Source organism: Agathobacter sp. LCP21S3_B2, from assembly GCF_052118705.1.
Taxonomy (GTDB): Bacteria; Bacillota; Clostridia; order Lachnospirales; family Lachnospiraceae; genus Roseburia.
In genome coordinates this window covers 1-57,671 of record NZ_JBQKGQ010000008.1, presented here as the reverse complement: position 1 = coordinate 57,671, position 57,671 = coordinate 1, and the positions used below count along the sequence as shown (strand labels likewise).

General features: G+C 40.3%; 56 protein-coding genes, 2 tRNA genes and 2 pseudogenes (1 of these 60 running past the window's edge). 12 read left to right on the top strand and 48 right to left on the bottom strand.

The window, feature by feature from the left end; translation table 11 throughout:
• The 4 genes from ACTQ1L_RS07400 to ACTQ1L_RS07385 form a co-directional block, all read right to left on the bottom strand.
• On the bottom strand, nt 1–94 hold the 5' portion of the coding sequence (locus ACTQ1L_RS07400; RefSeq protein ID WP_012741592.1) for a DUF6472 family protein. The gene continues 83 nt to the left of window position 1, outside the view; the window shows 94 of its 177 coding nt (coding positions 1–94); the start codon lies at nt 92–94; the stop codon falls past the left edge of the window.
• A 41-nt stretch (nt 95–135) separates the two neighbouring features.
• A complete protein-coding gene (locus ACTQ1L_RS07395) occupies nt 136–312 on the bottom strand; it encodes a DUF4250 domain-containing protein (protein ID WP_012741591.1) in 177 nt (58 codons plus the stop codon).
• 67 nt (nt 313–379) lie between these two features.
• Nucleotides 380–883, bottom strand: a complete 504-nt coding sequence (locus ACTQ1L_RS07390; RefSeq protein WP_015515696.1) for an NUDIX hydrolase — start codon at nt 881–883, stop codon at nt 380–382.
• Nucleotides 884–920: 37 nt separating this feature from the next.
• Complete coding sequence (locus ACTQ1L_RS07385; RefSeq protein WP_441366314.1) at nt 921–1,541, bottom strand: M48 family metallopeptidase; 621 nt, start codon at nt 1,539–1,541, stop codon at nt 921–923.
• Nucleotides 1,542–1,657: 116 nt separating this feature from the next.
• Between ACTQ1L_RS07385 and ACTQ1L_RS07380 the strand changes: the two genes are divergently transcribed.
• A complete protein-coding gene (locus ACTQ1L_RS07380) occupies nt 1,658–2,296 on the top strand; it encodes an endonuclease III domain-containing protein (protein ID WP_321110604.1) in 639 nt (212 codons plus the stop codon).
• A 271-nt stretch (nt 2,297–2,567) separates the two neighbouring features.
• Here the strand turns inward: ACTQ1L_RS07380 and murI are convergent, their stop codons facing one another.
• Entirely contained in the window at nt 2,568–3,344 is a 777-nt protein-coding gene (gene murI, locus ACTQ1L_RS07375; RefSeq protein WP_441366313.1) for a glutamate racemase, read from the bottom strand.
• A gap of 67 nt (nt 3,345–3,411) precedes the next feature.
• On the opposite strand from murI, the gene ACTQ1L_RS07370 reads away from it, so the two are divergent.
• Entirely contained in the window at nt 3,412–3,828 is a 417-nt protein-coding gene (locus ACTQ1L_RS07370; protein WP_441366311.1) for a FeoC-like transcriptional regulator, read from the top strand.
• Here ACTQ1L_RS07370 and ACTQ1L_RS07365 read toward each other — a convergent pair whose 3' ends face one another.
• On the bottom strand, nt 3,829–4,329 hold the full coding sequence (locus ACTQ1L_RS07365) for a DUF6106 family protein (RefSeq protein ID WP_321110601.1): 501 nt from the start codon (nt 4,327–4,329) through the stop codon (nt 3,829–3,831). It abuts the gene before it with no gap.
• A 131-nt stretch (nt 4,330–4,460) separates the two neighbouring features.
• Between ACTQ1L_RS07365 and ACTQ1L_RS07360 the strand changes: the two genes are divergently transcribed.
• Complete coding sequence (locus ACTQ1L_RS07360) at nt 4,461–6,500, top strand: amylo-alpha-1,6-glucosidase (protein ID WP_441366309.1); 2,040 nt, start codon at nt 4,461–4,463, stop codon at nt 6,498–6,500.
• Here the strand turns inward: ACTQ1L_RS07360 and ACTQ1L_RS07355 are convergent.
• A complete protein-coding gene (locus tag ACTQ1L_RS07355; protein ID WP_441366307.1) occupies nt 6,475–7,536 on the bottom strand; it encodes an NAD(P)H-dependent flavin oxidoreductase in 1,062 nt (353 codons plus the stop codon). The genes ACTQ1L_RS07360 and ACTQ1L_RS07355 overlap by 26 nt on opposite strands.
• 345 nt (nt 7,537–7,881) lie before the next feature.
• Between ACTQ1L_RS07355 and ACTQ1L_RS07350 the strand changes: the two genes are divergently transcribed.
• Together ACTQ1L_RS07350 and ACTQ1L_RS07345 are read left to right on the top strand one after the other, a co-directional pair.
• Nucleotides 7,882–7,954: transfer RNA gene (locus ACTQ1L_RS07350), tRNA-Phe, on the top strand.
• Nucleotides 7,955–7,980: 26 nt separating this feature from the next.
• Nucleotides 7,981–8,051: transfer RNA gene (locus ACTQ1L_RS07345), tRNA-Gly, on the top strand.
• A gap of 164 nt (nt 8,052–8,215) precedes the next feature.
• Here the strand turns inward: ACTQ1L_RS07345 and ACTQ1L_RS07340 are convergent.
• The 6 genes from ACTQ1L_RS07340 to ACTQ1L_RS07315 form a co-directional block, all read right to left on the bottom strand.
• On the bottom strand, nt 8,216–8,692 hold the full coding sequence (locus tag ACTQ1L_RS07340; protein ID WP_441366305.1) for a DUF6465 family protein: 477 nt from the start codon (nt 8,690–8,692) through the stop codon (nt 8,216–8,218).
• 23 nt (nt 8,693–8,715) lie between these two features.
• Nucleotides 8,716–8,970 carry an HPr family phosphocarrier protein gene (locus ACTQ1L_RS07335; protein WP_308657191.1) on the bottom strand — a complete coding sequence of 85 codons (255 nt, stop codon included), beginning with the start codon at nt 8,968–8,970 and terminating at the stop codon, nt 8,716–8,718.
• A gap of 159 nt (nt 8,971–9,129) precedes the next feature.
• Nucleotides 9,130–11,706: a hypothetical protein gene (locus ACTQ1L_RS07330; protein WP_441366303.1), complete on the bottom strand. Its 2,577-nt coding sequence runs from the start codon at nt 11,704–11,706 to the stop codon at nt 9,130–9,132.
• On the bottom strand, nt 11,673–12,014 hold the full coding sequence (locus ACTQ1L_RS07325) for a hypothetical protein (protein WP_441366301.1): 342 nt from the start codon (nt 12,012–12,014) through the stop codon (nt 11,673–11,675). The genes ACTQ1L_RS07330 and ACTQ1L_RS07325 overlap by 34 nt, the downstream gene beginning before the upstream one ends.
• 20 nt (nt 12,015–12,034) lie before the next feature.
• On the bottom strand, nt 12,035–12,883 hold the full coding sequence (locus tag ACTQ1L_RS07320; RefSeq protein ID WP_441366299.1) for an EamA family transporter: 849 nt from the start codon (nt 12,881–12,883) through the stop codon (nt 12,035–12,037).
• Nucleotides 12,884–12,906: 23 nt separating this feature from the next.
• Nucleotides 12,907–13,449: an SH3 domain-containing protein gene (locus tag ACTQ1L_RS07315; protein ID WP_441366298.1), complete on the bottom strand. Its 543-nt coding sequence runs from the start codon at nt 13,447–13,449 to the stop codon at nt 12,907–12,909.
• A gap of 156 nt (nt 13,450–13,605) precedes the next feature.
• On the opposite strand from ACTQ1L_RS07315, the gene ACTQ1L_RS07310 reads away from it, so the two are divergent.
• Nucleotides 13,606–14,250, top strand: coding sequence for a hypothetical protein (locus ACTQ1L_RS07310; protein WP_441366296.1), 645 nt, complete (start codon nt 13,606–13,608; stop codon nt 14,248–14,250).
• 28 nt (nt 14,251–14,278) lie between these two features.
• On the opposite strand, the gene ACTQ1L_RS07305 is transcribed toward ACTQ1L_RS07310, so the two are convergent.
• The 3 genes from ACTQ1L_RS07305 to ACTQ1L_RS07295 all read right to left on the bottom strand — a co-directional run bounded on the left by ACTQ1L_RS07305 (nt 14,279) and on the right by ACTQ1L_RS07295 (nt 18,794).
• Complete coding sequence (locus ACTQ1L_RS07305; RefSeq protein WP_441366294.1) at nt 14,279–16,084, bottom strand: serine hydrolase domain-containing protein; 1,806 nt, start codon at nt 16,082–16,084, stop codon at nt 14,279–14,281.
• Between the two features lie 292 nt (nt 16,085–16,376).
• Nucleotides 16,377–17,072: an L-ribulose-5-phosphate 4-epimerase gene (locus ACTQ1L_RS07300; RefSeq protein WP_012741574.1), complete on the bottom strand. Its 696-nt coding sequence runs from the start codon at nt 17,070–17,072 to the stop codon at nt 16,377–16,379.
• A 123-nt stretch (nt 17,073–17,195) separates the two neighbouring features.
• Entirely contained in the window at nt 17,196–18,794 is a 1,599-nt protein-coding gene (locus ACTQ1L_RS07295; RefSeq protein ID WP_015515684.1) for a xylulokinase, read from the bottom strand.
• A gap of 278 nt (nt 18,795–19,072) precedes the next feature.
• Between ACTQ1L_RS07295 and ACTQ1L_RS07290 the strand changes: the two genes are divergently transcribed.
• Nucleotides 19,073–20,857 carry a Na/Pi cotransporter family protein gene (locus ACTQ1L_RS07290; RefSeq protein ID WP_441366292.1) on the top strand — a complete coding sequence of 595 codons (1,785 nt, stop codon included), beginning with the start codon at nt 19,073–19,075 and terminating at the stop codon, nt 20,855–20,857.
• A 55-nt stretch (nt 20,858–20,912) separates the two neighbouring features.
• On the opposite strand, the gene ACTQ1L_RS07285 is transcribed toward ACTQ1L_RS07290, so the two are convergent.
• The 3 genes from ACTQ1L_RS07285 to ACTQ1L_RS07275 all read right to left on the bottom strand — a co-directional run bounded on the left by ACTQ1L_RS07285 (nt 20,913) and on the right by ACTQ1L_RS07275 (nt 23,389).
• Nucleotides 20,913–22,472 carry an ABC1 kinase family protein gene (locus ACTQ1L_RS07285; RefSeq protein WP_441366290.1) on the bottom strand — a complete coding sequence of 520 codons (1,560 nt, stop codon included), beginning with the start codon at nt 22,470–22,472 and terminating at the stop codon, nt 20,913–20,915.
• Between the two features lies 1 nt (nt 22,473).
• A complete protein-coding gene (locus ACTQ1L_RS07280; RefSeq protein ID WP_015569060.1) occupies nt 22,474–22,926 on the bottom strand; it encodes a phasin family protein in 453 nt (150 codons plus the stop codon).
• A gap of 91 nt (nt 22,927–23,017) precedes the next feature.
• Entirely contained in the window at nt 23,018–23,389 is a 372-nt protein-coding gene (locus ACTQ1L_RS07275) for a diacylglycerol kinase family protein (RefSeq protein WP_441366287.1), read from the bottom strand.
• Nucleotides 23,390–23,636: 247 nt separating this feature from the next.
• Between ACTQ1L_RS07275 and ACTQ1L_RS07270 the strand changes: the two genes are divergently transcribed.
• Nucleotides 23,637–25,025 (top strand): MATE family efflux transporter, encoded by a 1,389-nt coding sequence (locus ACTQ1L_RS07270; RefSeq protein WP_441366286.1) that lies wholly within the window; start codon nt 23,637–23,639, stop codon nt 25,023–25,025.
• Between the two features lie 3 nt (nt 25,026–25,028).
• Here the strand turns inward: ACTQ1L_RS07270 and ACTQ1L_RS07265 are convergent, their stop codons facing one another.
• The 4 genes from ACTQ1L_RS07265 to ACTQ1L_RS07250 form a co-directional block, all read right to left on the bottom strand.
• Nucleotides 25,029–26,360, bottom strand: a complete 1,332-nt coding sequence (locus ACTQ1L_RS07265; RefSeq protein ID WP_441366284.1) for a TIGR02679 domain-containing protein — start codon at nt 26,358–26,360, stop codon at nt 25,029–25,031.
• Nucleotides 26,353–30,450: a TIGR02680 family protein gene (locus tag ACTQ1L_RS07260; RefSeq protein WP_441366282.1), complete on the bottom strand. Its 4,098-nt coding sequence runs from the start codon at nt 30,448–30,450 to the stop codon at nt 26,353–26,355. The genes ACTQ1L_RS07265 and ACTQ1L_RS07260 overlap by 8 nt, the downstream gene beginning before the upstream one ends.
• Entirely contained in the window at nt 30,440–31,585 is a 1,146-nt protein-coding gene (locus ACTQ1L_RS07255) for a TIGR02678 family protein (protein ID WP_441366280.1), read from the bottom strand. The genes ACTQ1L_RS07260 and ACTQ1L_RS07255 overlap by 11 nt, the downstream gene beginning before the upstream one ends.
• A gap of 161 nt (nt 31,586–31,746) precedes the next feature.
• Nucleotides 31,747–33,228, bottom strand: a complete 1,482-nt coding sequence (locus tag ACTQ1L_RS07250) for a TIGR02677 family protein (protein ID WP_441366279.1) — start codon at nt 33,226–33,228, stop codon at nt 31,747–31,749.
• Nucleotides 33,229–33,428: 200 nt separating this feature from the next.
• Between ACTQ1L_RS07250 and fliB the strand changes: the two genes are divergently transcribed.
• Both fliB and ACTQ1L_RS07240 read left to right on the top strand, forming a co-directional pair.
• Entirely contained in the window at nt 33,429–34,640 is a 1,212-nt protein-coding gene (fliB, locus tag ACTQ1L_RS07245) for a flagellin lysine-N-methylase (protein WP_441366277.1), read from the top strand.
• A 20-nt stretch (nt 34,641–34,660) separates the two neighbouring features.
• Nucleotides 34,661–35,581 carry an aldo/keto reductase gene (locus ACTQ1L_RS07240; protein ID WP_441366275.1) on the top strand — a complete coding sequence of 307 codons (921 nt, stop codon included), beginning with the start codon at nt 34,661–34,663 and terminating at the stop codon, nt 35,579–35,581.
• Between the two features lie 12 nt (nt 35,582–35,593).
• Here ACTQ1L_RS07240 and ACTQ1L_RS07235 read toward each other — a convergent pair whose 3' ends face one another.
• Both ACTQ1L_RS07235 and ACTQ1L_RS07230 read right to left on the bottom strand, forming a co-directional pair.
• Nucleotides 35,594–36,415 (bottom strand): M15 family metallopeptidase, encoded by an 822-nt coding sequence (locus ACTQ1L_RS07235; protein ID WP_441366274.1) that lies wholly within the window; start codon nt 36,413–36,415, stop codon nt 35,594–35,596.
• 108 nt (nt 36,416–36,523) lie between these two features.
• Nucleotides 36,524–36,676: a hypothetical protein gene (locus tag ACTQ1L_RS07230; protein ID WP_441366273.1), complete on the bottom strand. Its 153-nt coding sequence runs from the start codon at nt 36,674–36,676 to the stop codon at nt 36,524–36,526.
• 171 nt (nt 36,677–36,847) lie between these two features.
• Here ACTQ1L_RS07230 and ACTQ1L_RS07225 point away from each other — a divergent pair, with 171 nt between their 5' ends.
• Nucleotides 36,848–37,183, top strand: a complete 336-nt coding sequence (locus tag ACTQ1L_RS07225; protein ID WP_441366271.1) for a helix-turn-helix domain-containing protein — start codon at nt 36,848–36,850, stop codon at nt 37,181–37,183.
• Nucleotides 37,184–37,392: 209 nt separating this feature from the next.
• On the opposite strand, the gene ACTQ1L_RS07220 is transcribed toward ACTQ1L_RS07225, so the two are convergent.
• From ACTQ1L_RS07220 to ACTQ1L_RS07110, 23 genes and pseudogenes are all read right to left on the bottom strand, one after another.
• Nucleotides 37,393–37,821: an ABC transporter ATP-binding protein gene (locus ACTQ1L_RS07220; RefSeq protein WP_441366270.1), complete on the bottom strand. Its 429-nt coding sequence runs from the start codon at nt 37,819–37,821 to the stop codon at nt 37,393–37,395.
• Nucleotides 37,811–38,254 (bottom strand): DUF4869 domain-containing protein, encoded by a 444-nt coding sequence (locus ACTQ1L_RS07215; RefSeq protein ID WP_279207558.1) that lies wholly within the window; start codon nt 38,252–38,254, stop codon nt 37,811–37,813. Before ACTQ1L_RS07215 ends, ACTQ1L_RS07220 begins: the two co-directional genes overlap by 11 nt.
• Before the next feature lie 76 nt (nt 38,255–38,330).
• On the bottom strand, nt 38,331–39,800 hold the full coding sequence (locus tag ACTQ1L_RS07210) for a TOTE conflict system archaeo-eukaryotic primase domain-containing protein (RefSeq protein WP_441366269.1): 1,470 nt from the start codon (nt 39,798–39,800) through the stop codon (nt 38,331–38,333).
• Between the two features lie 266 nt (nt 39,801–40,066).
• Nucleotides 40,067–40,384, bottom strand: coding sequence for a type II toxin-antitoxin system RelE/ParE family toxin (locus ACTQ1L_RS07205; protein WP_279207555.1), 318 nt, complete (start codon nt 40,382–40,384; stop codon nt 40,067–40,069).
• Complete coding sequence (locus tag ACTQ1L_RS07200; RefSeq protein ID WP_279207554.1) at nt 40,381–40,665, bottom strand: type II toxin-antitoxin system Phd/YefM family antitoxin; 285 nt, start codon at nt 40,663–40,665, stop codon at nt 40,381–40,383. The genes ACTQ1L_RS07205 and ACTQ1L_RS07200 overlap by 4 nt, the downstream gene beginning before the upstream one ends.
• 301 nt (nt 40,666–40,966) lie before the next feature.
• Nucleotides 40,967–41,248 (bottom strand): type II toxin-antitoxin system YafQ family toxin, encoded by a 282-nt coding sequence (locus ACTQ1L_RS07195; protein WP_154496864.1) that lies wholly within the window; start codon nt 41,246–41,248, stop codon nt 40,967–40,969.
• Complete coding sequence (locus tag ACTQ1L_RS07190; protein ID WP_178071012.1) at nt 41,248–41,517, bottom strand: type II toxin-antitoxin system RelB/DinJ family antitoxin; 270 nt, start codon at nt 41,515–41,517, stop codon at nt 41,248–41,250. The genes ACTQ1L_RS07195 and ACTQ1L_RS07190 overlap by 1 nt, the downstream gene beginning before the upstream one ends.
• Nucleotides 41,518–41,822: 305 nt before the next feature.
• Complete coding sequence (locus tag ACTQ1L_RS07185) at nt 41,823–42,743, bottom strand: GNAT family N-acetyltransferase (RefSeq protein ID WP_441366266.1); 921 nt, start codon at nt 42,741–42,743, stop codon at nt 41,823–41,825.
• A gap of 226 nt (nt 42,744–42,969) precedes the next feature.
• Nucleotides 42,970–43,257, bottom strand: coding sequence for a GNAT family N-acetyltransferase (locus ACTQ1L_RS07180; protein ID WP_441366265.1), 288 nt, complete (start codon nt 43,255–43,257; stop codon nt 42,970–42,972).
• 30 nt (nt 43,258–43,287) lie between these two features.
• Entirely contained in the window at nt 43,288–44,184 is an 897-nt protein-coding gene (locus ACTQ1L_RS07175; RefSeq protein ID WP_441366263.1) for an alpha/beta fold hydrolase, read from the bottom strand.
• Nucleotides 44,185–44,400: 216 nt separating this feature from the next.
• Entirely contained in the window at nt 44,401–45,216 is an 816-nt protein-coding gene (locus ACTQ1L_RS07170) for an alpha/beta fold hydrolase (RefSeq protein WP_441366262.1), read from the bottom strand.
• 312 nt (nt 45,217–45,528) lie between these two features.
• A complete protein-coding gene (locus ACTQ1L_RS07165) occupies nt 45,529–46,269 on the bottom strand; it encodes a CPBP family intramembrane glutamic endopeptidase (RefSeq protein ID WP_441366260.1) in 741 nt (246 codons plus the stop codon).
• 390 nt (nt 46,270–46,659) lie between these two features.
• Nucleotides 46,660–47,256: a TetR/AcrR family transcriptional regulator gene (locus ACTQ1L_RS07160; RefSeq protein WP_279206810.1), complete on the bottom strand. Its 597-nt coding sequence runs from the start codon at nt 47,254–47,256 to the stop codon at nt 46,660–46,662.
• Between the two features lie 92 nt (nt 47,257–47,348).
• Nucleotides 47,349–47,552, bottom strand: coding sequence for a hypothetical protein (locus tag ACTQ1L_RS07155; RefSeq protein WP_441366259.1), 204 nt, complete (start codon nt 47,550–47,552; stop codon nt 47,349–47,351).
• Between the two features lie 346 nt (nt 47,553–47,898).
• Nucleotides 47,899–49,605, bottom strand: a complete 1,707-nt coding sequence (locus ACTQ1L_RS07150) for a methyl-accepting chemotaxis protein (protein ID WP_441366257.1) — start codon at nt 49,603–49,605, stop codon at nt 47,899–47,901.
• Between the two features lie 17 nt (nt 49,606–49,622).
• Complete coding sequence (locus ACTQ1L_RS07145) at nt 49,623–50,810, bottom strand: BMP family ABC transporter substrate-binding protein (protein WP_441366255.1); 1,188 nt, start codon at nt 50,808–50,810, stop codon at nt 49,623–49,625.
• A 204-nt stretch (nt 50,811–51,014) separates the two neighbouring features.
• Nucleotides 51,015–52,343 (bottom strand): methyl-accepting chemotaxis protein, encoded by a 1,329-nt coding sequence (locus ACTQ1L_RS07140; protein ID WP_441366253.1) that lies wholly within the window; start codon nt 52,341–52,343, stop codon nt 51,015–51,017.
• A gap of 45 nt (nt 52,344–52,388) precedes the next feature.
• On the bottom strand, nt 52,389–52,781 hold the full coding sequence (locus ACTQ1L_RS07135; protein WP_441366251.1) for a hypothetical protein: 393 nt from the start codon (nt 52,779–52,781) through the stop codon (nt 52,389–52,391).
• A 583-nt stretch (nt 52,782–53,364) separates the two neighbouring features.
• Nucleotides 53,365–53,736: an ATPase gene (locus ACTQ1L_RS07130; RefSeq protein WP_441366249.1), complete on the bottom strand. Its 372-nt coding sequence runs from the start codon at nt 53,734–53,736 to the stop codon at nt 53,365–53,367.
• 607 nt (nt 53,737–54,343) lie between these two features.
• Nucleotides 54,344–55,147 (bottom strand): SDR family NAD(P)-dependent oxidoreductase, encoded by an 804-nt coding sequence (locus tag ACTQ1L_RS07125; protein ID WP_441366247.1) that lies wholly within the window; start codon nt 55,145–55,147, stop codon nt 54,344–54,346.
• A gap of 63 nt (nt 55,148–55,210) precedes the next feature.
• A complete protein-coding gene (gene rbr / locus ACTQ1L_RS07120; RefSeq protein WP_441366407.1) occupies nt 55,211–55,750 on the bottom strand; it encodes a rubrerythrin in 540 nt (179 codons plus the stop codon).
• A gap of 18 nt (nt 55,751–55,768) precedes the next feature.
• Nucleotides 55,769–56,389 (bottom strand): annotated as a pseudogene (locus tag ACTQ1L_RS07115) (flavin reductase); the annotation flags it as partial.
• A gap of 332 nt (nt 56,390–56,721) precedes the next feature.
• Complete coding sequence (locus tag ACTQ1L_RS07110) at nt 56,722–56,904, bottom strand: hypothetical protein (RefSeq protein ID WP_441366246.1); 183 nt, start codon at nt 56,902–56,904, stop codon at nt 56,722–56,724.
• 250 nt (nt 56,905–57,154) lie between these two features.
• Between ACTQ1L_RS07110 and ACTQ1L_RS07105 the strand changes: the two are divergent.
• Nucleotides 57,155–57,671 (top strand): annotated as a pseudogene (locus ACTQ1L_RS07105) (IS1380 family transposase); the annotation flags it as partial.

Sequence of the window (57,671 nt, the reverse complement as noted above, 5' to 3'; positions counted from 1 at the left end):
CCATATCATCCTCGTCCATATTTACCGAGCAATAATACTCCTCATCATCCTCATCATATTCATTGTATGCACAAAAATCGCAGCATGTCTCCATTATCTTATCCTTCCATCACTTTTAATATGTATGCTGAAAATCTACTTAAACTGATTGACAGTCTCGTCATATTTGTAATCAATCTGTGCAAGCTTGTCGCAAAGCTCTTTCTCATCAATATCATATGCTGCCGCAAGCTCCTTCAATCCTGAATAATTGTCCCGAAGCTGTGTGTTTACAAAGCTAAGCAGCATAACCGGATCCTTTGGTAATGCCATAATCTGCTCCTTATAATTCTATGTAATCTTATAATTCTATGTTATCTTATTATCATAATCATAGCAATTAATTTTCAAATACCTGCTTTATGCTGTCATAGTGTAGGAACACACCCTGCGCAGCAAGCTCTTTTATTTCATCGAGTGTGGCGATTTTAAATCCAAGTGCCTCCTCTGTCTGAATCTGTACGTCAGATTCCTTGAAATCAAGCTCAAAGCGATAAACATCCACGAAATAGTTGTCACCCTCGCCCGGATTCTCTCTGTGATAGGTATAGGCAAGCCCTCCCGGACACTGTGATACATCAAGGCCTACCTCCTCCTTCACCTCTCTGCAGACTGCGGTAAATGAGCTCTCACCTGCCTGTGCAGCTCCTCCTGAAACCTCCCACCAGCCCGGTGCCCATGCCTTTGTCATGACACGCTGTGTGATAAGAAATCTGCCATCTGGTCTGTGAATCACGCCAAGCACTGAAAGATGATACTCTCCATCCTTAAGTATCCAGTCGTTTTTTTTCATTGTACGGCCTGTCGGCTTTTTATCCTTATCGTATATATCCCAAAATTCCATTTGAAGCATCCTTTCTCTAAGTGAGTCTTTAATAATATCATATCATATCCTGCGCAGAAAAGCCAGCTAGTTGTTTACGCAGCTTTTTGCTTTCCGGCAGATAATATTCCATCAGCGACCAGAACCTGGCATTGTGACTTGGCTCGAGCAGATGTGTAAGCTCGTGGACCACCACATACTCTGCGCACTCCGGTGGCACCTTAGTCAGCAGGAGGTTGAAATTCAAATGATGTGACTTCACATTGCATGATCCCCACCTTGTCTTCATCTTCTTTATTGTAAAGCCTGCTGACTTCACACCCATAACCGGCTCCCATTTGTCGATAAGCCTCTGTAGCTGCCTTTTAAGCTCCAGACGCAGCTCCCTCTCCATGAAGGGTGCCAAAACCGGTTCCTGTTCCTTAAGCTGTCTTGCGACAAGCATTTCCTGCATGGTCCGCTCAATCCAGTCTGATTTACTTTCCACGAATTTCCTGATTTCCGTATCACTCATGCCATACGGAGCACTCACTGAGAGGGTGCCATCCGTGTCCTTCACGCGAAGATACATATTTTTTATTCTTTTCCTAGTTACTTCTATTGTATATCTGTTATTTATATATATGATATTTGTATATCTTTTATTTGCATATGCGTTATTCATATTTTCCAGTTTCACACCGTTCCTCTCACGTAATCCGCTCCACGTAAATCCATTTTACAATCTCCGCGCATTTTTGTATACTATAAAATAAAGTTACTGAATAGTTACAAAACAAATATAAGGAGGCTCATATGACAAAAGAAAAATTAGCCCTTGAAGTAATAAAAAGACTAAAGACCGCATATCCTCGCACCGACTGTACTCTCGAGTACGACGAGGCCTGGAAGCTGCTCGTATCAGTCAGACTCGCTGCCCAGTGCACTGATGCCCGCGTAAATGTAGTCGTGGTGGATTTGTTCAAAAAATATCCTTCCATCGAGGCTCTCGCCGATGCTGATGTTTCCGACATAGAGGAAATTGTGCGTCCATGCGGCCTGGGAAAGAGTAAGGCCCGTGATATAAGTGCCTGCATGAGGATGCTTCGCGACGATTTTGGAGGTCTTGTACCTGACAATATGACTGATCTGCTGAAGCTGCCGGGAGTCGGCAGAAAGAGTGCCAACCTGATAATGGGTGATGTGTACGGCAAGCCTGCCATCGTCACCGACACGCACTGCATACGCCTTTGCAACCGTATAGGACTTGTAGATGGAATAAAGGATCCGAAAAAGGTAGAGATGGAGCTTTGGAAAATCATACCGCCCGAGGAGAGCAACGACTTCTGCCACAGGCTTGTGGACCATGGACGCGCCGTATGTACTGCACGAACCACACCGCACTGTGACATGTGTGTGCTGAACGATATATGTGGAAGCACCGTGCATATTTGAAACAGTAAGGCTGTGGCTTGCAGCCTTACTGCAAAACGTGAGAAAGGACCGCGATGTTACACTCGGTAACAACGCGATCCTTTCTCGAGGAGTTTAGTTATGAAAATGTTTATTAATAAAAAGGGAATAATGTAAAAGGTTTTGTTCCTCTTACAAGAACAAGTATATGTGGTAATTATGTCCTAAGAATGTACGTTTTAAAAACATTCTATAAATTATAATAATATTATTTTATACTTTTTTTAGAATTGTAACATTCATGACATAATATCTAAATTTCCTTGTTAAAAAGCTGTTTACATAACTGAATTTTAGCTTCATGCTGTTCACCTGTCAGACTATTCTGAAAGTCCACGGTTCCTGCCTCCATACTTTCAGTCAATAATTTTTTTTCTTTCAGACGGCGCTTCATTTCACGTGCTGTGCCATTTCCGCCATCAAACACGCGCACCTTATCTCCCAGCACATCCTGTATCATTCTTCGAACAAACGGATAATGTGTACAGCCCAATACAACTGCATCTATCTCATCATGCGAATATGAATACAAAAGCTCCTCAAGATACTGTCTCACGTCATCGCCGTACAAGTCGCCTCTCTCAACGAAATTCATAAGCCCCGGACACGGCAACGGAATAATCTTGCCTAAGCTTTTGTATCTGTCCATGAGCTTTTTGAGCTTTTCCTCACGGATAGTCATAGGTGTCGCCATCACAAGCACTGTCGGATTTTTCATAAAAAGCATAGCAGGCTTGACCGCCGGCTCTATTCCCACAATCGGAATATCGGGATATTTTTCCCTGAGTATACGGACAGCCGCACTGGTTGCTGTATTGCAGGCCACCACAAGTCCCTTTGCGTGCTGCTCCTCAAGCAGCTGCCTTGCATGCTCAAGTGTCAGCGCGCGAACCTGTTCTAAGGTTTTCGTGCCATATGGCGCATTAGCCGAGTCTCCATAATATATAAAATCTTCATGTGGCATTACTTCCACCAGGTTTTTCAAGACACTGATTCCTCCGACTCCTGAATCAAAAACTGCGATTGGCATTAGCCCACACTTCCTTTCTAATAGTAAATATGTTATACTGATATTATATTTTTGGGAGGTAATATTTATGGAACATTCTCAAAGTCTTTTTGACAACGTAAAGGTATGTGAGAACTGCAAGAGACCACTGCCTTATAACTATACAGAAGCTCTTTGTCCGCGCTGTCTGGATATGATGCTCTTCCGAGAAGTAAAGGAATATATCCGTACCCACGATGTCAATGAGTATGACGTGGCACAACATTTTAATATTCCTCTTCGGCAGGTAAAAAACTGGATAAAAGAAGGGCGTATCGAATATAAAACCACAGAACACCGTTCCACCATCGAAGGGCTTCACTGTCAGCGCTGCGGTGCTCCTGTCAGCTTTGGTACCCTTTGTCCAAAATGCCTTCGCCTGTTAAACGGCACCAAAGGCTATGCCAAGGGTGTTGAAGCCGGTAAACAAAATTCAAAAATGTACCATTTAGAAGGAGAGGAGTAATTACTCCTCTCTTCTTTTAACCTTTGATCTGTATTTTTTCTCCACCTCTGTGAGGAACTTGTCATCAAGCTCCGCCTTTATAAGCACATTCTCTTCAGGTGATTTGATGACAATATCATAATAAGGTACATCCTTCTGACCTGAGGTATAGTCTATTTTCTTGAGCTCATTTCCATTCTCGTAATTGTATACGCTTCTGTCTCCTGCCGGTGCGATTACTGCTACAGACTCCATGCTGTATATTCCAAGACGCTTTCTGCGGCTCTTGTTTTTAATTTTGGCAAAACGCAGCTCTCCGTCAAAATATGAATACTCAAACTCAGTATTCTGTGCCATAATCATAAGATATGCAACAAGCCCAAATACTACTGCAAATAAAATACCCGGTACAAAGCCGATGCAGATAGTCAGAAGGCTTATCGCCGCAAGAGCTACAAGCAGGTACGAAACAAATACCAGCGCCACATTTTTTTTACGCGCAATCAATGTAAATACTTCCATTATAATTCTCCTTTGCATATTGAAAATATATATCTTTATAATGATAACAGATTTTTGCCGTTTCGTATAGATTTTTTCATGGTTATAGGTTAAAATATTATAAAAATTTAGTGAAATTTTGGAGAGTTAAGATGCAATTTAACATAAAACTGCAAAATGATTTCAAAAACAACATAAGAAGGGAGTGGGCTTTGACCAACGGCCTTGGCGGATACGCCGGTGGCTCAATCACAGGCGCAATAAACCGCACGCACCAGGGCTATCTGATTGCAAGTCTCCGCTCTCCTGTGCAAAGATATGTCTGCTTCTCAAAGACAAACGAAAAAATAGTCGTAGGAAATCATACCTTAGACCTCTCAAGTGACCAGTTCAAGGGCGGACGCTACACCGACGGTATCCAATATATAAGCGATTTCACATACGACGGAACCATATGCTTTACATATGAAGCCGGTGACATCACCATTAAAAAACACATCGCACTGGCTCAGGGGAGAAACCTTGCTGCCGTGGCATACGATATTTGCAACAGGGGAGAGGCCTCTAAGCTTTTGATTACGCCTCTTATGAACTTCCGTGAGCACTCTGAAAGCTCCACCGTCGATTCATTAAAATTTGAGGTTCAAAAGCAGGAGCACGGCTTTAGTCTCATCCCAAAAGCACAGGATGACCACTGTATCCGCATTGCTTTTTCAGGCGGAAAGCTTATTGAAAGAAACGACAAATATATCTGCGACCTTGAGGCTCAGACCGAGGTGGACAATGAAGTGCCTGGTCTTGACTGTGCATTTTGCCCATATGACGTGAGTGTGGATATTCCTGCCTCTGCTTCAATGCATTTTTCTGTAATGTGCGATATCGTACCGCTTGAAGCCTGTAATGACAACTCAGGCACAGCCTTCGCCAAACACCTTGTTTCTGATAACGAAAGTGCTTTTGAAATACTACGTGCGCAGCTTGACTATACTGATGAGCTGATTAAAAGAAGCGGCTTCACTGATGACTTTGCCATAAAGCTCGCTGTGGCTGCCAACCAGTTCATCGCATACAGACAGTCAACAGGCTATGACACTGTACTCGCCGGGCTTCCTTGGTTCACTGACTGGGGTCGCGACACTATGATTTCATACACCGGTCTGACTCTTTGCACCAGCCGTTTTGAAAAGGCTCATGATATACTCCTGACCTTTGCCAAGTACTGTAAAGACGGGCTCATCCCAAATATGTTCCCGGACAGTGGACTTAAGCCTCTTTACAACACTGTAGATGCATCACTGTGGTATTTTTATGCTGTCTACAAATATCTTGAATATGTAAATACCCCGGATGCCTATGAATTTATAAAGAAGGATATTTATCCTTGCTTAAAGGATATCATCTCTACCTACAAAAAAGGCACTGATTTTTCCATATATATGGATACCGACGGGCTTATTCACGCCGGAAGTGGACTCGACCAGGTCACATGGATGGATGTGCGTGTCGGCGACTGGGTTGCTACACCTCGTCATGGCAAGCCTGTCGAAATAAATGCACTTTGGTACAACGCACTTTGCACCATGGATATGCTACAGGCTAAGTTTGGCGATAATGATGACAGCTACAGACAGCTTGCTTCACTCGTAAAGGATTCATTCAACAAGCGCTTCTGGAATGAAAACACAGGCTGCCTGTATGATGTGGTTGACGAGGATGACGATACTATCCGCCCAAACCAGATTTATGCCGTAAGCCTGCCATTTACCATGCTTGACAGGGAGCGTGAAAAAGCAATTGTGGATACGGTAATGGACAAGCTGTATGTGGGCTGTGGACTGCGTTCACTCTATCCTGACCACAAGGATTACCATCCGATTTACATTGGCTCTCTCTCAAAGCGTGACCATGCCTATCATCAGGGAACAGCCTGGGGCTTTCTGCTCGGTGCTTTTATCAGTGCCTATGTAAAGGTAAACGGCCGCACGAAGGCGACCGCTTTATGCGCCGACAAGCTGCTTGACCCTGTAAGGGAGCATCTGCTTAACAACTGTATCGGCTCAATATGTGAAATATTTGACGGCGATGCCCCTCACAACGGCCGTGGCTGCTATGCACAGGCATGGAGCGTAGGTGAAATACTCCGCTGCTACTGCGAGGATGTACTTCCTATGCTCCCACAAGCTCACTCATAAGCTCGTGTACCGTGGTAATCCGGTTTATGTGGCCCACATTGGCACCGCAGAATACCAGACCATTTTGCATATCTCCTTTAACCGCTGCAATCAGTGCCTTCGTAATACAGTAAGGCACTTTTGCAGGGTTACATTTCTCAAGACAATTGTAGCACTTTGTGATAGGCTGCTTTTTCTTTTCCAAATCCCTGATAAACTCATTTCTGACAGCACGCCCCGGCATTCCTACAGGGCTTTGTATAATCTGTGCATCAGACTCCTTCGCAGCCAGATACGCCTGCTTGTAGGCATCCGATGCGTCACACTCCTCTGTCGCCACAAAACGGCTTGCCACCTGCACTCCGTCGGCTCCAAGCTCCATGCAGTGCATGACATCCTCGTGTGTAAACACTCCGCCCGCTACAATTACCGGAATGTGCTTTTTAAACTTCTCCTCATATGTCTTTGTGCATTTAATAATTTCCTTAATCTCGCTGTCATAATCCATATGCTTGATATCTGCAAGCTGCTCTTTGGAAAAGCCCAGATGTCCACCGGCCTTTGGTCCCTCGATAACAATAAAGTCTGCTGTGCGGTTGTATCTGTGTGCCCACATTTTAAGAATCAGGTTTGCAGCTCTCTTTGAGGAAACAATAGGTGCAATCTTTGTATGCGATTTCTCATCAACAAGCTCAGGCAGCTCCATCGGAAGTCCTGCTCCGCTTATAATAACATCAGCCCCTGCTTCAACCGCAGCCAGAACATGCTCCTTGTAATGCTTAAGAGCCACCATGATATTGACACCTACCATTCCATATCCACAGGCAAGCTCCTTCGCCCTCTTAATATGCTTCTTGATAGCAATCAGGTTAGCCTTCGCCTGGTCCTTTTCAAACTCCGGCTCCTCAAAGCCAATCTGGGCAGTGGAAATCACACCGACACCACCTTCCTTGGCAACAGCTCCGGCCAGTCTGCTAAGGCTCACTCCAACTCCCATACCGCCCTGTATAATAGGAAGCTTTGCAACCATATCTCCGATTCTCAGTTCTCTCAACATAATATGTACCTCCGAATTCCTGTATAAACTCATACATTCTATATTTATGCTCCATCTGCCTTTTTGCATCTCAGGCTGTGGAAACACTAAAGCGCTTATACATATTCATTTTTGTTTTATATTTGATATTCAAATTATTTGATAATCAAACATATATACATGATATTCCTTTACGGTATTCATGTCAAGATAAAATTATATTATTTTCTATTTTATATGGTTTTCAATACTACTTTTCTTGTTTTTTGTAACTATCCAGAATTGTTTATTAAATATAATAATTCTCGAAATTTTATATTGACATCCACATACAAATCGTGTAAAATATTTTTTGTTGTGAGACAAGCCCAGTTAGCTCAGTTGGTAGAGCAACGGACTGAAAATCCGTGTGTCTCTGGTTCGATTCCGGAACTGGGCATTATACAACAAATTAAATATTCCTATGCGGGTGTAGTTCAATGGTAGAACACCAGCCTTCCAAGCTGGATACGTGGGTTCGATTCCCATCACCCGCTTTTTTGCTGCCCTTTTTACGTACTGTTCAGACGAAAGCTCTGACAGTATTTTTTATATGCGCCACTGCACCATAAAAAAGCCGATACATCGTATTTAAACGAATGCATCGGCTTTTTATTTACGCTTGATAAATATGTATTTCTGATTATTTGATTATATCTGATTAGAATAAATCTACACGACCAGAAAACTTATCATTGATAACATAGTATGCAGAATATTCCTCAGGCTTGATGTAGATGCTGAGCTTTCTGATGAAACCTGCCTTATGTCCCTCTGCAACGAACTGAGCCTTAACACGCTCCTCGATAGCTGCTGTGTCAACCTCGCTGTTCTGGTACTGAACGATAATTTCAGGCTTTACAGGCTCTTTCTTTGCAGCCTTTGTAGCTTTTACTGTTGTCTTCTTAACAGTTTCCTTGATATCTGCCTTAACCTCAGCCGCTTTCTCAGCAACCTTCTCTGTTGTCTTCTCTACTGCCTTCTCAACCTTCTCTGTTGTCTTCTCTACGGCTTTTTCTACTTCATTCTTTACATCAGTCTTTGGCTCTGACGCTACAGATGTCTTTACTTCTTCTTTTTTTGTCTCAACCGGTGCTACTACCTGCTTCATTGTCTTTGAATTATTCTTTTTACGCATACTATTTTCCTCCTCACGCGCACTTATTCACATACTAAAAAGTTTTCAATTGCTACTAATGCTTCCTGCTCATCGTCACCCTTTGTAACGATATCAACATTCATTCCATCTGAAGGATTAAATGCCATAATTCCCATAATACTCTTGGCATTAATCTTGCGGTTCTCACTTTCCAATGTAATCTCGCTGTCGAACTTGCACGCCACCTGAACAAGCTCTGCAATTGGATTGTCATGACCCTCAGATACTTTTGTTACGACAATACTTTTCTTACTCATACGTTCTCCTTAAAACTCACGTTTAAACTAGTTTCACACTTATTTAATATAGCCCAATTGTATCAGCTTTTCAATGCCTTACCAGATTTCTGTTAAACATTACCTAAATGTATTACTTTTAATACAATAAAATAGGCATTTTCACAATAGTTTATTGATTTATTTGGCCATGTATGTGATAAAATGCAGCCCTCCGTTATAGAACATCTTATCTGCATCCTCAAAGCTCTTTGCCTCTGTAGCTCCGTTATCCGGATTATAATAATACAATGTACCTGTAGCTGAGTATCCTGTCACAAGTACAGCAGATGAATTTCCTGTCATCGCAAACACCGGATTGCCCCGGCTGACATAAAACAAAATATCCTCTGAGGTTACTCCCTGCAAATCCAATATCTCTTTGTCGGACAGATTATTTTTGAGCACATCAACCACACTGTTTCCGGAGTTTATAAGCTCTGACACACTCACTGTCACATCATTATATCCAAGCATGGCGCTGACCGCCTTGACCACTGAACCGGCATCCCTGTCTGTTTCATTGGCTGAAATATTTGTAAAGGCATTTACCGCATTCTTTCTGGCTCTCATCCACACATACTGCTGATTATTATCAACAACAACTCCCATATTGTCGTTAGCCTGCTTTATCGCATCGGATACATTATCAGTTGCTGCCGTCACCTCACCCTTTGCATACACATAGAAACGCTCCACATTTTCATCCTGCTCAAGCGTCACGGTTGTATCCTTTGAGCTTATGGTCGGCTGCGCTGTCAGCTGCTTTACCTTTTCCGGCTTTTGTGCATCGGTCAGTGCGATTACGCGTGTTGTAAGCTTTGTATCAGACTGGCTTTGCTCCAACGATACCTTCTGTTTTGAATCAGCCTCCCTGTTCATAATTGTATCCTGGCCGATCTCTGAATATACTCCATTATTCGGTGCAATAAGATCAATTGTTATTGTATAACCGTCAACCGATATTTTTTCAACATATCCGCTTGCCGGTGTATATGTCTTTAATTCAGACCTGTCTGACGAGCTCATAATTGTCACACTGTTCATCGGAAAAGTCGTATTACCTGCTGCATCAGCTATGACATCAGCCGCATTTGCCGTGCCATATATGAGGTCCTCGCCTATAAAGCCAAGCGGACGCAGATAACAGTCCCCATCCTTTTTCACTTCATAGGTCTTGCCACTCTTTAAATCCATAAGATTTATCGTGTTGCTCGCATACTGATTTTTTTCCTCAACCCATGCAAAATACTGATTACTGTCAGATGCCGCATAGCATCCGGTTGCCAGATTTTCAACTATCTTTTTGATGGACATATTTCCCAGATCAACCTTATAAAGACTGTCATTCATCATGAGATAAAGCTCACTGTTTTCGTTCAGATAAAGCATTTTTCCCATTTCTGCCTTAAGTACTTCATATGAAGAAGCTGATGGGATAAACGCCTCCTCCTCAACCGTATGGGCAAGTCCGTCATAATGGTATACCGCGGTCCCCACTTCACCCTCATGGTCACCTCTGTTCATATAACCATAAATTACAAAATCAATGCTGCCGGCCTCGTCAACCCTGATAATCTTTATATCATGATGATTCCAGTTCTCACGCGCATCAACACCCTCAGCGTCTCTGAAGCTGAACACTTTTATAATTTCATCGTTGGCTGTATCATATGAATACAAATCGCCCTCCTGGACAAAGCAGACTACATTGCCGGCCTCATTTGTCCTGTACTCAAGATTTTTATTTCCGATGCCAAGCATTATATTGCCCTTGTCTGACAGGAAGCTGTTCTCACTGTTAAAAATCTGATTTGCCGTTCTCTCATAATTGAGCACATACATACGGCTCTCTGTAGAGCGCAGCCTGAAATACTCTCTCACATTATAGTATTCCGTCTGGCCTTCATCATCCACATTACTCATCACATAATCTATGGTTACAACATCATAATAATCATTTATCTCTTCGAATGCTATCTCTGGCTCCGAATACTGTGTTGCATTGAGATTTCCCCATGTAATCTGGCTGACTGTTGATGTAAGATCCACATAATTCAAGATATTTCTGTCACCTGTTGTGGCATCCATGTAAGTCGAAAAATATGATTTATCATCCTTCAAAAATGTTTCATCATGAAATTTTCTGACAAACTCCAGCATTTTCGTAATCTGTGCTCCGTCTGTCTGCATGATTCTGCTGTAATAGTATATGTTTTCCTTGCCGCTTGTAATGGTAAATACTATAAGATACTCTTCATTTTCGCTAAGCACATTGGGAATTGTCACGTTTGCCTGTATGGTGTTATTTTTGTTTGAAAACTTCGCCACCTCGTCATCTGCCACAAGCCTTTTTCCGTCTATGCTTCTGATTTTATAAGATATCCCGTCAATTGCCATACCATAGGTTGAAACTGACAGGGACAGCGTTCTGCTGTCATCTACCGGCACAATAGAATCTCTCATCTGTGCCGGATTCATCTCCTTTGTATAGCCATGCAGCTCATTTATCTTGTTTTCGCCATTGTTAAACCACATGACAGGCAGAGTAGCATCTGCCAGCTTTGTTGTCATGTCCTTATTTCCCTTGTTTGTTGTTATACAAAAAATAAATAACGCAGCGATAAATACTAATACAAGCACTATCGGTTTTATCACTTTTTTACTCATATAATTATGTCCTTTTACCAGAATCTTCGGTACCTTCTGTATCTGCATCTGCGCCTGCATAGCTCACAGTTAAAAATCATTCCCACCACAGCTTTTATGAAACAGCCGCCACTCTGGTCACTTATAAAATGTCCTGCAATCGCATCAGCCTCAGCTTTTAGCCTTTGTCTGTCGGGATACTCATCATATATCCAGCTTCCCTCATACTCAAGCTCATCCAGTCTGTTTTCCACAGCCGACTGGTACTGCAATGTATCTGCCGGATACATTTCCTTCGTCATCGCAAGGTCTTTTGCATTTTCATCTTCATTTTTATAATAATCAAGAAACGGTAATGTCTTATAAAACGGCACCATAAAAACCTCATTTTTGATTATTATATGCCAAAGAACGTGGTTTGTTGCATAACAAACAGCGCCAAAATGAAAAGAGCTGCTCCGATAAGCTTCTTTCCTGATATCTTTTCTTTTAGAATGACCGCCGAGCAAATCATCATCACAAGAAGCACCATATTAAAAATATATGTGGCAATACCTCCTGCCATGCCCAGTGCCCTGTTATAAAAATCATGTGACACCGGAAACGCTATTCCTGCCAGAATAAGACAGATTCCATCGACAAATGACATCGATTTGATTTTTCTGGTGCCTCCCCGTGCAATTGTGTAAATCACCAGCACAACCGCTCCTATTAACACACACCAAAAGGCTATGACGCTTCGGTCTGTCTGAACACCGCTATACTTTATAAGTATTACTGCACCGGCCGCGCATACTGATGCAAGAAGTGAAAATGCTGCCTTTTTTTCATCCAGATTCAGAACAACCGCTCCGGCAATCATAAGCGCAATAACTATATAATCCTTTACAGACATGCTGCTATGAAAAATGAACACTCCTGCTGCAAGTGTTATCACATAGCTACACCTGACTATCGTCACAACGCCTGATGTAACACCTTCATGTAAGGCTTTAAAAAAACATATTCCAAAAAGTCCTGTTACAAGTCCCGCCAAAAGCACAAATATTATGCTTTTCTGCCCCAGTAAGCCTGAGCTTTCTGCAAATATCTGTGGTTTTGCATAAAAAAATATCACCACACAGAGCACAATTCCGGCTATACTGCCTGACAATGTCTGGTCAGTCTTTTTGGTCCCCGCTTTGGCCAAAATAGGCGCACACGCTGCAAGAAGTGTTGCAACGCATGCCCATATAATTCCTGTCATATATGTATTACCTCATAATATTTCTACTGCTGTGAAGCGCCGTCTGCCGCTCCTGCTGCACTGCCATCTGCTGCGCCCTGGTCAGCCGTTCCACCATCTGTTGTGTTTGTGTCTGTTGTATTTGTGTCTGCTGCAGCGTCAGTCATATCTGACTTGACGTAGTCGGAGCATACATAACCTGTCTGTCCCTGGAACACAACCTGTGTCCATCCGTTATCCTCTGACACAAATTCAAGCTTTACATCCGGACCGATGACAGTTATGATTTTGGCATTTTTGTCCGCCTGCTCTCTCATATTTATGCTGCTTGTAGTGGTGACATAGTTCTTTTCGGTATTTTCGGTTGTCTGCTGTGGCAGATATGCCGATTCAAACTCCGTGTCATTTTCACTTTCATTTCCACTTTCACTAACTACATTCTGCTTTACATTGCCCGGCTCATTCTTTTTGCCGTTTTTGGACGTAACATTGATTACTATGACAGCAATTATAGCAATTAGAAAAAGGCACATTGCTGCAAAAATCAGTCTGGCAATTATAACATCTTTTCTGTGGCTTGCTTTCATATTATTCTCCTTTTGTATTATCTGTGTTTTGGCTCATTATAGCATAATAATCTAAAAAGAAAAAGGCAGTTAATAGAATGTTTATTGGTAAATTTCTATAAATTACATTATAATATTCTTAAATTGCAGCACATCATATCAGAGGGAGATAAAATCATGGAACAAAAGACACCTTTTAAGGAGCTGACATTCAGTCAGAAAATACAATATATATGGGACTATTACAAAATACCGATATTTCTTGTCATTATCGGAATCATAGCAGTCACATCCTTTATTCACGGTCGGCTTGCGCAGAAAAATACTGTTTTGAGCGTATTATGCGTAAATGTAGAAAACAGTACCACAGAGGACAGCGGCGCCGATATTTTCAATGACTTTCTCACAGATAACGGCTATGATTTGTCAAAGGATGAAATTGCCTTAAACAAAAATATCTGTGTCAATGTAGACAAAAACGGCTTAGACTATCAGAACATGGCAGTCCTCACAGCATACTTTGCTTCTAACGAATACGATATATGCTTTATGGATGATAAGACCTTTGATTATTACGCCAAAAATGTCTGCTTTGAAGATATAAGCAAATATCTGGATAAAGCCGTCCTTGAAAAATATAAGGACAAGCTTACATATGCGACAATAGATGGTAAGGAATATCCTTGTGGTATCAGGCTTTCAGCGGATGACAATGAATTTGTCAAAGCCTCCGGCCTATACTCTTCATGTACTGTCGGAGTGTGCTGTGACTCCTCCCACGATGCTATTGTCAAAAAATTATGCGGCTACATATTACAGTAGCCGCATTTCTATTTCTTCTGCTTTTATCTTATGAATTTCTCCTGTTTTTAAGCTTCAAGATTCCACCTATTGCAAGAAGTACTACACTCAGGCATGAAACAATAAACAAATCAGGAACATAATCCTTTATTACCCAGTATGGTATACCTCCGACAATAGGCGCAATAACTATGCCCACCGGCAAAAACAGATGCAGGAAAATATTTGCTATCAGGTTTCCGCTACTGTCTGTTCTCCATTTGTGCGACTTGATAATCTCCATCAGCGCAACCAATATAAATGCTGCAAAAACAAGGTCATAGAACAGGTGCGCATCGACATAATCCTTTGGGTCAAGCTCGTCTGTTGCATATCCCATAAGCGTCATCACAACCTTTGAGGTTACCTTGTTCATCAGATTGTTTGTTACCATATAGTCATTGGTATTTGCGAGGAATACAACGCCCACACCGCTCTCCGGAAGCAGATACATGTCTGCGATATAGTTTTCCGTGAGACCTGTATGATTGTACACTGTCTCGACATATTTATCCGAACGTACCCAGCCCATACCATAGCCTGTCTCACCGGACTCATCCATAGGAACCGTTACCCGAAACATTGTGCCAAGGCTCTTGTCAGAGAGTATTCCATAGCCGCCACGCAGATACATCTGCAGATATTTTCCCATATCATTTGCGCTGGATGCAATATATCCCGCCGGTACAGTGGACCACGAATCGCTGAGCGGATACTTCACATCGCTTTCCACCGAAAAACCGAAATAATTGTTGTGGCCTGTAATCAGACCATCCTCCTTCGCTTTTGCATAGGATGCGCTGCTGTGAGTCATGCCAAGTGGTGAAAAAAATGTCGCTGTCAGATAATCGCTGTAGCTAACACCTGATACTTTTTCCACTATAAGCCCAAGTATGTCATAATTGACATTCGCATAGGTATATTCTCCATTTTTGCCAACAATCTTTGCATTTCCCACATGCTGGTACACGCCAAGTCCGCTGGTGTGATTTAGCAGCTGTCTTATTGTAATCCTTGTCGCATCCTTTGGATTTTTGAATACCTCAGCTGCATCCAGATAAGGATTTACCGGGCTGTCAATATTCAGATGTCCTCCCTCATACAGCTTCATGATGCATGCCGCAGTAAACGACTTGCTGAGTGAACCGGTGATAAACGGTGTGTCAAGGCTCTTGCAATCCCCATATGTACCGGAGAAAAGCACGCCCTCTGCATCTACCACCTCAACAGCCATGCCCGGAATCCTGTAATTGTCACAGGCTGCCTGTAAGGTATCCTCTATCTCTGTATATTTCGGCGAATAATTGTTGTTATCAAGCCTTGGAATCATATCTATCACAAGACCCACTATAATAGCAACCACTATTCCCATCAGAGCTCTCTGTGGTATCAGCCCGATATAATGTGCATAATTGGTATATGTCTTTTTCGCCATATCCTCGGTGCCCTTTATCCACACCTTCGGTGTATGTGCATACCAGCCACAGTATACTACCAGTTCAAGAAACAATAGGACTGCCATCCATATCAAAAGCGCAAACACAAAGCCCGTTGAAAAGCTTGTTGCCCCTGCTATTGATGTCAGTATGACAAGCGCTATCATCCAGAATATAAGTGCCGGGATCTTCTTTACAAACTTCTCCCAGTCTGTCATGATACGGATATTCCGATTCCTGTAGCCACGCATATGCATGACCTTTTTCTGCAGTTTCTCGGGCATATTACTTATCTTATATGCCGGATCCCGCTTTATCCGTATTACTCTGTATATGCCAAATATTAAGCAGCAGACTATTATTTCAACTGCCAGTACCATTCTATCAACCACCTTATGTCTTATTTACAGTCATTTGAGTCTGTACTTTACATAAAAATTTAGCACATTTTTTGTGCTATGTAAACACAAAATACATTAAAAATATGGCTAATACTACGGGCCGTAAGCCCCGCAAAGCGGTGGCGCACACGGACTTCCATAAGAGCTACGCTTTGCTGTTAAGTGGCTGTAGAATTATGCTTCACACGCAAAAATGCCCCGCCATGAACGGCGGGGCAAGGCGTTATGCGCCACGTAAACCGGCACTTAGGCCACGTATAACAGCTACAAATCAGTTCTGGCCATAGTATGCGTTAGCACCATGCTTACGGTAGAAATGCTTCTCCTTTATGTTGTCCGGGGCTGGCTTCACGTCAGGATTTACTGACTCTGTGAGTCTGGCCATCTTTGCCACTTCCTCAAGGACAACGGCGTTGTGCACAGCCTCAGCCGCATCCTTTCCCCAGGCAAACGGTCCGTGATTCTGACAGAGCACAGCCGGTGTGTATACAGGATTGATTTTTCTGTTCTCAAAGGTCTCTATGATGACAAGACCTGTATTTTTCTCATAGGCTTCGTTGATTTCCTCTGTGGTGAGATTTCTCGCACATGGAATTGAGCCCAGGAAATAGTCTGCGTGAGTGGTGCCGTAGAGCGGGATATCCCTGCCGGCCTGTGCCCATGCAACTGCCTCAGGTGAATGCGTATGTACAATTCCTCCGATATCCGGATACTTTTTGTAGAGTTCTAAGTGTGTTGCAGTGTCTGACGAAGGCTTGTATTTTCCCTCTATCTTATTTCCTTCAAGATCCATGACTACCATATCATCAGGGGTGAGCACATCATAATCCACTCCACTTGGCTTGATGACAAAATAGCCTGTTTCCCTGTCAATTCCACTGACATTGCCCCATGTATATGTGATAAGCCCTCTTCTTGGGAGCTCCATGTTTGCTTCGTAAACCTGTTTCTTTAATTCTTCAAGCATATTCTGTTCCTCTCTTATTATTTTTACTGCATTTCTATTCATTATATTGAAGTTTCGTAACTATTCAGAACCATCCCACGCACATTCGCAAGAGCGCACGATACTCGTGCTTTGTCACTACTATTACAGTGGAAGAGCCTTTACCATGGCACGCTCTGCCTCAATTGCCGCCTTATATGTATTTATGTACTCATCAAAGCCCTTTACATCGTCAGGGTCCGGCTGCATTACTATGCCCTTTTCGCCATTAAATACCCTGTCTGAAAGATATTTTTCCAAAGGCTCTCCATCTGCTTTATTCACCATATATGCTGCGAGCACTGCCATTCCCCACGGACCGCCCTCTCCGGCTGTCTCCATGACCGCAACCGGTGCATCCATGGCTGCTGCAAGTATGCTCTGGCCCACACCCTTTGTCTTGAACAGACCACCATGACCGTAAAGTGTGTCTACCTTTACTTTTTCCTCTTTAAAGAGAATATCACAGCCGATTTTTAGTGTTGCAAGACTCGCATAGAGGTGTGTGCGCATAAAGTTTGCAAGATTCATCCTTGCATCCGGCTTTCTGGCAAACATAGGTCTGCCCTCGTTGAGTCCGATAACAGGCTCTCCCGAGAAAAGGTTAAAGGCTACAAGGCCGCCACAGTCCTTATCGGCTGTAAGTGCATTGTTGTAGAGCTTTCCATATATGTCATTCATATCTATATCCATGCCAAACAGCTCTGAAAATTCCTTGAATAATCCCACCCATGCATTTAAATCTGACGTACAGTTGTTGCAGTGCACCATAGCTACCGCATCTCCCGATGGTGTGGTGACCATATCAAGCTCCTCATGAACTGCCTTAAGCGCCTTTTCAAGCACCACCATAGCAAATACAGATGTGCCCGCTGATACATTTCCGGTACGCACTGCAACAGAATTGGTTGCGACCATTCCCGTACCTGCGTCTCCCTCAGGCGGTGCAAGCAATATACCGCTCTCCAGATTGCCGCTTACATCAAGCCTTTTAGCTCCTTCCTCTGTCAGCGTACCTGCCTTTTCTCCAGCCGTAAGCACCTTTGGCAGAATGTCTCTTATATCCCATGGATATTCTTTTACCTTATCTAATGCTGCAAATTTATCAAGCATTGCCGCATCATAATCCCTGGTCTTCGAATCGATAGGAAACATGCCTGATGCCTCACCGACACCCATGACCTTTTCACCTGTGAGCTGCCAGTGAATATAGCCTGCCAATGTTGTGAAATATGATATCTTTGATACATGCTCTTCTTTATTTAATATAGCCTGATACAGATGCGCTATGCTCCACCTCTGCGGAATATTAAAGCCAAGCACCTCAGTAAGCTCTGCTGCAGCCTCACCTGTGATGGTATTTCTCCATGTCCGAAATGGCACAAGCAGATTATCCTCCTTGTCAAAAGGCAGATAGCCGTGCATCATGCCGGAAATACCGATTGCCGCAAGCTTTTTGATGGTAACTCCATACTTTTCCTTTGCATCCTGCGCCATTTTACTGTAGCAGTCTGAAATGCCCTCCCAAATCATATCCAGGCTGTATGTCCAGATGCCGTCCACAAGCATGTTTTCCCAATCATGGGCACCTGTGGCTATAGGAGCATGGTCCTCCCCGATAAGCACCGCCTTTATTCTGGTAGAACCGAACTCTATTCCGAGCACAGCCCTGCCGCTTTCAATAACACTTTTTACGTCTGACATAATATACCTCCACCTTGTAATGTAAATTTCTGAATAATTACCTGAAATTATTATACTGTAATTGTACAACGTTTTTCTTCAAAAGTAAACAAAAGAAAACATAAATATACATAAATTTTAAAATGTTTTCAAAAGTGAATATCACTTTTTTTATTAAAATTTCAGATTATATTGATAGAATGTAAAAATTATGTTATGTTATATGTGTTTTGTGTAAACTAAATATGTATAACTGGAGCAAATAGTAAAACAAATTATTTTTACAAACGGAGGTAAACATGAACATTTACTCTATATTGCAGTTATGCGGCGGACTTGCCTTTTTCCTTTTCGGAATGCATGTTATGTCAGGCAGTCTTGAGAAGCTCGCAGGAGGCAATCTCCAAAAGATACTTAAGGAGGTAACCTCAAACCCTGTCAAGAGCTTATTTTTTGGAGCAATAGTCACTATTGCAATCCAATCCTCATCCGCACTTACTGTTATGCTTGTCGGACTCGTAAACTCCGGCATCATGGAGCTTGCCCAGACTGTTGGTGTCATCATGGGTTCCAACATCGGAACCACTCTCACCGCATGGATTCTTAGTCTTTCAGGTATCGAAAGTGACAATCTGTTCATCTCGATGTTAAAGCCTGAGAACTTCTCCCCTGTCATCGCGCTTATCGGTGTGATTATGATTATGGGAAGCAAGAAGGAAAAGCGCAAGGACGTTGGAATCATCATGGCAGGTTTTGCCGTACTCATGTATGGTATGCAGCTCATGAGCGGCGCTGTATCACCACTCGCAGATATGCCTGAATTTACCGGACTGCTCACCACCTTTAACAATCCATTCCTCGGAGTGCTTGTAGGTGCTGTATTTACCGGAGTCATCCAGTCATCTGCCGCATCAGTTGGTGTGCTGCAGGCTTTAGCCATGACTGGCGCTATCTCATATAGCATGGCTATCCCGATCATCATGGGTCAGAACATCGGTACATGCGTGACTGCACTGCTTTCGTCAATCGGCGTAAACAAAAACGCCAAGAGAGTATCCATCATCCACATCAGCTTCAATCTGTTCGGTACAGCAATAGGACTTGTAGTATACTGTATCGCACGTTATGCTGTTGATCTGGCATTATTTAATGACAGCATCACTCCTGTAATGATTGCGGTGTTCCACTCAATCTTCAACGTCGCTACCACTATTATCCTTCTTCCGTTTAGCAATTTCCTTGTAAAGATTGCTAAGAAGCTTGTCACAACTGACAACGCAGACGGACAGGTTGTACTCGACGAGAGACTTTTACTCTCACCTGGACTTGCTGTCAAAGAATGTCTTGAGAAGACAAACGAGATGGCTGAGCTTGCAAGAGACAGCTTCAAGAATGCTTTAGACCTCTTTGACAATTACTCAGATTCAAAGTTTGATGATATTGAAGTCATGGAAGAGCAACTTGATTACTTAGAGGATCAGCTTGACACGTTCCTCATTCACTTATCCGGAAAGGATGTTTCTGAGGACGGCAACAACGAGATTTCAAAGATGCTTCATGCAATCAATGACTTCGAGAGAATCGGAGATCATGCGATAAATATGGCAAAGCTTGCCAAGCAGATTGATGACAACAAGCTTGATTTTTCAAAGAACGCAAGAAAAGAGCTCACGGTGCTCAATAATGCTCTGCGCGAGATTCTCACTCTCACTGTAGAGGCATTTAGCAAAAACGATTTGGCAGAGGCAGTCAAGGTTGAGCCTCTTGAGCAGGTTATTGACGATCTCACCAAGGAGATTAGAAATCATCATATCGATCGTCTTCAGAAGGGCAAATGTGACAGCAGACTCGGCGTTTTCCTCACAGATTACATCACAAACTGTGAGAGAGCTTCGGATCACTGCTCAAACATTGCTGTATGCCTGATTCAGACACACAACTCATCATTCGAGACACATGATTATCTCAATGAGCTTAAGGCCGGACAGGAGCCTGCATTTGTAGGTCAGTTCACCATGTATCAGGACAAGTATCATCTTGATGAGGATTATAAAAAAGCAAAGAGTAAAAAATCATCGAAATAATATAACGTAATTAAAAAGCAGGATTTCTGATTAATTTCAGAATCCTGCTTTTTTATCATCGTCTGGATATGAAATGCTTCACAATCGTATAAAGCACTATGATGCATGCAAACACATATCCCATCACACCAAGCGCCGGTATGCCAAGTATCTTAGGTGTCATATCTGTGGTACACACTATGCTTGAGCTGATTAGAAGTGCCATAACCCATAAGCCCATGACGATATTTCTCACCAGCCTGTGTAAAAGCCTCGCAAGCTCATCAGAAGCATGCATGTCAAGATTTATGCGTGTCTGCCCTCTTTGATATTCCTCGAGTATCTGCGCCATTCTCTCCGGCAGTTCTGCCAAACGGTGAGCTGATTTGTATGCTGTCTTCCCGGCTTTTTTAAGCTCGCCCTTCAAATCAAAATTCTTAAACATCTCCTGCTTTATCCTCGCAGAAGCAATCCCAACCATGTTGACGCCCGGTGCAATATCTGCAAGCACTCCCTCTATCTGAGTGATGCCCCTCGCAAGCATTGTAAGACCATGCGGCATAACAATGCGGTTGTTCTTCATTACCTCCAAAAGCTCCTGAATAAACTCTGCGACATCGACCTGTCCCATATCCAGACTGCCGTATTTATTTATGATTATTTTGATATCCTTGTACAGCTTTGCCCTGTCAGGCTCACCCTTAAAGTCACCAATTGCAAGCACCGCATCCTCTATCATGCCGATATCGTTCATGGCGATGCCGTAAACAGCATTGCTCAGTTCCTTTTTGTCATGCTCAGAAAGCCTTCCCATCATGCCCATATCAATCCAGACAATTTTGCCATCCCTTATCTTTACATTGCCCGGATGCGGGTCCGCATGGAAGAAGCCATCCTCTGTCACCTGCCTGATATAGTTGTCAATCAGCTTGCTGCCTATCTCCTCAAGATCATATCCATCCTTTAAAAGCCCCTCCTTGTCATCGATATTAAAGCCCTTTATATACTCCATGACAAGTACATGTGATGTGGTATACTTGCGGTAAAGCTTTGGTGTGGCTACAAATGCAACATCCCTGTTATTGCTGGCAAACTCCTCAATATTGGATGCCTCAAGCAGGAAATTCATCTCCTCCTGTGCCACAGCCCACATCTCATCAAGCACCATGTCAAAATCCACAATGCCCTTTATAGAAATGGGCGGCACAAGCTTAACCGCCTTGTGAAGCAGCGCCATATCCTTTGACATCACTTCGTGAATGCCCTTCCTTTGCACCTTCACAACCACCTGCTCACCGGTTTTAAGTGTGGCCCTGTGCACCTGCGCTATAGAAGCTGCCCCAAGAGGCTTTTTATCTATTGAAGCAAAAACATCCTTCCATGAATAGCCAAATGAAGCATCTATGACAGCCTCCACCTGCTCAAACGGCATCGGCTCCACATCTGAGCATAGCTTCATAAGCTCCTCACAATATTCCTTTGGCAGAATATCCGAGTGAAGCGACATTATCTGTCCAAGCTTAATATAGGTAGGTCCCAGCTCCTGCAATATAAGTCTGAATTTTTCGGGTGTAAGTCCATGCGTGAGCTTGTACTTCTTAAGTACCGCTGTCATCTCCTTCAGGCGGCTATCCATACTAGTTCACGCTTTCCTCTTTATCGTCCTCAGCTTCTATTTTTATATCCGCTGTCTGTGATTCTCCACCGGAAGCACTTTTTCCATCGGCTGAAGTATCTGTTACAATGTCCTCATCCTCAAAAACGCTTTCATCAGCTTCTTGATCCACGTCAGCCTCATCCATCTGTGCAAGCTTGCTCTTTAAAGCCTGTATCTGTTCAGGTGTCATCTTGTCCAAAAGCTCCTCGAGCTCCTCTGGTGACTGTGGCTTAACAGATACATTTACATTTTTCTTTACTGTGTCCTTGATATTGTGCTTAAGCTCCTGATTGAGCACCTTGCCCTGCTCGACAGTCAGCTCACCTCTCTTGACCATCTCATCAAGCACTTCCTTTGATTTCTCAGCAGTCACTGCCACTGTTCCTATTCCTGCAAGTAAAATCTTCTTTAATCCGTCTGTAAGTCTTTCCATGGTAAAATCCTCCCTGTTATTTAAAATTGATTGTTCTGAATAAGCTCCTTATAAAGAACATCAAAAATATTCGCTGCTCATACATGATTAATCATAATAAAGAAACAATCCTTGGCACAAAAATGATAAGTCCAACTATCGCAGCCATTATTGCTGCCACAAGCACAGCTCCTGCTGCCGTGTCCTTAGCTGCCTTGGCAAGCGGCTTTCGCTCTGTCGTTACCAAATCTACAACTGACTCAATCGCAGTGTTGACCAGCTCCAGGGCTATCACCAGTCCAAACAGCGTCAGACAGATGCACCACTCAGTCGGTGTTATCCCAAGTACCGTTCCTGCTATCACTACAAGTATCGCGACAGTGCAGTGTATCTTGATATTGCGCTCATTTCTGATGCATGTAAATATGCCCTCGAAGGCATAGCCGAAGCTTTTGTACAGAGGTGGTTTCTTTGCTTTTTTCATGTTGATACCTCTCGTGATTTAATTTTGGAATTAGTTTTGATGCCTTTTACTATGGTACTATTGTATAACTTTTTGGTTCAAAATAAAAGAGGATTGTGCAATATTGTTCAAAAAATAGAAGTTACTGACATTTTAAATAATTTTATTACTAACACTTTGCCAGCACTTTAAATATTCCTTATTGACATTACGAATTTATCGTACTAACCTAAACACGTAAAATATACAGTTATAAAGGTAATCAGATATGACAAATTTACATTCAGATAAAATAAAAACAGCAAACCTGCATACTACAACCAATCATATTTATACAAATACTCAGCTTCGAAAGCTTTTGGTTCCGATTATAATAGAGCAGCTATTGGCCTCTCTTATGGGAACTGTAGATACAATGATGGTCAGCAACGTAGGTTCTGCAGCTATCTCAGCGGTCTCGCTTGTAGACTCAATCAATATCCTTGTCATACAGGCACTTTCAGCGCTTGCCGCCGGTGGTGCGATTCTCTGTTCACAGTATCTGGGAAGTCACAATACAAAATGTGCCCGCCATGCTGCACGACAGGTATTTTTTGTCATGGCATTTCTATCTGTACTTTTATCTGCTTTTTGTCTGATAACAGGAAAGTTGCTGCTTCGTGCCATATTTGGCGCTGTTGAAGCTGATGTAATGAGGAACTCACAGGTTTATTTCTTTTTTACATTGCTGTCATTTCCTTTTATAGGTCTCTATGATGCCGGCGCGTCCATTATGCGCGCACAGAATAACAGTCGCAATCCTATGGTCATATCTGTTATTTCAAACTTTATGAATATCGGAGGCAACGCTATTCTGATTTTCGGCTTCGGCATGGGTGTTGAGGGAGCTGCTATTTCCACTCTCATATCCCGAATATTCTGCGCGATTGTCGTTATCATACAGCTTCGAAGGGAAAATGAACCGATTTTCATAAAGAACTATATGTCTATACGCCCTGAATGGGGCCTGATTAAAAAAATCCTGCTCATCGGTATCCCATCAGGAATCGAAAACAGCATGTTCCAGTTTGGAAAGCTGGCTATCCAGTCTACTGTATCCACTCTTGGAACCGTGGCCATCGCAGCCCAGGCCATGACCAATATCCTCGAAAACTTAAATGGTATTGCCGCTATCGGAATAGGAATAGGTCTTATGACTGTTGTAGGACAGTGTCTGGGTGCCGGCAGAAAGGATGAAGCTGTCTACTATATCAAAAAACTGTCACTGGTGTCTGAGGTTGTAATCATTGCCAGCTGTCTGATTATTTTCATACTCACAAAGCCCATTACAATGCTTGCCGGAATGGAACCTGCCAGTGCACAGCTCTGCTTTGAGATGATTACCTTTATCACAATTGTCAAGCCAATCTGCTGGGTACCATCCTTCATCCCGCCATATGGACTGCGTGCCGCAGGCGATGTGAAATTCTCCATGATTGTATCCTGCTGCACAATGTGGCTTTGCCGTGTAAGCCTGTGCATATACCTCTGCCGTGTATGGGGCTTTGGTCCGATTGCAGTGTGGATTGGCATGGCTTGCGACTGGATGCTTCGTTCTATTATATTTACTGCCAGATTCCACTCAAGAAAATGGCTGAATCATCATGTGATTGATTGATAATTACGTAGGAGAAAGCGCATTATGAAAATCCTCATATGTTATATTTTCCTGATATCCGGCCCTCATACATCGTCTCATTTCACAGGCAACTTCCAAAAGTCTTTCATCAGAGATATTATCAAGCATCTTAACTCTCCTGTCTGATAACATCTCTTTTGAAATACACTCATCGTAATCCAATTTTTCCATATGCCAGTAATTAAATTCTCCGGTATAAAAACCTGATAATTTTTGTGCAATCAAAAGACCTTCCGGATCCAGGTCTCCCGAATAATATACTCTTGTACCGGATTTTGCTAAAAGCTCAAGCATCATGAGACAAGCCAGACGCGGCTGTCCATTCATACACATACAGGATTTTTTTCCACAAAGCATTGCGAACACGGAAGGATTTTCCACAATATAAATCTCGTTATCAATACATTCAACAGTGTCTAGCTCTGAAATAACATTTAATGTAAGCTGAACTATATCTTTTTCCTCAAAAAATCCTTCTATTCCTTTATGTATACTGCCGTCCGGCTTATATGCATGTATATTGTAAAGCATAGCGTAATTTGATATGTCATCTATCATAATGCCTGCCAAAAAATAACTCTTTTGTCTTTTGTATGCATGGAAAAGCTCTGAAGTCTCTACCTGCATACCGCGGTTAATCAAATCAATAAGAATTACCTGATACAGCATACCTCCCTCTTTTGTGCCAGAATCAAATGCATGAGGATTGCCTGTAAGCTTTGCCGCAAATACCGCCAGATACATTTTGTCATTACTCCTGTAAGGCAGGCTATTATATACATCAGCGCAAAACCATATATCTTTTTTCCATTCTTCCACTGCCTCAAGCATACTGTCTACAGCTTCATTTTGTGAAAAACGGCTGTCTCTTTTAACAATTACTTCAAGCTGCTCCAACATATTATGTGCAGCTGTCTGCCTATAGTGGTTAAAGAACTCCTGCCTGATTTCCGACAGCCTTTGCTGTCGTATCGCTTTTACTTCAGATTTCCCAAGTAATCTTTCTCCGAAATATGCATTCAGTATTTCTTCGGGAGATACCTCCTTAAACCTGCTGTTTTTCAGTGCTTTTTCAAATTTTTCTGCAGATATGGTAATACTCCTTTTCCCATGAAAATTCTGACCGAAAAACCCCTCAAGCTCTTCAATATCATTATCTTCCGGATTTCTGACAATTACCTTTCCTGAAAATCGTCCATATGAAGAATATTTCTCCTTAAATCCTTTAAATATGCGCTTCCATATACTGCTATTCCTAAAATATTCTATACATTCATTAATCTGTTTTTTCTCATTCATTAAATGATTATCCATTCAATTCAGCCGCTCTCTGTGAAACCTGTTCTTCATCCTCCAGGAGCTCCTTTCTCCTTCCATTCCAAAGATAAGGCATAACCGTCACAAACTTTGCATTTTCAGGTCTGATAAGCTGATATATTGCAAGTGCATCAAGTGTATCACAATCTCCCCATAGCACCTGTGAATTTATAATAAAGTCAAACTCAAACTGAGTCATAAGCCTGAACATGTCTCTGATATTTTTATTATCAACACCTGCAAAGGCCTCATCAAGCGATATCAGTCTCGGTGCATCCTCTCTGCCACCCTGATACTTTGCTACAACAGCGGAAAACAAAGGCACATACATAGACATAGCCTTTTCGCCACCACTAAATGTGCCGAATACGCTGTTTGTGAGTTCCTTCTGACGCTCTCCACTTTTCTGCGAAAACAATTGGAACTCAAACCATTTTCTGTAATCAAGAGTCTCCTTCATAATCTGGTAAAACGATATCATTCCTGCACTGTCTCTCGCATTTCTTCTGGCTTCCTCAACCTTTGACCTGAAATGTGCCGAAAGCTTTGCCGCTTCCTCCTCACTCATAAGGCGGTAATCCTTCTTTAAAAGCTCAACAAGCTCTCTTGTATCAAGCTGGTCTTCCTTTTCTGCGGTCTTACTTCTCCATCTGAGACTGAGCTTAAGTCCGCTCGATGTATCCATACCGTTCATCAGGCTGTTCATCTTCTGAACCCACGTATTTGAAGCATTGATTTTGCCCCTGATCTTTCTGCTTACGGTATTTGCCAGAATATCCTCAAACAGCTCCCTGTCTCCGTCTTTTATCAGATTTTCAAGCTCTGCAATATCATCACCCAGGTGTATCAGAAGACTGGAAAACGAAACCTTAACACCCTGATATCTGGCAGATATATCAAGACGCTTAGCGGAAAAACCGGCCACACCGGCATTTGCATCATCATCCTCAAACAAATGATTCTGTGTAAGCTGATAGTCTGTCAAAAAGCTTCTGTTTTCATAAAAAACCTGATTCAGACTGCTGACCACACTCTCCTTATCCATTCCCTTAACATCTGTTTTCAGATAATCCCGAATGCCCTTAACCGTATTCGTTATCTCCTGTGGCAGAGTAACATAACGCAGATTGTATTCATCCGTATAACATTTTTGAAGGAATACCATCTTTTTTTCTAAATCACTTATCGTTTCATTAATAGCCCGGCTATCATTTTTTATGGCCTCTGCTTCATCCTTCGCCTGCATATTTTGACCAACAGTTTTTTCTAATAAAGCCGGATATGCCGCAAGCCAGTTAACACATGCATCCAGTCTTTCCTTTATCTCCTCATAATCCGTAAGCGCAAGCTGTTCAAGTATAGATTTTCTCTCAGCCTTCTTTTGATCCAGCAGCTTTTCATTCTCCCTGATATCGTATCTGACCTGATCCATATCATAATCAAGGTCTTCAAGATGCCTCCTTCTCTCCTTCATATATGAAATGCTCCTGATAAGCAGCTCATGGACTGCTGCCAGACGTACTAACGCCTTATCATACTCTTCTGCAGCTTCCTTTGCATCAGCAAAATTATCATAAGAGCACGTTAAATAAAGCTTCTCTGATATCTCAAGTGCAGCTTTTCTTTTATCCTTTATTTCTTCCATCAGAATAGTCAACTGCTCATCGAGTTTTTCATTTTCAGCTCTAATCTGTGAGTGCTGCCTCTCCTGTTCCAGAAGAAGGTTGAGTGCTTCTCTCATATCCTTGTCATCCGGCAGATTTTCATATTCTTCTTTCATACTTCTCTTTCTCTGTGACAAGACATTGCATTCTTCATCCAGCGCATCTATCTGTGCTTCAATAGCTGCAATTTTATTTTTACATTCTGCAATTTTAAGCTGTCTGTTTCTCTCTCTGGCCTTAGTTCCCAAAAATCCTGCCGTATATTCCCCTGTGATGGTTCCGTTGAGCACACCCATATGATATGTTCCATCTGCCATCACTGAAATATCATTTGCTTCATCATATGAAATATTGCTTAGAATGCTTGTAAGCCTCTGATTGGAAAATATATCATTGACCTCATCATTCAATTCAAGAACATCTAAAAGACTCTTTCCTTCTACAGTTTTTGATGCAAAAAGATAGTGATCCTCACACCCGGCAGCGTGCTTTAAAACCTGCTCCTTATACTGCTCATCGACAACAATTGCATCGAGTATTCCCATCTTAAGAAGCGCTTCCTCAAGATGATTGCACGCTTCGTCCGAAAGGCCTGTGTCAAACTCTATGACCTTGTAAAATTCCTGATAAGGAATACCTGCTTCTTTTAGTCTGTCTCTGTTTTTTATGACAGCTTCGGTTCTTTCAGGCTGTGGTTCCTTCTGATTCTCCCACTCCTTTAGCTGTGTTTTTATCTCGTCAAGCTCAGAATCAGCTTCATCCATAGCAGCCCTTTTTGAGTTAAGTGCAAGCTGAAGCTGTGAATCTTTATCCGTCCATTTTTCACTGATTTTCCGTCGTATTATTGCAAAATCCGACTTTTCATTATAATCATCTGCAAATATACTAAGCTCTCCGAGAAACCCTCTTTCTAACTTAAGCTCTGTATTCTCCTCATTCCATTTATACAGGGCTTCTTTCCACTCATTCTCTACCTGGACAAGCACACTCTCAAGCTCTGATATCTTTCTTTGTACCATATCAAGCTCTCGAATCTGTTTTTCCCTCTTTTGGACGAGCTCTTCCTTATGTATATCAAGCTGTCTGATATCTTCCAGAAGCTTCATTCCTTCAATTATATTCTTTTTTGTGATACCAAACTGTTGTCTGTGAAGCTCAAACTTATACTCGTTTTCAATATTCTCACAGAGCTCCTCCTGCATGAAAGAAAACTCCTGAAATGACATTCTTTCCGCCTCATCCTGCATTTCCTCAAGCAATGCATTAAGTTCCTTCTCCTTCTCATACCGCCTGTCTTCCTCATCCTTTATCTGACACTCTACATCACGGTACTTTTCTTCCTTTGAAGAAAGAAATACATTCTTTTCACGGATAGTTTTCTCATGTTCACATATTTCTTTCCCAAGCTTAGCCTCTCTTTCCTTAAGTGCAAAAGCGTCACTTTTTCCAAGAGATTCCCTTTCCTTTTCCAAGGTATCCTTTTTGGCATTGATACTGATTATTTTTGCTTCAAGGTCTTTGATATTTTCCAGACACGCTTCATACCTGTTCTGCAGTTCTTTTCCTGCCTTGTCTGCATCCTCAAGCTTCTGCTGCACCTGCACCAGTCTGTCTGCCTTGTCAAAAAGCAAAAGCTTATTGTATTTATTGAATACTGTATTGATTTTCTCTGCAGCCTGTTTTGCCTCTTTGCGGCTTTTCAGATTCATGTTCATCGTATCCATGTTCTCTATTGCCTCAGACATAGGACGAAGATCCTCATCTGAAAGTGGCTGCAACGAATCACTTAAAATATCATTTATTACAGATGGCTTAAAATCCTTAGACAGCTTTGGAGTACGAAGCTGAATCAGTAAATCCACCAGCTCTTTATACTCGTCAGGAGTATCAAAACCAAATATCTGACGATTTACATAATCCATATAGTCAACCTGTCTGTCAATTACTCTGCCGCCTGTGCCTATTCTGTTTTCAAGCTCTTTTTTGGATAAGGTAACCTTTTCCCCCATATCCTTATAGAGATAAAAATCCTTTCCAACACGTCGTCCATCAGTCAGCCCAAAATACCATTTATCCAGCGGCTTCCCTCTTCTGGCACGGATTCCCATGCCAACAGTCATATATGTCTCGCTGTCTTTTCTCTTAAATTCCAGATAAAGATAGCCTGTTCTCTCATCTCTGCCGTCATCCTCTTCAAGCAGATAGCTGCTCATCTTCCTATCTCTTGAGCCAAATGGATCAAGCCTCTCCGGACTCATATTTCCATCCAGCAGTAACGGAACAACACTCTGCATTGTAACAGATTTACCCGAACCATTTGAGCCACGAAGCAGGATTCGTCCTTTTACAAAAGGAAACTCCTGCTCATCATAATACCAAAAGTTTATAAGCCCGATTTTGTTTGCCTGCCACCTACTGTTCATTGTCTCTTCCTCCTATGAAATCCGATGGATAACTTCCCTGTATTTTTCCGGTTAACGGACAAATCTTTATCTGATGTGTTTCATTTTCCATCTTTATAAACATCCATCGCTCCATTTCACCTATAACATTTTCTACAAACTCTCCCTCCGGCATATCTCGATACATTTTTGAAAATCCTGCGCCGAAATCTTTTTTCACATTCTTTATAAGTGCTTCAAAGGCAATTCTATCCACAACACACATCTCATCCTGCGATATTTTCCACTCTTTCTGCTCTATCTTTTTACGAATTTCCCCAAAGCATATGAGCAGAATATCAGAAATGGAATTGTTTCCCGGAAAAACGGTTCCCATTCTGCAATCCTCTCCTGACAGTAAATAAGCACTGCCTCTGTGAATGTGTACATGACATTCAAACATCTGCTCTAAGTCCTCTATGAGCCTGCCTCTGTAATTTTTCAGGTATTCAAAATCTTCATCTGAACCATCCTCCCTGTACATAGCCGGTGCAAAAAGCAGCCTCTTGTATACTCGGTGACGCCTTGCAAAGCCCCGGTCCTCATCGACATCAAACCATTCACTCTCCCTGAAATCATCCGGTGATGTATACCCCATAATGTCCTTTGGAAAATTTCTCATAAAGTACTTTGAAGCACCTGTGTTCTCATACAGCACTTCACCCCCTGCGTCATCCATAAACAGCTCATCCGTTCCATCTGTCACACTGATAAGCCCCTGCTCCACTGCAAATCTAAGAACTCTTATGAGCCTGCGCCTGTTTGTGTACACAGTCCAGTCCGTTATCTCTCCCGGCATAATTGAAGCTGCATATTCTGTGAACTGTGATAAAATAAACTGTTCCTGTGCATCCCTATCCTCCAAAAACATCAGCAGGATACACAGAAAAACATACTCTTCCTTTGACGAAAACTGTATTATTCCCATAAACGGCTCCGGCACAACCGGTATTTTTTCCATCTTTACGAGCGTTGAATTGTCTATAATCTGGCATCCCAGCTTATCCGTCGAATATTTTCTCAGTTCTCCAACCGCATCCCTTACTTTGTAATACAGCTCCTTATCCTCTGATTTGAGAACCCACCTTCTATTCAATAATATCTCTATCTCATTCATTGACTATCCTCTGTATATTCTTATATCGTAACTATTCAGACCCCCACGCACATTCTCAAAACCGCACGATACTTGTGCTTTGTCTACACTCCGTTCCGATTCGCGCTGCTATGCAGCTAATTTTACTCATATGTGTATAGGCTCTATGTACATAGTCTGACTCAGACATTTTCATCAAATACAAGCCTCATCCTTGGCATGGTAAAATTGCCATCCTCGCAGTGAACAACACATGTTTCCGAGTCACTTTTATAAAGCTTGTACGTTCTTCCATCATCGGTTCTGGCTGAAAAGTCTGCGGATTCCAATGCATCGGAAATCCATTTCAACAATATCTCCCTTATTCCCGGCTCTAAAACAGGCAGCTCTGCAAAATCAATCATGCCATCCTTCTCCAGCTCATTTATTTTGCGCATTTCCTCTTTCTGACGCTCAATAATTTTTCTTCTGGTTTCAAGCTTCTTCTCCCTGGCTTCCACGATAGAACTTCTTTTGGTTTTCTCCCGGTAGGTTCTGACTCTGGGCTTCAAATCTATACAAAACGGCTTTTCTTCATAAACGCCTTTATTTATGCTATCCGTTTCTCTTATACTATCCGCTGAAACATGAAAAGGTTTTTCCATTCCGAAGACCATGGCCGACATTTTATGAGCCTGCGATAAATCCTCACATCTCATAAAAAGCTCTGCTACCTTCTTATATTCTTCTTTTCTATTTGCACCAAGCGCATTTTTCTCACTTAATGCAGCAGCATAGCGAGTAATTCGCCGTATAATGTCATTCGTTACATCAAAAAGCTTTCCTGCCTCATTTTCCTGCCCTTCACTTCCGACAAACCAGTCATACATACTCTGGTATCTTCCAACAACATTCTGCTCTATCATCTGCCTTGTCAGAACCGTATCCATACGCGGAATTGACAGCTCATACTCCACTACCTTGTCAAATATCTGATTAAGCCTATTCTCCTCCTGCTGCCTCAGACATTCCTCAATAACCCCAACATTTCTCTGTAAACCCTTAATAAAGCTTCTAAGATACTCTATCAGCCGGTCTTTAAATACAAGAAACTCTTTTGTATGCATCATTTCCTCAGACTTTACACTGTTTAAATCTCTGATATAATCCTGATAATTCTGGTTCAGTCTCACAAAATCATTGTTCAGATCATCCCACCATGTATGAACCTCATCCTTATCATGCACAGCTATATCAGGGATTTTTTCAACATTTCTTCTAATACGCTCAAGCAGTGTAGGCTCTAATGATGCGCCCTCGACAAGAAGATTTTCCAGTCGAAGTACAAGCCTTTCTATCTCTACACTATACTCTGACATCTGATATCTGTATTTCTTGTTTTTAAACTCTTCTATTGATGAAACCTTTTTTGTATCCTGAATGGTATTGAGATTCTTCCACTCAGTCAGCATAGCAAGATCCTGCTGACACTGTTCTATCTTGTAATCTGCCCAGAATGGATCCGCAATCATCTGCTCATATACATCCTCCTGATACAGCCAATACCTGAGCTTTTCATAATTTTCAAAAAAAATGCGCATAATACAGCGATATCTGCTGACATTATCCGCATTCAAATATTTTGCCTCTGTTAATGGTTTTATTAGTTTATCCGAAACCTGCACCTGTATTCCTCTTCATCATTCTAATATAAATTGTAATAATAAACCTATTATATAGTTTTAAAAGCAATTATGCAACTTATTTGATGATAATCTCTTTACCTCTTGCCTCTTATTTTTTCTATCTATTGTAATAGTGATTGATTTCATTTACAATTACAATATGCATTGTTCGCAAATCTATAAGACGGCAAAGGAGAACTATGAAAAACTATCAACCGGACTATTACAACAATTTCAAATGTATTGCTGACAAATGCAGTATCACATGCTGTCAGGAGTGGAAAATTGCAGTAGATGACGCTACAAACCGCAAATGGAAGAAGCTTTCTCCTCCGGATACTTTATCTACATCCCATTTTTCTGCTGATAAAGTGTCTGGAAAAAGTGACACTCTAAGCTCTTACACATGCAATAAGGATGGCAGTCTGGTTATTAAACTGGACGAAAAACATCGGTGTCCGTTTCTTTCAAAGGATAAGCTATGTCATCTTGTAATGACATACTCAGATGAAGTGCTTTCAGAGACATGTGCACTGTTTCCCAGAGAAATCCACCGGTTTTCAAGACATGAGGAACGAACACTCATGCCGTGCTGTCCGGCAGTTATCGACCTGTGGTGCGAAAAACCTGTCACATTTCCTGTAATATCCGAGACCCGGAATAATTTATCTCCGGCATTTTTAATCCGTGATAATCTGATTAAACTGATATCTGACCAAGGGCTTTCAGTGGAGCTGGCTTTGCTTGATGGGCTTTACATTTTATTGGAATTATATAAAAACCAGCCTGTCACCAATGCACATATACAGGAATATTTTTCCGGACATACGCTTAATGAACTGAATACCGCCATGGAAGATATCCATATCCCGGCCGAAGATACATTTATCGAATGCAATGAGCTGCTTCAGGATTTATCAGTAAATTATCGTAAAGAGGGTTTGTATACAGCCTTTCTTCAGCCTGTACTGACCGAGGCTTGTAGATACTCCAATATTTATTCACAGTCAGACAATAACTCCATGAGCCGCACCTTGCAAACATCGCAGAAAAAATTTGGCTCAATACTCACAGATTATGACATTGTTTTTCGCAATTATCTGGCAAACGAGCTGTTTTCCGACCTGATATCGCCTGAAGCAGCATCCACTAAAAAAATTATTGAACACATGATTATCAAAATGCAATGGATTATGATTGAATACACGGCTATACGTCAAAGTCTTTTCTTGTGGTACAGTCACAATGCCAATAGTCCGTTGACATATGAAACCATCAGAGAGCATATTGTCATCATCTCACGCATGACAGGATATGATGACGATGACATACGCGAATATCTTGAAAACAGCTTTGCAAAGCTCATATGGGATTGGGGCTACGCCGCACTAATTATTGGAATTAGAAAATAATTACAAAGGAGATTTTTACTATGAGAGAAACAATTTTAGGCAATCACATACGAAAGGTTCCTTCAGTTGCAGTTGGATGCATGCGCCTTTCTGAAAAATCAAAGGATGAGATGAATCATTTTATTCATGCTGCGCTGGAACAGGGCGCATATTTCTTTGATCACGCGGATATCTACGGTGGCGGTATGAGCGAGAGTGTTTTCGGCGAAGCAATTGCAGACGATCCATCCCTAAAGCGTGAAGATATTTACCTGCAGTCAAAATGTGGCATCCGCCAAGGCTTCTATGATCTCTCAAATGAGCATATTCTGAAATCTGTCGATGGTATTTTAAAAAGGCTTCATACAGATTATCTTGATCTTCTGCTGCTTCATCGTCCGGATGCACTCGTAGAACCGGAAGAGGTTGCCACAGCATTTGATGTTCTTTTTGAAAGCGGAAAGGTTCGCCATTTTGGCGTTTCAAATCATAAGCCGATGCAGATTGAACTGCTACAGAAATATGTCCGCCAACCACTCGTTGTCAATCAGGTTCAGTTCAGCATTCCTGTTTCCAATCTCGTTGCAAATGGCATGGAAGTCAATATGGAAACACCCGGTTCAATTGATCACGACGGAAGTCTGCTCGACTACTGCCGCCTCCACAATATCACTCTCCAGGCATGGTCTCCTTTTCAGATGCCGGCATGGAAAGGCTGTTTTCTCGGAAGCGACGAATACCCGGAACTGAATAAAAAACTTCATGTGATAGCCGAAAAATATAATGTCAGCGATACTACTATTGCGGCTGCATGGATTTTACGCCATCCGGCAAATATGCAGATTGTTACCGGAACTGCAAGTGAAAGCCGCCTGAAGGAAATTATCGCGGCATGCGATATTACTCTGACTCGCGAGGAATGGTATGAGCTGTACCTGGCGGCAGGTCACCTGCTTCCGTAGAAATTATCAGCACTATTTTTCAAAATGCTGATAATCCTTGGAATGCGTCCAATCGCCTCCCCACTCAAAGCCATGCTCCGTAAACAGTTTATAGCATAAATCATCATGGTCAATCTTGTGCGAAAAATCCCTGCTCCGGTCAACATAATATGTGGCATTTGCAGGCTCAATCGAAAGCTCCCCATCGACTGTTTTGACATAAGGATTGTATAGAGTGTTGATATCCACCGCCATTCCCATTCCATGCTTCGATATCTTTGTAGTGTGGGAGATAAATCTGAAATTGAAGGCCGATGAATTATTATCGCTCATAGATGCCTCATCATCTGCATCGTATTCATCAACAAGTCTGACTTTTTCTATTTGATATCCGGACTCATAGAGCTCCTTAAATATTTCAAGTACATCATCTGCGATATCTTTATTTGCAACCAGCTCACCTTCATGTACCTGATTGTCAAAGCCTACGTGCAGTACATGTATATATCGCAGATTTTCTCTGGGGAGTGTACAATCTGCCTTGTAGGATTTGCCCTGCATTTTTTCAAAAATATCATCCGGAATTTCGGATATATAAAATTGCTCTTTATTATTCTCATAGGTCGTATCCAGAATATCTGCTTCAGATGTACTCGTGTCAGGTGTATTCGTATCAGCTACACACGTATCAGATATACTTGTGTCAGGTATATCTTCACATGTATTTTCTGATACATTCGTAGACGATTTATCATCAGACTCTTTCTTATGATTTTTAGTGAATTCTCTGCCCGCAAGTGTGACGATAAGCAGCGATGCCACGGCTGTGATTATTATGTTTGTGTGTCTTTTCATATTGGTTTTATGCCTTTCATATTGTTCGAAGCATTACTAATCTCTATTGTAATGATGATAGCTTTTATTTACAATAGGCATTGTTAACAAACGTTATTAAATTAAAAGTCAACCTATCTTCAATTTATCTTTAATAATTTCCATTGTCACCTTACTGCAAAGTTTGCCTCCAAACTCACCGGCTTTCTTTAAAATCTCCAATTCTTCCTTCACGCAATCCTCATACACAGCCTTTGGTAGATTTTGTGCAACATTCTTCATATTTTTCTGCAAATTTTTTGACAAAATCCTGTGACAGCCATCTGCTTGAAACCATATCATATCCAATGGTTATTGTCAAGGTAAACATTGAAAAAAGCTAAATTATAATTTATAATCTTTTATGGTTACATTCAATCACTTGAATATCGATTTTTAAGAAGGAGCTTACCTATGAAATTTCAACCTGAAAGATTAATCCAACTCAGAAATACTCTAAATATAAATAAAGCAGAGGCCGCACGTCGCCTTAATATCTCGCCAATGGTATATGGCCGCTATGAAAATGGACAACGTGAACCCTCTTATCCTACAGTCGGTTTCATTGCGCAGACATTTAATTGCAACATAGATTTTCTTTACGGAACATCTGATAAGATAGATCCTGATTACATTATTGTTTCTTCATCCAATGACCCTGAGCTTTATTCACTCATCAAAATGATCAAGCAGGACAGCAATGTAGAAGGCAGAATACTTACATATGCACGCAAACTGCTAGAAAAATAAAATACCATGCTAATCAAAAAGAGCGGTGTATATAAACTACATCGCTCTTTTTATCTGATAAATCATTATTCATTTTCATCTCATGAATAAAATAATTTGTTGAATTACTTGCTGAATTTCACTAACTGCCACATTACTTACAGTTTCAAAATCAATTTCTTTCTACACTCCTGTTAAACATACCAGGTTGCGGAAAATACTAATATAGCTCACAAATATTTTCTCAGGCTAAATTCTGTCTGCTCCCCCTTTTTCTCACTCACAAGTTCAAACAAATTATCACTTGTTGTAAATAAATTATTTGGATTTCTTCCTATAATCAAATACTGATTCTTATCATCCAGCGAAATATACTTTCTTGTATCATCATCTAACAATATGTCAGCATTATCAATCACAATAAGTTTGCCTATCTCACCGGCAATAAGCTTCTTTATATCCCTCTGATAATCCTGGTAATTGATACATACTATATTGGGATTCACCGCCATACACTCCCTCATAAATGAAAAAGAAGCTGTTTTTCCGCTTGCCGATAAACCAGTAAGAATTGTAATATTATTTGTGAAGTCAAAATTAAGTATATACGATGTATGAACCGTTGAAAAATGTTCCATAACAATTGGCTTACTCTTCATTATTCCACCACTCCTTCAACTCTTCGTAATCCTCTATCACTCTAGTTCCGTTTTCATCAAATACTTTTACTTTGTTCATATCAAATGGTATTACTGCATAATCACTATATACCGTTCCAGTTTCTAGTCCATACAATACTTCCAAGGCATTATCGCCACATTCTTTCATGCAAAATACCTTATCAGGAAAATACAGTACATTCAACACGGTTTTACAGCCTGTCGATAAACAATCAATATCTAATGTAACGCCATTGAACTTTGATTCCATCTTATATTTCCCAATCAGCTTGGAGGCATCTATTTTCTCGACAATGGCATTTGCCCTATCATCTATCTTGGAAACGGTATTCTGGTTAAAGAAAACATCGTTAAGCTCAACGTAATCCTTATCACTTGGTATATCTTTCTTATTTTTCAATATGGTAATCATACCAGCACCTCCAAACCAATATTTTGAAATTCCCTATGTAGAGATGTTCCCCAATAAATGCTCTTCATTTTTTCCTTTAGCAAAAGCTTTGTCTGATCCAATCCGCATATATCATCTTCTTGTCTATCTGCCCACTCACAACAATTCTGTCTCCAACATTCTCCCAGATTTCCCTTTGAAACCTCAAAGCCTGTATTCCTTGCTCCTTAGCTTTTTCTTTAGCCGTATAGCTATACCTTATAGGACCAATTAGCATGTAATTGATTTTTTCTAGTCCATCTGCTCTTTTAGGAGTTGCTGTCACACCGTATACATACTTTGCTTTCAATTCTTTCAAAACATTTGCTATTGTTTCAGAAGCAGAATGATGGCATTCATCAATCAGCACGAGTCCATATTCATTCAATAGCTTATGAAACTCTCCCTTTTTGCATAGTGAACCTGCCATTGCAATATCTATGATTCCAGTCATTGAATCGTGAACTCCTTGCAATGTTCCAATCAGACTTTTTCTTTTCCGTACTCTTCCTGTCTTAGTTTCATATGATGGAAGTTCCTCATCAATATTTAAAAATTTCTCCAATGCATCTTTCCACTGCTCTATTAAAGCCGATGATTCCAATATAATCAATGTATTGACTTTCTTTTGTGCAATTATTGCACTACTGACAACAGTTTTTCCAAATGCAGTTGCAGCATGAAGTATTCCGTTATCGTATTTCGTCAGTTCTTTTAGCGCCTTATCCGGTAATGAATCCTGCGCAGGCAGCATTCTGTCATAATATTTAAATGATTTTAAATTAACCTGTTCCGCACCTTTATCAAGCAAAGCAAATCCAAACTTTCTTACCAATGAAGCAGCTATCGGCTTATCAAAGAATATCCATACATGTGCTCCTCTTCCAGATCTTGAGCGTTCCACTAACGGATCTATTCCATTCATCACACAGATTTTCCTCATTGCTTCAACTTCTTCAATCCATGTATCGTCATCATTGGCAAAATCTTTTTCTTCTGCTCCTTTATCATGATTATCAAAATCAAATACCATAAACCTGCACGTTCCATTATTAAGAAGAGGATAAACACCTATCACATCAGATGAATTATAAGCATTTCCCTGCAAATGATTTAATATATCGTATTTTGTTATTTTCTTATAAGAACGATTCTTACAGTCCTTGCAATTGATGCCATCTTTTATCTTCTTATGACACACACTTGTCCAGAAATTATTACACTGTGGATAGTACGCTGCTTTTCCAGTTTCTTTATTAACACTACGCTTTGCATAAACATCCTGCCTTCCCCAGAACATATAAAAGAACTTATTTGCCATATTTTCTGTTATTGACTGCGGATGAATGATTCTTTTGCCCTGTTTTGGATCATAATCTTCTTTACTATCATTTTGTCTAAATGCCGATAGTTCCTTATTGTATGCCAATCCTGCCCTGTCCAATATGTTTTTTAATATCTGATTTTCCAGTTGCAGGTCATTCAACTTTTTCTGAAGTTGTGATATATTTTCTATTGAATCACGCATATTGACATACCTCCCAGTTTTATTTATTTCTTAATTTTCTTGCATATTGCATAAATACAATCCTTCCTTAGATAAAACAGCTATCCATCAATAGCTATTTTTTGTGTCAGCTATTGCTTTCTCAATACTGATAAATTATCCAACTTCATAGTCGCTCCTATATAACAGAAGTAACGTCATGAGTCGGCTCATTCTCCCATCCCTTTTTAATCCCAAAATATATTCTTTTTGGGGAGAAAATCAAATTTGTTTGGGATTAAGATAATCTACAAGCCTCTGATAATACTTAAATAATCTTGCCTCTGATCTACTACAGCATAGACAATAACCTGCTTCTTATTATCATCTACCTTATAAAATACAATATCCTTTTCCAAAATGAGAACCAAATACCCCTGTCTTTTTAAAACATTGTATTTTGGCTTCACACCAATATACGGATTATCACCCAGATTCATAATGGCTTCTTCAAGATAATCCAACTTTTCCAATGCCACATCGTCCCCAAAGTTTTCTGCAACATGGAGAATGATCTTTCGGATTAAGGAATCAGCCGTATCTGTTCGTATAACTTCGTACTTCAAGCTTTCCCCTCCTTAAGAAAACTTCTTAAGTCATCAAATGTGTTCTTCATAGGTGCAACTCTTCCGTACTTAACATCCTCATCAGCTTCTGCAAGAATTTCCAAAAGTTCAATTCTCGCCTTCATCCTCTTATACTCCTCATAGGAAATGGAAACTGTGTCTCCTCTTCCATTTACCGTAATGATAACAGCCTCATTATCTTCACGGCATTGTCTGGATATTTCGTTATAGTGATTTCGTAAATCTGCAGATGGTCTAATTACTTCCTGCTGTGCAAACATGATTATCACCTCCGTTTTTAATATAGACATATTATATCATTATATGTCTATATTTACAATGATAATCGTTCCTATTCCTCCATATGTTAAAATGAATTCCGTTATCTATCTTTAACAATGATGTAGAAATGCAACAACTTCTATATGGGGTATTTAATTATTCAAACTCCCTAACTTAATCCTTGTCTTAAACATTTTTGTTAGGGTGTCCTGTTACGATTTGACTTCATTTGGTTTCAGCTGCACCAGTCACATGTGCTGTATGAGCTAATGTTATCAAATTGTTATCAGTGTTGTGTTATCACATGTTAAATAAATCTGCATGTGTTCCTGTATCGACCAAGGTCAATGTCAGAATACCATCTTCTTTCAAATATATTAGTAACCAATCCGGCTGAATATGGCATTCTCTAAATCCTTGATATTTTCCTTTTAATTCATGGTCTCTATACTTTTCTTCCAAAGGAATATTGTTCTGAAGCATAGTGACAATATCCTCCAGAAGAGATATATCAAGGCCTCTCTTCCTGGCTAACTTCAAACTTTTCTTAAATTTGCCAGTAAGTATCAATTCATACTGCATCAATCAAGGTCCTCCATGGCATCCGAAAAACTACTGTATCTCTTAGTATTAGGATCCTTGCTGATTCTTTTCGCTTCTTCCATAGCCTCAATAACCTCTGGTTTGTATTGTGGAACCACTACATCAAATGGAAGCCCCCCTCTCATAACACACTGTCTAAGAAATATATTCATTGCACTGGACATATCCATTCCTAACTGTGAAAAAAGCTCTGTAGCCTGCTTTTTTAAATTTTCATCAATTCTCACCTGCGTAGGTACTGTAGCCATATGAACACCTCCCATATAACATATTTGCCTATAGTATATACTCATTTCTTAATTCATATTATATGAATAAAAACATTTCTTGTCAACGTTTAGGTTTACATTGTGTTTTAAATGTATCACTTTATCATAACCACCAATTTGATACCATTCACGTGCGCTCCACCTACACTCCAACGCTTGCCCCCCTTTTGCACCCTTAAATACGAATAAATCCCCTCCTCTATCTGAGCTTTACTTTAGACATCATCCAAGATAATTCCCATGTCAGCTATTTCTGCTATGAAATTGATGGGAAGTTGCAGAATTTACAGATATCTTTCCAATATCTTTAATCCTTCCTCTGCATCTGTTCCTAGTATTTCCTGCGTTTTTTTGAAATCATGAACTTCATGCAGCTTATCATGAACATAGAAGAATTTTTCTTTTCCATATTTGTGAATAAACATTGCCTGAGCCTTGCAGGCACTTGCCCCGTCATTGTCTGGTTGATAGAATCCCTTCGTACACTCTTTTAAATCCTCACACTCATAGCAACCATCAAGCCCCTTCTTTTCACAACAATCTATATTTGGACATTTACCCTTATCATAAAGCGTTCCGTATGAGCAGCAGCTAAATACAGAACGGCATCCTCCACACCATTCGCCCAGAAAGCAATGATTACATGAGAATCCACAATATGCTGTCATATCAACATTTTCTCTTGCCGCTTTTACAATCTCAGCCTTCCATTTAGCACCACTTTCATAGCGTCGATCTTTGTCCGGTCCCTCCACTGCAAGGGCTTTACGATATATACGTGATTTCTCACCTTCGATATCCTTGTCCATTTTATAAAACTCATATCCATATTTTTCGTACAATCCTGTATGACCGGTGGAAATATATATGTACTCCCTATTCATGACTGTTGCAATACTCTCTGCATAATCTAAAAGCATTCCTACATAACGATGCCCTCTATAATCAGGGAATGTATAAACAAATCCAATCCATGGTGACATATCCGTTGGCTGGATATCATCAAGAGGAGCAAATGTGCAAAAAGCAATCAGCTTATCCCCATCCACAAGCATTGGTACAAGAGCAGTTTCACCAACCATTCTTTTCAGACTGTTTTCACTAAGAAGCTGATGTAAATACTGCCCTGCTTCCCAATCACATTTTTTTATTTCATCTAACCAATGTTCTTTTTTCTCTGATGTAAAGTATTCAATTATTTTCATCTTTTTGATTTCTCCTTGTTTTGGTATGTCTATATACGCTCTGTTTTGAGATAATAGTGTGCATAATTCACTTGAAACTATTCACTTCATCATTACGAGCACAAATCCATGCAAAAATTGCAATACGAACAAGTTCGTTATGCAAATGGATCTGTGCCTGCTGAATCAATGTTTTCTCACGGTCAGAGCAGTATGTGCGCAGACCTTCTGATCAGTTACTCTACAACTATAAATTCGGTTCTTTTTGATAAACCAGGCTGTACCTGGTAACACCATTATCGTCAGACATTTTCTTTGCAAAATCAACCAATTCTATTGCTATCCCCTTTCCTTGATGTTCCTTATCCACGCAAACTAGCAATATATCTAAATGAGGTTCTTTCGCATATTCAGCATTGGATGATTGAATCTGCTTAATAAAATGCATCAAGCTTTTTATTTTTGATATTTGTAGCATAAGGGTCACAAGAACGCAGATGACAAGGATAATACCGAAAAATTTTTGTTGTTTCATGTTAATTTCTTTCCAATAAGTTAAGTGTGTTTAATCGTGCTTCATTACAAAATCACAAACAGCTTTTTTAATTTCTTCTCCATGTCCCTCCATCAAATGTCCGCCATTTTCAAAGGAAACGAATGTACAGTCTGGGAATCTTGACAGCGCCCTCTCCGTATCATTGTAACTCGCCAGCTTATCGTCCTTCGCATGGAAAATCAGCGTAGGAATCTGTAAATCCTCAATCGGGTAGTCCTCAAAGTTCCTTGCCATATCAGGATTGGTAATTGAGGCATCCAATACAACACCATCTTTTCTGTCATTTACGGGCATCATACTGTAAATGGTAGACGGTTCCATTCCCATGATTGGCTCAAACATAGGACTTAGCAGGAACATGGCGTAATTATTGCACAGGAACGCAGGTGGTCCCGCATATTCGGCAAATTTTTTCGGTTTCTCCACAAGTGGCATGGCGGAGCAGTATAAAATCAAGCCTCTCGTGCGCTCCGGATAATCGAGTGCGAAACGGATTGCAATGCTGCCTCCGGCAGACGTCGCCAACAGATACACCTTGTCAATGCCAAGCTTGTCCAGAAGTTCCACATACGCCTCTGCCTGTTTGGCAGGTGTTCCGTCGCCGGAAACATCGCTTCCCAAATATCCAAATCGTGAGGGAGCGATAATTCGATAATCGGAGCAAAAATCCTTACAGGTATCATAGGCCTGGTCATAGCCGCCGAAAATTCCGTGAACGGATAAAATTACCTCGCCCTTGCCCGAATCAACATAAGTCATATCGCCATAACTTAATGCTATCGTCCGGGCATTGTAGGTGGCAAGACGGCTTTTGCTCTCCTTTACCGCCATACTGCACCGTATTCCCTGAACAATAAAATAAATTACAAGGACAAGTAAAACTCCCCCTGCTATGTAACTCCACATACGCTTACACCTCCTCTTCCCTGTTAAAATTATCATAGTAATTCACCACCTTTACTATTCCTCATTTCACGGGAAGTTCAATTCTTTTTTCCAATAATCACCACATGGTTACTCATATCAATAATCGTTTTTTCAGCACATACAGATAAATGATATGCAAGCCAGGTATCAAATTGTTCATTATTCCCAACCCCCACCTGTCATAATACTTTTTTGTCACCGCATCCCCTCAACCAGCTTTGTAATGAGGCTGTTTACAAGCTCCGGCTGGTCAGTATTAGAGTTATGTCCGGCATCTTTAATCCATTCCAAAGGAATGCCGGTGCTCTTATGCCATGCCTTGTTGTACCTGACACACGAGCCTGCCTTATCCTGTTCGCCACAGATTAGCAAAGCCGGACATTTGATCTCATATGCCAGATTTCTCTCTACCGCTTCAGCAAGCATCCTATATCCATGCCCCGCCACCTTCGCATACCTTTTCTGGTCACCATCGTACACTAACATCATTTCACGCATCAGTTTTCTTCCGTATTCCGTTACTGCAACTCCCTCTGTTCCCGCTTTTAAGAGAGATTTCCATGGGTAATAGCGGTAAATGGGTTCCATTCTTTTCAACATCCAGATTTCCATAGACGTCATATACCGTCTTTGAAGCGGTGCAGAATCAATCGAAACAAATCCCTTCAGTTTTTCGGGATAAGCTTCCGAATATGCCTGTCCCACATAACCTCCCATTGACTGTCCCACGATGACAGGCTTTGTAATCCCTTCCTGTTCCAAAATTCCATCCAACCACCTCGCCTTATCCATTAGGTCAAAGTCAAATGTAAAGGGCCATGAAGCGGCATGCGCTGGAGCATCCCACACGAAAACGTTGTATTTTCCTTCAAAAAACGAAATCTGTTTTTCAAACAGCCTGTGATCCGCCGTCAGACCGGGCAGAAAAACCAAGGTGAAATCATCCGCCGAAATCATATGTACCCAATAATGGATTACGCCAAGCGGCGTTGTATATGTTTTTTCATTCATTGATATTCTCCTTTCGATAACCCGGCTCCTCATCATTTGAGCCATATCTTTGGACAAACTGTACCATTACTATAAAAAATAAAAAACAAAACATTCGGCAACCATTTTCGCTTTACAGACGCATAAATCGCATCAGAAAGTAATAGACCTGCTCCAGTTCAAACACAATTCTTTTTTTCATATACTTTTGTTCTCCCTTTCTACGGAAATTCATTGTTCTGCAAATGCTTCCTTATAGATGTGCTCCTTCATGAACAGCATAATAAGCAAGCACCGCTGAAAGTATCCCTATATATTGTCGTATACGTTTCTTCATAATGTATCTTTCCTTTCCCATCTTCTTTGATGAAGCATATATAGAAAATATGCCAGTAAAATAACAAACTGAACTGCACCCAAAAGCATGTCAGACTGCATAGACCCCTCCGCACTGATAAAAGAACAAAAATCATGCAGTGCATGCAATAAAACACAAGGAATCAGACTGTTACCCTCGATAAATATGAGTGTGAATGCCATCCCATAGACAATAGCAAAGCATATCTGAAGAATCGTTGCCAAAAGATCTGCCCCACCTGCCACGTTCAGGATATGGCTCATTCCAAAAAGAACAGATGACAATAGCATGGCTTTGATTACTCCATACTTTAGCCACAAATTGCAGATGATTCCCCTGAAAAAGATTTCTTCCGCCATACCAATGCCAAGTGTCAAGAACAAATTGGCGAAAAGAAAGGCTGCTCCTTCTTCCAAATCCACGCCAGCTACAAGAGGCGATAAAGCGATAAGCAATAGCGGTGAATAATATAGTACTCTCTTTGCTGTTCCTTTTTTCACCTTGCGAAATCCCAGCACGGATATTCCCCGATACCTGATTATGTAATATGCCAGTGTAATCACTACAAGACTCCAAATCACAGTTCCTCTTACAATGGCGGACTGTACCCCTTCCATCTTTGTGATCACCACAATTGCACCCTGCACAAAGAAGAATAACAGGAGAAGCATTAACGCCACAGTCGTTTTAAGCCCAACCTTATCTTTCTTTTCCATATTCTTTCCCCCAATCTGTAAGATTACTTCAAATTGTAATTGGTTCAAATGCCTCCTTTTTTACTTTCCCACATTGCCACAGCAATGCGAATAAACGGAACAAGTAGCAGAAACATCACAATAACAGAGCCACCAAGCTGCCCATAAGACATCCACACATTTGATTCCGGTGGGCATGGACAAACGATTGCCATAACCACGCGAAATATCCAAAGCAAGAGTATAAAGCCATAAATAACTACTGCTTCTTTATTCTTTGCAAATACTTTTCAAAGTCCCAAATATAAGCCAATTCCGATTTTTCCAATTCTGGAACTTAAAATCACCTAATAGTTTTAAAATTCCTGTCATTCATCTGTTTGTTAGTTAATTATGGCTTGATCTTTCAACTTACTTCATCCCATAGATTTCAACAAAATGTGACAGGTGCACACCTATCTGCGTCCACATTTCGTCCGTCCTGTCAGGCTCCCGGTCTGCAATCTCTATCATCACTGTTACCGGTGCAACAATTTCTAGAGCAAGCAGATTGGCGTCAAACCTACGAATCAGATTCTTTTCCATCATTTTTTCTAACATCAGTGCATACATTTCCTGATTTCCGGTCAGCTGGTGCTTTGATGTAAGTGCCGCAATCTTTTCATTTCTATACTGCTCCTTCGCACAAAATCTTCTGACCTTTTGTATCTGAGGATCCTTCATTGTGAATCCAACTCGTCTCAGACAATCTTCCTTGAATTCATCCAGCGATTCCGGTATCTTATCCAAATTAGTGCTATTTCCGAAATTCTCATAATATTTTTGTTCCATCATGGTAATCAGAGAATCTAGAATGTCTTCCTTGCCCTTATAATGCGCATATATGGATGGACCTTTTATTCCCACAGTTTCTGCAATTAAATCAATGGATGTCTGGTCATATCCCTTTTGTGAAAATAAATCAAGTGCCGCTAAAAGTATTCTGTCCTTTGTTTTTATCCTTTCCATTTCGTTTTCTCCAATCTTCATATACCTAATATCAGTTAGGGATATTATACCTAGTATCCGTTAGGAAGTCAATATACCATATATAAAATAAGTCACAGCAAGTTCCTTTGCAACAGGCTTTCCAGCAGCCAATACTTTATCAATTCTTTTGAATCAATTCTTGTATCTATCTTAGAGACAAAGATATCGAAATAATTCGACATCTTCAACAGGTCTGTTCCCTTTTTATCTTCTTCAGTAGCAAAAATATCAAGCAACTCATTTTTACTATATGTAACCACTTGTGTCTCTTCCATATATTAATCCTCCGTTATATTTTACCTTAATCCGTGAAACTCATTAACCCAATTCCGGCCGTATATCCGATAAATACTGGATCACACATACAAAGGTTCTTGCATTATTTGTAGTCAAACGATTTTCTTCTTTGTAATTTTCATAACTCTCAACAACATAATTCATAATAAATGCCTCCATTTCTGTGTTTTATCTCAATTCTATGTACAAAAAAGCTACCCTCCTTAAAAATATTTTAAGGACGATAGCTAATAGCTTAGTATTACCACCTTAATTCATCTATATTTCACAATATAGACCTTATCAAGTACGAAAATCTCTTTCGATACTCTGACTACTTTGTAACTACATCTTAAAATTCTTCATATTCTGCTCAAGAATATCTGCTGTTACTCTAAGATTAACTGCGGACTCCTCCACTTTTTTAAATCTATCAGAAACATCGTTGATTACTTTGCTGGTTTCATGTGTATTTACCACATTACTATCAGCAATATCTGACAGGCCCGCTATCATTCCCATCATTTCTTTTCTTGCAGTTTCCAGATCCTGCGTTCTTTTCTCAATGTTTCTAATCTTTTCAATAGATTCATTTATTTCTTCCATTACCTGACTTACAGATTCCTCAGTACTTTTTATATATTCATTCTGCTTTCCAATCACAGATTTCATCTGTTCCATTGAATCTACCACATGTTCTGCGTCAACAATAAGTGTCTTCACAATCTTATCAATTCTGCTACTGGCTTCATTTGACTGTACTGCAAGCTTTTGAATCTCATCTGCTACTACAGCAAATCCTTTTCCGGCCTCTCCAGCTCTTGCAGCCTCAATACTTGCATTAAGAGAAAGTAAATTGGTCTCATCTGCAATTCCAGAAATAAATTCAGCAGCTTCACGAATAGTCTTTGCTGACTCATTAGTCTGCTCCGTCAACTCTGCAATAATATTAACAGAACTTCCAACCTCCTCACTAATTTTCTTAAGTTCATCAATTGCAAAAGTAGTCTTATCACTTACTATAAGCATCTTATCTGCATTTTTGTTTAATAAATCCGCTTCACTTCCAGTCTCTATTATTAGATTACCCATATGAGTAATATTGTCTGAGGCACTCTTTGTATCCTTAGCCTGTGAAATTGCGCTTGTCGTAATCGTATCTACAGATTGCATAACATAATCCATATTCTCAAAAGTCTGATGTGATGTCTGTTCCAAAGAATCAGATGAACTTATTAACAAATTCGTACTCTCACTAATTCCACCTATTACGCTTCTCAAGTCTGTCTTCAGTGTATCTATTGCTCTAGACAAATCTCCAATTTCATCTTTTCTCTGAAGATTTTTTTTATCAATTTGAACATTCAAATTTCCCATTGCAAGATACTCTAAACTCGTAATTTCGGATTTTAATACTCTTGATATTGTGTTTGAAATTAATCCCGCTCCAACTATACCAATAATGGCTATTACTAATACAATAACTGTCATATAGAAAACAATACGCAAAACACTATATAGTGTTTCATTTTTATTTATTCCGGCAAAAACCATTCCAACTGGTTCATTACTGTCATCCCCTTGAAAAACTGGTACATAGTAGCCAAAATACATTACTCCGTCAACAGATACATTCTTGCTGAAGTACTCCTTACCATTTTGCAAAACCATCTCCTCAATTTTGCCTCCCGCAGGACTTCCCAAAATTCTTTCTCCGCTTTGCTCCTTTATCGAAGTCATTATTCTTTTATTACCATAGAAAAAAGTGACATCCATTCCAGACTTTTCTTTTATTGTATCAAGCAATTTTTCAGAATTTGAAATGTTGTATCCACCCTTCCATACATCTCCATTTTCTGCTACAAGATAAGTGCCTGAATTCTGGTCATATGCCGCCAATGTAGCTGCTGCTGTACCTCTAAGAGAATTCTCAACTTGATTAATAATTGAATTACGCAAAAAAGTGAGGGACATGAATACAATAATTATTCCCAAAACACTAATTGGCAATATTGAACATAATAATAATTTCTTTCTAATTGTTAATCTCATTCTGTCTTCCTCCTTTGTCACTCAACTACAACTACATTATGATAATACCAATTTATTCCACCTGTAATTGTTGCATCGTCAAGAGTTTGTCCTTCTTTGCCAATTATTTCTCCTGTATTTGTTTTTAATTCTCCATCAAAAACATTATAGGTTCCGCTCAGAATCAACTCTGTTGCCTCTGATACTTTATCCTGCGTTCCATCCTTGCAAAATGAAGCTAATTCCGTGATTTCCACGAGGCCTTCATTCATGCCTCCATAATAATTTTTGCCATTCCAAGTTCCACTAATAATAGAATCAACTGCTGATGTATAATATGCACTCCAATTCCAAATTACACTACATAAACATGCTTTCGGAACTTCTTTTTTCATATCAGAATTGTAACCAATTCCATAAACCCCATATTCCTGAGCCAATGTCATTGGGAAAGGTGTATCACAATGCTGTGCCATAACATCGCATCCCATATCTAGCAATTTCTTTGCTCCAGCCTCTTCCTTTTGAGGATCATACCAGCTGTTTGTTACTACCACATAAATCTTTGCATCGGGATTTACAGCTTCCACACCAATTGCAAAAGCATCAATTCCTCCTGTAACCTCTGAATTGGAGCTATCCTGGGCTGCCACATAGCCTATTTTATTTGTCTTAGTGTTCATACCTGCAACTATTCCACTTAAATATCTGGCTTGATATATTCGGCCGAAATAATTGTTAAAATTCTTTCCATTGGACATATAGCCAGTTCCATGAGAAAAATAAATATCCGGATACTTCTCAGCCATCTCTGCAGTCGTTTCCATGTAGCCCCAACTCGTTGCAAAAATAACATTACAACCATCTGCCACAAACTCTTCTATCGCCTTTTTCGTAGCCTCTTTATCCGAATCATCAACTATCTTCCGCTCAATTTGAGCATCTGAAAGCCCCAGATTACTTTGCATTCCCTGAATTCCTAAATCATGTGTATACGAATATCCACTTCCTTCCACTGGGTCAGAAATGTATAATACGCCTACTTTTATTTCTTCAACTGGAATTGCTTTTGATGGGTCTCCTTGTAAAACTTCCCCACCTTCCTGAACAGATTTATATCCTTCATTTGTAACATAATCATCTGGCTCTGACAAACCGGTTTCACATCCAAATAAATTGCTACATAATAACATACCTGCTACTATCATTAGTATTTTTTTCTTCATGGACTGTCTCCTTTGTAGTATGATATTCTATTTCGTTGTACTGTTGGCTTTTTATCAGTCTAAAATTATTATATTTGCTTTTTCGCTCGCTGGCAAGACTCAAGTACTATTTTTAGAAAAATAAAAGAAACCAGCGAATCAGTTTTTATGTTGATTCTATGGTTTCTTTTCACCCCCGTCAGATAAGTTCTAGATTGTGTACTATTATACTTTTTCGAAATTGTCAGCTTCGCTTTTAAGCGTCTCTGCAATAGCTTTATTGTCTTCCATTTCACTTGTCACCTGTGAAATATATTGAACAAGTGATTCAATACTTTCAGCAGCCTGAGTAACACCCTTTGCACTTTCATCAACTGCATCAGAGATTCCTTGAACAGCATCTGTCATCTGTTTGATTTCTTCTTCAATTTCAGAAATATCACTAGCATATTCTTTCATATTCACATCAATATGAGAAGCATCTTCGCTATATTGATTACCCATATCTACAAAGGCATTGTAATCAGATAATACGGTTTCATTTACATATTTTATCATTTGTTCAGAAGATGAAGATAACTCCTGAACAGAATCGATTACACGTGCATTGATTGCCTGAATATTATTAGCAGTTTCTCTTGATGAATCCGCTAACTGTCTGATTTCATCAGCAACAACAGCAAATCCTTTTCCCGCTTCTCCAGCTCTAGCAGCTTCGATTGATGCGTTTAAGGCAAGAAGGTTAGTCTGACTTGAAATGCTAAGTATATCAGCGGTAAGTTTTTCTATTTCTTCTACACTTTTTGAATTTTCAAGTGCAAGATTTAATTTTGTATTTATTTCGTCAATAATAACGGTTGTCTTTTTTCTATTTTCTACGGCTTTTGCTTTAACCTCATCAGCATTCGTCTTCATATCTTTTGCATAGGCGGTAGTTTCTTTAGCCCTTGAATTAAAAGCCTCAATACGGTCATTGACATTTGATGTATTCTGACTAACGTTGTTTGTAGTTGCTGCAACTTCTTCCATTGTGGCTGCTAATTCTTCCATTATTGCAGAAACATCTCTAGCACTATCATCTGATTCTGCCACAAGGTTAACTACATTTCCGACTACTTCATCCAGAGTAGAAGAGTAAGAAATGATATTACTCATTATTCGCTGCAATGTTGAGATAAACTCATTGATACCCATTGCTGCTTTTCCAATTTCATCTTTACATCTAACATTAACTCTTCTTGTAAGATCTCCATGTCCTTCATTTATATTCTCGATAATATCCTCTAATTCCTTCGACTGTTTTTGCAAAGGAGTTACTACTGTATTATAAACAACCAGAATAGTAGCAATTATTGATGCGACTAAAATAATAACAAGAATAATACAAACCGTTTTTGCAACCTTAAAAGAAGATTCCTGTTTTGCTACAGCTTCTGCTATATTTTCGTCATTTGCTGCTACTAAAGCATCGATACTGTCGGCAATCTCACTAGACCATGTGGCAAATTCGCGATTACAAAGTGCTTGAACACCTTTATCTCCGGATTTTGCCATTTCAATAAGTTCCAAAGAACGAGACTGAACAGTAGAAAAAGAGGATTATAAGGCAATGATAGCTTTTTGTTCATCTGCAGAGAAATCGTCTTTATTATCATAGAGCATTCCTAGCCACTTATCTTCTTTATCTTTATACATATCTAAATCATCAACCGAAGATGCGTACAAATCATCGTTATTTGGATCTGTAGTAAAGGTTAAAACTATATTCATTGTTAATTGTAGATCTAATCCAAGTTCATCCAGGGCAATAACCGTATCAAGACCAGGTCCCGATACATGTCTACTGGATTCCTGATTACTGTTTAATGTAGAGAACATGTAAATTGCTGTTATTAATGCAACAAACCCCAGGATTATTACTGGTATCAGCAATTTAACCATAACTTTTGCAAACATTGCTAAGTTAGAATTTGCCAATTTGTCCTTATTCATTTTTAATACCTCCAATCATTATATGTTATTATTATACCATGAGTATGACACAACAGCAATAAAATCAGAAATTATAACCATATGGGAAAGCGTGCATTTATTGTCACCCAGTCCATCAAAAAACTCAAAGCTGAAGATAAAGAATGGGCACTAAATCCAGTCGGTTTCAAAAGAGTTTCTGATGTTCGGAATAAACAGGTTGCCCCTTCTCTGGGAACATAATAATTTAATCCCTGATTTCTAAAGCTTGATGTTAAACAAGGAATAACATATTCCCCACATGGTTGCTTTGGCAATTCATCTGCTTTATAAGGAAGCTTTGCTGTCTCTATCCTTCAAACAAATCACCTATTATATATTTGCCCAACTTTACATTTGACAGCATGTCCTGATTATCAACCACATAATCAAACGCAACTAAGTATTCATCTCCATCTTCAGTCTCCAAGTCTATTAATGCATCCAGTAAACCCTGATTGCTCCATTTACTCTCAACTACAAGTTCATTGTCAAAAAAAGCTGATTAACTAATTTCCAGAAGTGAAGTCCTGCACCGATATCCTCTGTCCATAAATATCTCATATCACAACTCCTCTTCCAGTGTTATCCTGTTATTATCAAACTTCAGCACCTTAAAGCTCTTATCAGATACATTGAGTCCGTCACAATTTCGTAGAAAAAGCATATACTGATTTGACAACCCAAAATTAATGAATCTCCTGACATCATCATTAATCAGACAATCTGCATTATCTATCACAATAAAACTATCTCTACACTGTTTGATTGCTTCTAAAAAATCATCTGATTTGTAGTTAAATAGCTTGATTGCTTTGTATTCGTCTGTCAATCTTATATCTTCCAGCATTTCATAAAGTACTGTTTTACCTGTACCGCTATCTCCACCAACAAGAGTAATCCTGTCATCAAATGTCAAATCATATGAATTTTGCAAGCAAATTGCAACCACATTATTCCATAACACAAGAGAGCCTAATTACTCCGACACTCCTAAGTACGCATCCGCAAATGCATACCCCAATTAACATTATAATACACTACATACCCTATTAATACAAGTCACTTATCACTTTGCCTCTTCGTCTTTCTTCCTTCTTGCCATAAACTTTTTCACTTCTTCTGATCCATGTAAATGAGTTATTCTTAAGTCGGACTTTTTTTGCTATGTAGAGACTCCTGATAGGAGTTCTCTATAGCATCAGCAAATCTCTCTACCTGTCTTTGACCAGAAACAACAAAGTTTTTGGTAATACTTAAAGCAGCCATATCTAACATCCTATTCTTTTCTTTATTGATATACAGCTATACACTTCCTCGTTGCCTATGCGTGTTCGGGACTTTCACCCGTTAGAGCGCGCCCATGGCGCGCAAACAAACAGGGAGATAAGATGCTTATCTCCCTGAAAATTAACGATTTGCATTTTAAGCTGCGAAGCACTTAAATTAAAAGTTCACATTCAAAGTAGTGAAGCACTTAAAAAAAATCCCTGACCGAAAATCTCATTCCGGTCAGGGGCACCTTTTTTAAACTGTTTTTTCAATTACCATGTTCGGCTTGCCATCTGTCTGAACTGAGCAACCGTAGGAGTATGTGAATTCAATCCGCCATCACAGGTCAGAACCTGTCCGTTCATGTATGCTGCCTCATCACTTGCAAGATATACACACAGGTGTCCGATATCATCCGGATTACCGTAACGCTTGCCAAGAATATTGGAAAGGAAAATATCCTTCAAAGCATCCGGGATACGCGCTTCGTTCTGAGGAGTAACAATCAGTCCGGGACGAACGCAATTACAACGGATTCCGCTAGGGCCATACATACATGCTACATACTCGGTAAGCTTGTCAACACCTGCCTTCGCACAAGCATAAGCAATCGTACCAAGGTCTCCGCCAGCACTGGCCATGGAACCAATATTAATAATACTGCCACCCTTTTCATTCTTCATGAGGAACGGCAACACTTCCTTAATCATGTTAAAGGTTCCGCCCAAATCGGTAGCTACCACTGCATTAAACTCATCCAGGCTAAGCTCGTCTACACGGCCATCCTTCATACCCATTCCTGCAGCGTTATTGATTAAAACGTCAATTCGTCCGAACTGCTCTGCAACATCAGCGATCAATGCATGCATTGATTCTTTATCGGTCAGGTCAAATGCATGAAACCACGCATTACCACCCTCTGCAGCAATGTCATCTACAACCTTCTGTCCTCGCTCCGCATTACGGCCGGTAACAACCACCTGTGCTGCTTCCTTTGCACACAGCTTTGCAATACCGATTCCGATTCCGCTTGTAGATCCTGTTACAATAACAACCTTGTCCTTTAAACGATTCATGTTTCCCCCTCCAAATCTATTCGTTTTTCGGCTCTTTCACATTCACAAGCCGGTTTTTGCGTATTAATAATTTTCTTTGCGTACTTCAAAGTAAGCCTGAGGATGATTACATACAGGGCAAACCTCTGGTGCCTCAAGTCCTACAACTACATGCCCACAGTTTCGGCATTCCCACATAGTTACTCCACTCTTTTTAAATACCTCCATTGCTTCTACATTCTTAAGCAATGCACGGTATCTCTCTTCATGAAGTTTTTCAATTGCTCCAACACCTCTAAACTGTGCTGCTAACTCAGTGAATCCTTCTTCCTCTGCATCCTTAGCCATTCTCTCGTACATGTCTGTCCACTCAGCATTCTCACCCTCAGCTGCATGTAAAAGATTTTCTGCTGTATCCCCCAGCTCTCCTAGCGCCTTAAACCAAAGCTTGGCATGCTCTTTCTCATTCTCAGCTGTCTGTAAGAATAATGCTGCAATCTGCTCATAGCCGGCCTTCTTCGCTACAGAAGCAAAATAGGTGTACTTGTTTCTTGCCTGGGATTCTCCTGCAAATGCTTCCCAAAGATTCTTTTCTGTTTTTGTGCCTGCGTACTTGTTTGACATATCCTTATCCTCCGTTTGTTTAATCACTTTTTCAAAATCAGATGCCGGGTGCTTGCAAAGAGGGCAAATAAAATCTTCCGGCAATTCTTCCCCTACATACTCATATCCGCAGATAGTACATCTCCAGATAGTCTGTCCGTCCTCTGTCTTTCCAACTTCCTGTGGCTTTGGCTTAATATAATTCATATAGTATTCATAGGTTGCCGATGCATCCCCGCTCAGCACTTCCATATCGGTTATTTCTCCAATAAACATGGTATGGGAGCCAAGATCCTCTGTCTTAGCAACCTTCACAGAAATATAGGCATTGGTTCCTTCTGTAATATAGTAAATACCATTTTGTCCTCTGTCACATGCCGTAAAGTCCGAAAACTTATTCACTTCGCGTCCTGTCTGAAAGCCAAAATGCTTGAACAAGTCAAAGGAAGCTCTCTGGCTGATAACGGATACGGTAAACTCACCCGTTCTCATTATCATATCATGGGTATAGTTTGCCTTATTCACGCAGATGCTCATCTGATTCGGTGTTGAAGCAGCCTGGATTGCTGTATTAATGATACAACCATTGTCTTTTTCCCCTTCTTTTGCAGTAAGAACAAAAAGACCATAGCTTAACTTATACATCGCTTTTTTGTCCATCGTATAACCTCCTTTTCGATTTTGATATTCCTATAGTCACTTCATTTCCTTCAAAGTACTATTATTTCCTTAATTTCTTTATCTTACTCTCTTCATTTGCATAAAATCTTATCAAGTAAACATTACCACAAATCATCTTTCGAAGCAAGAAATTACGTGCCTCAAAAGCATCTGAAAAAGCACTTCTTCGGATATTTCCCCGAGTAACGCACACGACGCTTGTGTTGCTTTTCTTCCATAAATCGTCACCCTGTCCTTCCATTTTCTGCTGCATTGCTATCGAGCTTACATATTAAGCTCCCAGATAAATGCCGTCTTATCCGCAATTATTTCTAATCAATTCCGTAATAGATCAGTTTATCATCCTTGTCCTTTACCATTTCGATAAATCCATCTTCCGAAAATGTTACGAAATATTCATCTCCCGAATCACTAATCAGTGTTATGGTGTATGCATGCTCCCCATCCGTTTTATTCTTTGCATCAACGATTGTTCCTGCTCCTATCTTCTGCATAACGTATGCGGTTCCTAGGGCCCTGTTTTCATCAAGAGACATTGTTTTTCTGAAGAAATCCGTATTCGCAGACAATTCCTTGGGGACATTGTTTTCTTTTACCTGAATCCGTGAAGTTCATTTTTCAACGTCCTCTGAAACGCTCATAAATACTACATTTCCTTAAATTTCAACGATTATTTACCTTTTGGGTGAATGAAATTTCTGCTAAAATAGACCTATAAATCAAGCAATTTAGGAGCGTTTTACCATGAGCAATAATCGTAGAGTGACATTAAAAGGAAATCAAAATATAATTGTTGAATTTACCAATGAAAGAATTATTCCGGCAGGTGGTTTATCTGTTGTCGGTGCCTTGTTGGGTAAGAGCGATTTTGTCAAAAAACTTAACAGAATGGATGTTACAAAAAACCGCTCCCAGCATCAGATTAAAAATGGTGACATTCTCCTTACCTACCTTGGTATGCTATGCATGGGGAAGCCTTATTTTGAGGCTGTACATGAGATGGATGACGATAAGGAGTTTTACAAAACAGCATTGTCAAAAGGGTACTATTGAATTTTTACAGGAAACGATTGAATTATGTAAAAAGCTGACGGATCAACCATTGCTCATTCGTCTGGATTCCGGCAATGATTCCATTGACAATGTAGCAGTACTAATGGACAGCGGATGCTATTTTATAATCAAGAGAAATCTTCGTCGCGAGAGTAAAGAGGATTGGTTTGATATGGCAAAGCAATTTTGCAAGAATATCGAAAATCCT

Coding starts and splice junctions, on each gene's coding strand:
- ACTQ1L_RS07395 (WP_012741591.1), bottom strand. CDS start 312: ATGGCATTACCAAAGGATCCGGTTATGCTGCTTAGCTTTGTAAACACA.
- ACTQ1L_RS07390 (WP_015515696.1), bottom strand. CDS start 883: ATGGAATTTTGGGATATATACGATAAGGATAAAAAGCCGACAGGCCGT.
- ACTQ1L_RS07380 (WP_321110604.1), top strand. CDS start 1,658: ATGACAAAAGAAAAATTAGCCCTTGAAGTAATAAAAAGACTAAAGACC.
- murI (WP_441366313.1), bottom strand. CDS start 3,344: ATGCCAATCGCAGTTTTTGATTCAGGAGTCGGAGGAATCAGTGTCTTG.
- ACTQ1L_RS07370 (WP_441366311.1), top strand. CDS start 3,412: ATGGAACATTCTCAAAGTCTTTTTGACAACGTAAAGGTATGTGAGAAC.
- ACTQ1L_RS07365 (WP_321110601.1), bottom strand. CDS start 4,329: ATGGAAGTATTTACATTGATTGCGCGTAAAAAAAATGTGGCGCTGGTA.
- ACTQ1L_RS07360 (WP_441366309.1), top strand. CDS start 4,461: ATGCAATTTAACATAAAACTGCAAAATGATTTCAAAAACAACATAAGA.
- ACTQ1L_RS07355 (WP_441366307.1), bottom strand. CDS start 7,536: ATGTTGAGAGAACTGAGAATCGGAGATATGGTTGCAAAGCTTCCTATT.
- ACTQ1L_RS07340 (WP_441366305.1), bottom strand. CDS start 8,692: ATGCGTAAAAAGAATAATTCAAAGACAATGAAGCAGGTAGTAGCACCG.
- ACTQ1L_RS07335 (WP_308657191.1), bottom strand. CDS start 8,970: ATGAGTAAGAAAAGTATTGTCGTAACAAAAGTATCTGAGGGTCATGAC.
- ACTQ1L_RS07330 (WP_441366303.1), bottom strand. CDS start 11,706: ATGCAGATACAGAAGGTACCGAAGATTCTGGTAAAAGGACATAATTAT.
- ACTQ1L_RS07325 (WP_441366301.1), bottom strand. CDS start 12,014: ATGGTGCCGTTTTATAAGACATTACCGTTTCTTGATTATTATAAAAAT.
- ACTQ1L_RS07320 (WP_441366299.1), bottom strand. CDS start 12,883: ATGACAGGAATTATATGGGCATGCGTTGCAACACTTCTTGCAGCGTGT.
- ACTQ1L_RS07315 (WP_441366298.1), bottom strand. CDS start 13,449: ATGAAAGCAAGCCACAGAAAAGATGTTATAATTGCCAGACTGATTTTT.
- ACTQ1L_RS07310 (WP_441366296.1), top strand. CDS start 13,606: ATGGAACAAAAGACACCTTTTAAGGAGCTGACATTCAGTCAGAAAATA.
- ACTQ1L_RS07305 (WP_441366294.1), bottom strand. CDS start 16,084: ATGGTACTGGCAGTTGAAATAATAGTCTGCTGCTTAATATTTGGCATA.
- ACTQ1L_RS07300 (WP_012741574.1), bottom strand. CDS start 17,072: ATGCTTGAAGAATTAAAGAAACAGGTTTACGAAGCAAACATGGAGCTC.
- ACTQ1L_RS07295 (WP_015515684.1), bottom strand. CDS start 18,794: ATGTCAGACGTAAAAAGTGTTATTGAAAGCGGCAGGGCTGTGCTCGGA.
- ACTQ1L_RS07290 (WP_441366292.1), top strand. CDS start 19,073: ATGAACATTTACTCTATATTGCAGTTATGCGGCGGACTTGCCTTTTTC.
- ACTQ1L_RS07285 (WP_441366290.1), bottom strand. CDS start 22,472: ATGGATAGCCGCCTGAAGGAGATGACAGCGGTACTTAAGAAGTACAAG.
- ACTQ1L_RS07280 (WP_015569060.1), bottom strand. CDS start 22,926: ATGGAAAGACTTACAGACGGATTAAAGAAGATTTTACTTGCAGGAATA.
- ACTQ1L_RS07275 (WP_441366287.1), bottom strand. CDS start 23,389: ATGAAAAAAGCAAAGAAACCACCTCTGTACAAAAGCTTCGGCTATGCC.
- ACTQ1L_RS07270 (WP_441366286.1), top strand. CDS start 23,637: ATGACAAATTTACATTCAGATAAAATAAAAACAGCAAACCTGCATACT.
- ACTQ1L_RS07265 (WP_441366284.1), bottom strand. CDS start 26,360: ATGGATAATCATTTAATGAATGAGAAAAAACAGATTAATGAATGTATA.
- ACTQ1L_RS07260 (WP_441366282.1), bottom strand. CDS start 30,450: ATGAACAGTAGGTGGCAGGCAAACAAAATCGGGCTTATAAACTTTTGG.
- ACTQ1L_RS07255 (WP_441366280.1), bottom strand. CDS start 31,585: ATGAATGAGATAGAGATATTATTGAATAGAAGGTGGGTTCTCAAATCA.
- fliB (WP_441366277.1), top strand. CDS start 33,429: ATGAAAAACTATCAACCGGACTATTACAACAATTTCAAATGTATTGCT.
- ACTQ1L_RS07240 (WP_441366275.1), top strand. CDS start 34,661: ATGAGAGAAACAATTTTAGGCAATCACATACGAAAGGTTCCTTCAGTT.
- ACTQ1L_RS07235 (WP_441366274.1), bottom strand. CDS start 36,415: ATGAAAAGACACACAAACATAATAATCACAGCCGTGGCATCGCTGCTT.
- ACTQ1L_RS07230 (WP_441366273.1), bottom strand. CDS start 36,676: ATGAAGAATGTTGCACAAAATCTACCAAAGGCTGTGTATGAGGATTGC.
- ACTQ1L_RS07225 (WP_441366271.1), top strand. CDS start 36,848: ATGAAATTTCAACCTGAAAGATTAATCCAACTCAGAAATACTCTAAAT.
- ACTQ1L_RS07220 (WP_441366270.1), bottom strand. CDS start 37,821: ATGAAGAGTAAGCCAATTGTTATGGAACATTTTTCAACGGTTCATACA.
- ACTQ1L_RS07215 (WP_279207558.1), bottom strand. CDS start 38,254: ATGATTACCATATTGAAAAATAAGAAAGATATACCAAGTGATAAGGAT.
- ACTQ1L_RS07210 (WP_441366269.1), bottom strand. CDS start 39,800: ATGCGTGATTCAATAGAAAATATATCACAACTTCAGAAAAAGTTGAAT.
- ACTQ1L_RS07200 (WP_279207554.1), bottom strand. CDS start 40,665: ATGTTTGCACAGCAGGAAGTAATTAGACCATCTGCAGATTTACGAAAT.
- ACTQ1L_RS07195 (WP_154496864.1), bottom strand. CDS start 41,248: ATGCAGTATGAATTGATACTTACTGGCAAATTTAAGAAAAGTTTGAAG.
- ACTQ1L_RS07190 (WP_178071012.1), bottom strand. CDS start 41,517: ATGGCTACAGTACCTACGCAGGTGAGAATTGATGAAAATTTAAAAAAG.
- ACTQ1L_RS07185 (WP_441366266.1), bottom strand. CDS start 42,743: ATGAAAATAATTGAATACTTTACATCAGAGAAAAAAGAACATTGGTTA.
- ACTQ1L_RS07180 (WP_441366265.1), bottom strand. CDS start 43,257: ATGAAACAACAAAAATTTTTCGGTATTATCCTTGTCATCTGCGTTCTT.
- ACTQ1L_RS07175 (WP_441366263.1), bottom strand. CDS start 44,184: ATGTGGAGTTACATAGCAGGGGGAGTTTTACTTGTCCTTGTAATTTAT.
- ACTQ1L_RS07170 (WP_441366262.1), bottom strand. CDS start 45,216: ATGAATGAAAAAACATATACAACGCCGCTTGGCGTAATCCATTATTGG.
- ACTQ1L_RS07165 (WP_441366260.1), bottom strand. CDS start 46,269: ATGGAAAAGAAAGATAAGGTTGGGCTTAAAACGACTGTGGCGTTAATG.
- ACTQ1L_RS07160 (WP_279206810.1), bottom strand. CDS start 47,256: ATGGAAAGGATAAAAACAAAGGACAGAATACTTTTAGCGGCACTTGAT.
- ACTQ1L_RS07155 (WP_441366259.1), bottom strand. CDS start 47,552: ATGGAAGAGACACAAGTGGTTACATATAGTAAAAATGAGTTGCTTGAT.
- ACTQ1L_RS07150 (WP_441366257.1), bottom strand. CDS start 49,605: ATGAGATTAACAATTAGAAAGAAATTATTATTATGTTCAATATTGCCA.
- ACTQ1L_RS07145 (WP_441366255.1), bottom strand. CDS start 50,810: ATGAAGAAAAAAATACTAATGATAGTAGCAGGTATGTTATTATGTAGC.
- ACTQ1L_RS07140 (WP_441366253.1), bottom strand. CDS start 52,343: ATGGCAAAATCCGGAGATAAAGGTGTTCAAGCACTTTGTAATCGCGAA.
- ACTQ1L_RS07135 (WP_441366251.1), bottom strand. CDS start 52,781: ATGAATAAGGACAAATTGGCAAATTCTAACTTAGCAATGTTTGCAAAA.
- ACTQ1L_RS07125 (WP_441366247.1), bottom strand. CDS start 55,147: ATGAATCGTTTAAAGGACAAGGTTGTTATTGTAACAGGATCTACAAGC.
- rbr (WP_441366407.1), bottom strand. CDS start 55,750: ATGTCAAACAAGTACGCAGGCACAAAAACAGAAAAGAATCTTTGGGAA.
- ACTQ1L_RS07110 (WP_441366246.1), bottom strand. CDS start 56,904: ATGCAGAAGATAGGAGCAGGAACAATCGTTGATGCAAAGAATAAAACG.